This is a genomic window from Paramaledivibacter caminithermalis DSM 15212, from assembly GCF_900142245.1.
GTDB classification, from domain to species: domain Bacteria; phylum Bacillota; class Clostridia; order Peptostreptococcales; family Caminicellaceae; genus Paramaledivibacter; species Paramaledivibacter caminithermalis.
On sequence record NZ_FRAG01000026.1, the window covers coordinates 1 to 49,918 of the forward strand.

37 protein-coding genes and 1 pseudogene are annotated in these 49,918 nt (G+C 30.3%); 7 read left to right on the plus strand and 31 right to left on the minus strand.

The genetic code is table 11. The annotated features are described in order from the left end of the window. From BUB36_RS10935 to BUB36_RS10985, 11 genes are all read right to left on the minus strand, one after another. Positions 1-1,677, minus strand: a 1,677-nt coding sequence (locus BUB36_RS10935) for a condensation domain-containing protein (RefSeq protein WP_165613072.1), incomplete at its 3' end; no start/stop codon positions are given. 47 nt (positions 1,678-1,724) lie between these two features. Continuing rightward, on the minus strand, positions 1,725-4,946 hold the full coding sequence (locus tag BUB36_RS10940; protein WP_165613073.1) for a non-ribosomal peptide synthetase: 3,222 nt from the start codon (positions 4,944-4,946) through the stop codon (positions 1,725-1,727). Positions 4,947-5,004: 58 nt separating this feature from the next. Then, entirely contained in the window at positions 5,005-6,150 is a 1,146-nt protein-coding gene (locus tag BUB36_RS10945) for an acyl-CoA dehydrogenase family protein (protein WP_073149908.1), read from the minus strand. 5 nt (positions 6,151-6,155) lie between these two features. After that, positions 6,156-7,922 (minus strand): asparagine synthase (glutamine-hydrolyzing), encoded by a 1,767-nt coding sequence (gene asnB, locus BUB36_RS10950; protein ID WP_073149910.1) that lies wholly within the window; start codon positions 7,920-7,922, stop codon positions 6,156-6,158. A gap of 32 nt (positions 7,923-7,954) precedes the next feature. Continuing rightward, positions 7,955-9,784 (minus strand): KamA family radical SAM protein, encoded by a 1,830-nt coding sequence (locus BUB36_RS10955; protein WP_073149911.1) that lies wholly within the window; start codon positions 9,782-9,784, stop codon positions 7,955-7,957. A 15-nt stretch (positions 9,785-9,799) separates the two neighbouring features. Then, on the minus strand, positions 9,800-10,804 hold the full coding sequence (locus BUB36_RS10960; protein WP_073149913.1) for an adenine nucleotide alpha hydrolase family protein: 1,005 nt from the start codon (positions 10,802-10,804) through the stop codon (positions 9,800-9,802). 72 nt (positions 10,805-10,876) lie between these two features. Next, a complete protein-coding gene (locus BUB36_RS10965; protein ID WP_073149915.1) occupies positions 10,877-12,397 on the minus strand; it encodes an AMP-binding protein in 1,521 nt (506 codons plus the stop codon). 16 nt (positions 12,398-12,413) lie between these two features. Further along, positions 12,414-12,650, minus strand: a complete 237-nt coding sequence (locus BUB36_RS10970; protein WP_073149917.1) for a phosphopantetheine-binding protein — start codon at positions 12,648-12,650, stop codon at positions 12,414-12,416. Positions 12,651-13,486: 836 nt separating this feature from the next. Next, positions 13,487-17,026: an AAA family ATPase gene (locus BUB36_RS10975; protein WP_073149919.1), complete on the minus strand. Its 3,540-nt coding sequence runs from the start codon at positions 17,024-17,026 to the stop codon at positions 13,487-13,489. A 177-nt stretch (positions 17,027-17,203) separates the two neighbouring features. Then, complete coding sequence (locus BUB36_RS10980) at positions 17,204-18,223, minus strand: proline racemase family protein (RefSeq protein ID WP_242655780.1); 1,020 nt, start codon at positions 18,221-18,223, stop codon at positions 17,204-17,206. A gap of 19 nt (positions 18,224-18,242) precedes the next feature. Beyond that, positions 18,243-19,202, minus strand: a complete 960-nt coding sequence (locus BUB36_RS10985; protein WP_073149921.1) for an ornithine cyclodeaminase family protein — start codon at positions 19,200-19,202, stop codon at positions 18,243-18,245. Positions 19,203-19,674: 472 nt separating this feature from the next. Between BUB36_RS10985 and BUB36_RS20520 the strand changes: the two genes are divergently transcribed. Both BUB36_RS20520 and BUB36_RS20525 read left to right on the plus strand, forming a co-directional pair. Next, on the plus strand, positions 19,675-19,893 hold the full coding sequence (locus tag BUB36_RS20520) for a helix-turn-helix domain-containing protein (protein ID WP_330390490.1): 219 nt from the start codon (positions 19,675-19,677) through the stop codon (positions 19,891-19,893). A 6-nt stretch (positions 19,894-19,899) separates the two neighbouring features. Next, the gene (locus tag BUB36_RS20525; protein ID WP_330390491.1) at positions 19,900-20,247 is read left to right on the plus strand and encodes a cupin domain-containing protein; all 348 of its coding nucleotides are present in this window, start codon (positions 19,900-19,902) and stop codon (positions 20,245-20,247) included. 77 nt (positions 20,248-20,324) lie between these two features. Here the strand turns inward: BUB36_RS20525 and BUB36_RS10995 are convergent, their stop codons facing one another. Then, on the minus strand, positions 20,325-21,524 hold the full coding sequence (locus BUB36_RS10995) for a metallophosphoesterase family protein (protein ID WP_073149922.1): 1,200 nt from the start codon (positions 21,522-21,524) through the stop codon (positions 20,325-20,327). Between the two features lie 294 nt (positions 21,525-21,818). Here BUB36_RS10995 and BUB36_RS20380 point away from each other — a divergent pair, with 294 nt between their 5' ends. The 3 genes from BUB36_RS20380 (at position 21,819) to BUB36_RS11005 (ending at position 23,479) form a co-directional block, all read left to right on the plus strand. Then, entirely contained in the window at positions 21,819-21,941 is a 123-nt protein-coding gene (locus BUB36_RS20380) for a hypothetical protein (protein WP_278247827.1), read from the plus strand. A 23-nt stretch (positions 21,942-21,964) separates the two neighbouring features. Then, the gene (locus BUB36_RS11000) at positions 21,965-22,759 is read left to right on the plus strand and encodes a hypothetical protein (RefSeq protein WP_073149924.1); all 795 of its coding nucleotides are present in this window, start codon (positions 21,965-21,967) and stop codon (positions 22,757-22,759) included. A gap of 240 nt (positions 22,760-22,999) precedes the next feature. Then, positions 23,000-23,479, plus strand: a complete 480-nt coding sequence (locus tag BUB36_RS11005; RefSeq protein ID WP_073149926.1) for a hypothetical protein — start codon at positions 23,000-23,002, stop codon at positions 23,477-23,479. On the opposite strand, the gene addA is transcribed toward BUB36_RS11005, so the two are convergent. Both addA and addB read right to left on the minus strand, forming a co-directional pair. Next, entirely contained in the window at positions 23,428-27,036 is a 3,609-nt protein-coding gene (addA, locus tag BUB36_RS11010) for a helicase-exonuclease AddAB subunit AddA (RefSeq protein ID WP_073149928.1), read from the minus strand. The genes BUB36_RS11005 and addA overlap by 52 nt on opposite strands. Beyond that, on the minus strand, positions 27,017-30,445 hold the full coding sequence (addB, locus tag BUB36_RS11015) for a helicase-exonuclease AddAB subunit AddB (protein WP_073149930.1): 3,429 nt from the start codon (positions 30,443-30,445) through the stop codon (positions 27,017-27,019). The genes addA and addB overlap by 20 nt, the downstream gene beginning before the upstream one ends. A 554-nt stretch (positions 30,446-30,999) precedes the next feature. On the opposite strand from addB, the gene glyA reads away from it, so the two are divergent. Next, the gene (gene glyA / locus BUB36_RS11020) at positions 31,000-32,229 is read left to right on the plus strand and encodes a serine hydroxymethyltransferase (protein ID WP_073149932.1); all 1,230 of its coding nucleotides are present in this window, start codon (positions 31,000-31,002) and stop codon (positions 32,227-32,229) included. A 197-nt stretch (positions 32,230-32,426) separates the two neighbouring features. On the opposite strand, the gene BUB36_RS11025 is transcribed toward glyA, so the two are convergent. From BUB36_RS11025 to BUB36_RS11045, 5 genes are all read right to left on the minus strand, one after another. Next, positions 32,427-33,131, minus strand: coding sequence for a TIGR01906 family membrane protein (locus BUB36_RS11025; RefSeq protein WP_073149934.1), 705 nt, complete (start codon positions 33,129-33,131; stop codon positions 32,427-32,429). Positions 33,132-33,255: 124 nt separating this feature from the next. Further along, complete coding sequence (locus BUB36_RS20385; RefSeq protein WP_073149936.1) at positions 33,256-34,962, minus strand: diguanylate cyclase; 1,707 nt, start codon at positions 34,960-34,962, stop codon at positions 33,256-33,258. Between the two features lie 268 nt (positions 34,963-35,230). Next, positions 35,231-37,006 carry a two-component system histidine kinase PnpS gene (pnpS, locus tag BUB36_RS11035; RefSeq protein WP_073149938.1) on the minus strand — a complete coding sequence of 592 codons (1,776 nt, stop codon included), beginning with the start codon at positions 37,004-37,006 and terminating at the stop codon, positions 35,231-35,233. Positions 37,007-37,014: 8 nt separating this feature from the next. Then, positions 37,015-37,692 carry a response regulator transcription factor gene (locus tag BUB36_RS11040; protein WP_073149940.1) on the minus strand — a complete coding sequence of 226 codons (678 nt, stop codon included), beginning with the start codon at positions 37,690-37,692 and terminating at the stop codon, positions 37,015-37,017. Between the two features lie 201 nt (positions 37,693-37,893). After that, positions 37,894-38,793 carry a GGDEF domain-containing response regulator gene (locus BUB36_RS11045; protein ID WP_073149942.1) on the minus strand — a complete coding sequence of 300 codons (900 nt, stop codon included), beginning with the start codon at positions 38,791-38,793 and terminating at the stop codon, positions 37,894-37,896. Positions 38,794-39,590: 797 nt separating this feature from the next. Here BUB36_RS11045 and BUB36_RS11050 point away from each other — a divergent pair. Continuing rightward, positions 39,591-39,812: a hypothetical protein gene (locus tag BUB36_RS11050; RefSeq protein WP_073149944.1), complete on the plus strand. Its 222-nt coding sequence runs from the start codon at positions 39,591-39,593 to the stop codon at positions 39,810-39,812. A gap of 69 nt (positions 39,813-39,881) precedes the next feature. On the opposite strand, the gene BUB36_RS11055 is transcribed toward BUB36_RS11050, so the two are convergent. From BUB36_RS11055 to BUB36_RS11110, 12 genes and pseudogenes are all read right to left on the minus strand, one after another. Beyond that, the gene (locus BUB36_RS11055) at positions 39,882-40,829 is read right to left on the minus strand and encodes an OmpA family protein (protein ID WP_073149946.1); all 948 of its coding nucleotides are present in this window, start codon (positions 40,827-40,829) and stop codon (positions 39,882-39,884) included. Between the two features lie 95 nt (positions 40,830-40,924). Further along, entirely contained in the window at positions 40,925-41,947 is a 1,023-nt protein-coding gene (locus BUB36_RS11060) for a MotA/TolQ/ExbB proton channel family protein (RefSeq protein ID WP_073149948.1), read from the minus strand. A gap of 258 nt (positions 41,948-42,205) precedes the next feature. Further along, complete coding sequence (locus tag BUB36_RS11065) at positions 42,206-42,388, minus strand: hypothetical protein (protein WP_073149951.1); 183 nt, start codon at positions 42,386-42,388, stop codon at positions 42,206-42,208. Between the two features lie 101 nt (positions 42,389-42,489). Beyond that, a complete protein-coding gene (thiS, locus tag BUB36_RS11070; protein ID WP_073149954.1) occupies positions 42,490-42,687 on the minus strand; it encodes a sulfur carrier protein ThiS in 198 nt (65 codons plus the stop codon). 44 nt (positions 42,688-42,731) lie between these two features. Then, on the minus strand, positions 42,732-44,906 hold the full coding sequence (locus BUB36_RS11075) for an aldehyde ferredoxin oxidoreductase family protein (protein WP_073149956.1): 2,175 nt from the start codon (positions 44,904-44,906) through the stop codon (positions 42,732-42,734). 22 nt (positions 44,907-44,928) lie between these two features. Continuing rightward, positions 44,929-45,354, minus strand: coding sequence for a 4Fe-4S binding protein (locus tag BUB36_RS11080; RefSeq protein WP_073149959.1), 426 nt, complete (start codon positions 45,352-45,354; stop codon positions 44,929-44,931). Between the two features lie 503 nt (positions 45,355-45,857). Further along, the gene (locus BUB36_RS11085; RefSeq protein WP_073149962.1) at positions 45,858-47,006 is read right to left on the minus strand and encodes an NAD(P)/FAD-dependent oxidoreductase; all 1,149 of its coding nucleotides are present in this window, start codon (positions 47,004-47,006) and stop codon (positions 45,858-45,860) included. Then, positions 46,999-47,289, minus strand: a complete 291-nt coding sequence (locus BUB36_RS11090) for a (2Fe-2S)-binding protein (RefSeq protein WP_073149965.1) — start codon at positions 47,287-47,289, stop codon at positions 46,999-47,001. The genes BUB36_RS11085 and BUB36_RS11090 overlap by 8 nt, the downstream gene beginning before the upstream one ends. A gap of 11 nt (positions 47,290-47,300) precedes the next feature. Beyond that, positions 47,301-47,783 carry a 4Fe-4S dicluster domain-containing protein gene (locus tag BUB36_RS11095; protein WP_073149968.1) on the minus strand — a complete coding sequence of 161 codons (483 nt, stop codon included), beginning with the start codon at positions 47,781-47,783 and terminating at the stop codon, positions 47,301-47,303. A gap of 112 nt (positions 47,784-47,895) precedes the next feature. Then, positions 47,896-48,993: an NAD(P)/FAD-dependent oxidoreductase gene (locus BUB36_RS11100; protein WP_073149971.1), complete on the minus strand. Its 1,098-nt coding sequence runs from the start codon at positions 48,991-48,993 to the stop codon at positions 47,896-47,898. Then, positions 48,990-49,295, minus strand: coding sequence for a (2Fe-2S)-binding protein (locus BUB36_RS11105; protein WP_073149974.1), 306 nt, complete (start codon positions 49,293-49,295; stop codon positions 48,990-48,992). Before BUB36_RS11105 ends, BUB36_RS11100 begins: the two co-directional genes overlap by 4 nt. A gap of 212 nt (positions 49,296-49,507) precedes the next feature. Next, a pseudogene (locus tag BUB36_RS11110) lies at positions 49,508-49,918 on the minus strand (sodium-dependent transporter); the annotation flags it as partial.

Genomic DNA, 49,918 nt, shown 5'->3' on the forward strand with positions numbered 1-49,918 from the left:
GGCTCCACCTGCTTTTAGTATGCCTATGATTCCAACAACCATATCTATGGATCTATCGGTCATTATTCCAACTATATCTTCAGCTTCAATTCCCTTGTCTATTAGAAGTCTTCCTAGCTTGTTTGTTCTTTGGTTTAATTCTTTATATGTCAATTCTTCGTCTTCATATACTACTGCGATTTTATCTGGCATTTTGTCTACTTGTTCTTCAAACAATTCATTTATTGACTTGCTTTTTGGATATTCTACATAGGTATTATTCCATTCTATTAGCAGTTGTTTTTTATCCTGTTCTGTTATCAGTTCTATATCGGCTATATTTCCATTAGGATTACTTACTATGTTGTGCAATAATTCCTTATAATGCTTTATTATTCTTAAAATCGTTTTTCTTCGGAATATATCTGTATTATATTCAACTACTATATCAATACCATCACTACTATTATGTATATCAAAGAGAATATCAACCTGTGTTGAATTAACTTCTGGTTCTAACCATTCCTCTGATATTACACCGTCAAACTTACTATTCTCCTCATAACTAGTAACCATATTGAACATTACACGGAATAGAGGATTACGACTATTATTATTACTTCGATCAGGATTAAGCTTTTGTATAAGTCTTTCAAAGGGATAATCCTGCATATAATATGCATCCTCTACTTTTTTATGTACTTGTTTTAGAAAATTTTCAAATGTAAGCTTTTCGTCAACATTCATTCTTATCGCTACCGTATTTACAAAAAAGCCTACTAGTTTCTGTATTTTTTGATTATAATGTCTACCAGAAAATACTGTTCCTATTACTATATCCTCTTGATGTGAATATTTCTGTAAAAGCACATAATATGCTGATAATAATACAGAAAACATTATTACTCTTTTTTCTAAACATAAAACTCGAAGCTTTTTCACTAAATCTGCTGGTAATTTTTCTTTTTCCAATGCTCCATTAAAGGTTATATTAGCTGGAGATGAATAATCAGTAGGTAGCTCTAATATTGAAACTTCATCTTTAAACTCCTTAAGCCAATATTCCTCTTGTTCCCTTGTTTTGCATTCAATAAAATTTTCTTTCTGCCATACTGAGTAGTCCTTATAGTCATATTCTAATAAAGGTAATGTACTATTGCTTGTTACTCCTAAATACCCATTATATATTTGCTTTAATTCACTCCATATTATTTGAAAAGAAGCTGCATCTGAAATTATATGATGGAGCTTTAGTATAATAATATAGTCATTATTATTAAGCTTTATTAAGGTAGCATAAAATAATTGCCCTCCATTAACATTCATTGGAGTCAAACCCTCTTTATTCAATATATTAATTGCTTCTATTTCACGTTGTTTCTCATTCATATGTGATAGATTAATATATTGAAAAGTATTATCATCCATTTCGTGAAAATATTGAACTGGACTACTATTAATCATTTTCATTCTAGTCCTAAGAACAATATGCCTATCTATTATGTCTTCTAGAGCTTGTTGTAAAACTTCAATATTTACTCTACCTTTTAAACGTTTGCAGGAAATTAAATTCCATACTGTGCTTTCTGGTTGTAATAAAGATAAGTACCAAAGCCTATCTTGTTGAAAGGATAAAGGATAGTACATTTTATCCTCAGCGTTACAAATAGGAGGATATTTTCTCATAGTATTTCCCATTATAATCCAACCTTTCTAAACCCATGTTTTAGAGAATATTTTGCAATTCAATTTCTTGCCACTGCTGCTTCACTAAGTGCTAATTCAATTGTTTTGGCTATCTCAAAAAGTACTGGCAAATCTATAAAGTCCATCATTGACAGACTTATATTAAAAGTTTCTTCAATTTCAGAAATAAATCTAATAGTTAGTAAAGAATTTCCACCAATACGGAAAAAGTTATCATTGATACTAACTCCCTTAATATTCAGTAATTTTTCAGTAATCTCTATTAGTTTTTTCTCTACTTCAGTCAAAGCTTCCTCACATTCCTTTGTAGTTTGCTTTTCAATCACCGGATCTGGAAGAGCTTTCCTGTCCACCTTACCATTTTGATTTAAAGGTAAAGCATCTAGTTTTACAAAAATAGACGGTATCATATAACTTGGAAGCCATTTTTCTAGATACTTGCGCAAGCCATTTTCTGATAAAGCTGACCCTCCCTCCATTACTACATAAGCTGTAAGAAGTTTATTATTAGGCTCTATTTCTCTTACTATTACTACAGCTTCCTTGACTTCAGCGTGTGAAAGCAACGTTTTTTCTATTTCTTCAAGTTCAATTCTATATCCACGTAACTTAATTTGATTGTCTGAACGTCCAATAAATTGTATGTTTCCATCACTTAACCATTTTCCAATGTCTCCAGTCTTATACATTAATTTTCCTTTTTCAAAGGGATTACTTACAAACTTTGATTCCGTAAGCTTAGGAAGATTTAAGTATCCCTCAGCTAATAAAACACCACTTATACAAATCTCCCCAGGAACACCAACTGGTACTGGATTATTATTTTTATCTAAAATATATATTTTACTATTGTTAACAGGTCTACCAATTGGTACATAGTCATTATCATTAATATTCCCATCATATCTATACATAGTGGCACATATAGTTGCTTCTGTAGGTCCGTATCCATTTACGATACAGATTTCTTTATTCAACTGTTTATAGGCTTCAAGCGTATCAAATCTTATAGGCTCTACCCCAACTAATAATTTGTTTAGCTTAACTTCTTTATCTGATTTTAATTTTAGAATAAGCTTATGTATCTCCTTTAGCAATGCAGGTGGTATATATGTAAAAGTTATATTTTCATCTAATATTGTTTGTGCTACCTTATGCACATCTACTACCATTTCATTATCAAAAAGCAGTAGCTTTGCTCCATATACAATAGGAAGAAAAATCTCTCCCACGCTTACATCAAAAGATATATTTGCAAGACTAAGGCAATTATCTTCACTTCCTACCTTTCCTTCAAATTGCTCATAGAGTGTACATAAAAAGTTATGTAACGACTTATGACTAACCGCAACACCCTTTGGGCTACCCGTAGAACCAGATGTATATATTATATAAGCTCTATCGGTAGACTTATTATTATTGCTAATTTTTGAAACCATATTATTATAAAGTTCTTTATCTTCTAAATATAAAGTCTGTCCTTCAAAGCCTATTTCATTAGCAATATCACCACAAGTTAATAGTAAATTTGCTTTACTATTTTCTAACATGTATTTTATTCTATCCAAAGGATAAGATGGGTCTATTGGAAGATAAGCCCCACCAGCCTTTAATATCCCCAATATTCCAATTATCATTTCAAGGCTTTTTTCTGTAATTATGGCTACTATATCGTTAGGCTTTACTCCTTTTTCTCTCAATACTAATGCTAATTGATTTGATTTCTTGTTGAGTTGACTATATGTCAACTGACTATCATTATATTTTACTGCAATACTTTCAGGTGTTTTTAATGCTTGTTCTTCAAAAAGTTGATGTATACATTTTTCTTTTGAATATTCTTTATTTGTCGAGTTCCAATTTTCCAATAGTTGTTTCCTTTCATCTGAGTTAAGAATATCCAACTCCGATATTTTTGCACTAGGTACTCTTACAATGTTACCTAATAATTTAATATAATGTTTTATCATTCGTCTTATCGTTTCTCTTTTAAAAATATCAGTATTATATTCAATATAGATTTTGATATCTCCATTATTGTTATGTATTTCAAATAAAATATCCGCTTGGGTTGAGTTTATTTCTGGTTCAATATACTCTTCATTTTCAACACCACTAAATAGTTCCCTTTCACCATAGTAATTCAGCATATTAAACATTGCACGGAATAAAGGATTTCGATTATCTATGCGGTCAGGATTAATCTTTTCAATTAATCTTTCAAATGGATAATCTTGCATATAATATGCTTCATTTATTTTTTCTTGAACCTTTCTTAGTACCGCTTCAAAAGTATCACTATCTTCTATATTAAGCCTCACTCCAACTGTATTTATAAAAAATCCAGCCATATTTCTAATATCTGCACAATAATGTCTTCCTGAAAATACTGTACCTATTACTATATCCTCTTGTTGACTATATTTATGCAAAAGTATATAATACGCAGAAAGAAATGTTGAAAACAATATTACCTTATTCTCAAAACTCAACTTCTGAAGATCTTTTGTCAACTCTTTGGGCAATGCAGCTTTTTCTATTGAACCATTAAAGCTAACTTTAGGTGGAATAGAAAAATCTGTAGGTAAATCTAATATTGGTAATTCCCCGCTAAACTGATTTAGCCAATATTCCTCTTGCTCCCTAGTTTTAGTCTCATCAAACATTTCTCTTTGCCAAACAACATAATCATGATAATTTATATTCAAAGAAGGTAAAATATTCGCATTGTCTACACACATTAATGCGTTATATATTTGCTTTAAATCTTTCCAAAGAAGTTGGAAGGTAGTTGCATCAGAAATAATGTGATGAAGCTTTAGAATTAATAAATATTCATCTTCCTTCATCTTGATAAGTGAAGCTTTAAATAATTGTCCTTGATTAACTGGTATTGGTAAATTATATTCTTTATCTAGAAGCCTGTAAGCTTCAGCTTCTGGCTGAGCCATATTAGAGATATCAATAAATTGAAAATTCTTATCCTCTAAATTTGAAAAGGATTGAACAGGTATATTATTAACAAAATTAATCCTTGTTCTAAGAACAGAATGTCTATTTGCTAAAGCCTGAACCGCTTCATTCATTTTTTCTACACTAATATTCCCCTTTAAATGTTTACAGGAAAGCTTATTCCATAATGTACTGTCGGGTTGTAGTTGCGATAAGTATAATACTCTTTCTTGTTGGAATGATAGTGGACAATTCATTATTCCTGTAGAGTGAGGAATTTTATCATATTTTCTCTTATTATTCTTCATATAAAACTCCAGCCTTTCTTTTTTATACAGATATTTATTAATAAAAATATGTTTAAATCTAACTGTTTCTCTTAATAATTTCATCTGCTATAATCAATCTTTGTATTTCCGATGTCCCGTCTCCTATTTCTGTTATCTTAGCATCTCTGAAAAATCTCTCTAGAGGAAAATCCTTAGAATATCCATATGCACCAAGCAGCTGAATCGCATCTTTTGTTACTTTTGTTGTCATTTCAGATGCAAAAAGCTTTGCTTCCGATGCCTCCTTAGATATTTGCTTACCCTCATCCTTCATCCTGCATGCCTTATATAAAAGTAAACTTGCGGCATTTATATTCATTTCCATATCAGCTAAGATATTTTTTACTGATTGAAAATGATATAAATATTTGCCAAATTGCTTTCTTTGCTTTACATACTGCAAACAAATTTTTTGGGCACCCTCTGCAATACCAATGGCAATAGCTGCCATGCCTAATCTTGCTGTAATTAAAGTGTTGTGCAGTATTTTAAATCCATAGTTTTTTTTACCTATTAAATTCTCCTTTGGCACCTTAACATTTTCAAAAATCAGTTCACCTGTATCAGACCCCCTCATACCTAATTTTCTTTCTTTTTTTTCTGATGTTTTTAAACCAGACATTCCTTTTTCGAGTAAAAATATACTAATACCTAATATATTTTTTTCTGGTGCTGTTTTTGCTGCAACAATATATAGATCAGCTACATTAGCATTAGTAATAAATATTTTATTTCCATTTAATAAATAATAATCCTCATGCTCTACTGCCTTTGTTTGCATTGATGATATGTCTGAACCGCTGTTAGGCTCAGTCAATGCAAAGGCTCCTATTTTTTCACCCTTAATAAGGGGCTTTAAATATTTAATTTTTTGATCTTCAGAACCAAAGGAATATATTGGGTTACAGGCTAAACTACTGTGGGATACAATTGTCATGGCTGTTGAAGCACATACCTTTGCAACCTCTCTAACAAATCCTGTATAAGCTATATAATCTAAACCAGCTCCATCATATTCTTCGGGATAATTTATTCCCAATAACCCCATCCTTCCTAGTTCCTTAAAATTTTCAAAAGGAAATATTTCTTGATCATCTATAAGACTAGCCATTGGTGCAATTTTTTTTTCGATAAAAGCTTTACCTGTATCTATCGCCAATTTTTGTAATTCTGTATATTCCATAAATATCACACTCCAAAAGTTTTATGCCAAGCCTCAAGGGATATTAAGGCATATGAAGTTCTAAATATAGCTAAATTATCTATATTTTTGAACCTATTTTTCTTGTTGAAAAAATCATTTACTGCTTTTTTATTGAAATATTGCGAAATTTTTGAACTACTTGATTGAACTAAGTCATTAGCAATATTTTTTCTAACATAAATAGTCTTTGGATCTATTGGGAACGGGCAAGGCTTCTTCTTTCTATTCACAACTTCAGTTGGCAATATTTCCCTTGCAATTTCCTTTAATATAAATTTTTCTACGTCATTCCTCACCTTATAATTTGATGGCACATTCGCTACATATTCTACTAATCGGTGGTCAAGGAAGGGTACCCTAGCTTCAACACTCCATGCCATACTTGTTTTATCTTGTCTTTCAAGCATTTCTAGTAAATAAAGCTTTAAAAATAAATATAACTTTCTATTTAAATAGTCATTGGTATCAAATCTATTCATCATATCATGTAATGTAGTGCTGATTTTCTTTGTAAAATGTGTTTCCTTTTCAATTTCAGGCTCAAACAACATTGAAACCTCATTATAATAAGGAGCCCAAGGGAATTCTGTAAGCTGATTATCTTGATTGAGAAAAAAGAAATATCCTCCAAAAAGTTCGTCAGCTCCTTCACCTGACAAAACAACAGTAATATCATCTTTTAAATTTCTATATAAAAGATACAAAGAAGGAGTTGTAAGTTCTATTGGCTTTTCTACATGCCATATAACATTTTCTAAAATATCATTGTATTCTTCCGTCTTAAGTAAAAATTCCTTATGTTTTGTTTTAAAAGTTTTAGCCATAATCCGAGAGTATTTTATGTCTGAGTTAGAATTGTTAAGTCCACTATTATCGCTATATTCCATAGAAAAAGTTTTTAGTTTGTTATTTACATATTCTGTAGCCACTGCTGAAACAAGACTTGAATCCAATCCTCCACTTAGAAGTGATCCAAAAGGCACATCACTCATAAGCCTTTTTTTTACCGAATCCTTAAATAAGTTTAGTATTTTTTCCTTATATTGGTTATAGTAATGAGTTCCTTCTGCTTCTCGTATTTCTATATCCCAATATTGATTCAGAAACTTACTTTTATTTTTGAAAACAAGAGTGTATCCAGCTGGTAGAGAATATATATTTTTAAACATTGTTTTTCCATCCAATAATATTGTGGAAAAAAAATATTCTGGAATAGAATTTACTTCTAACTCTGCTTTAATATCAGGATGTTGAAGAATCGCTTTAATTTCTGAAGCAAATATTATATTACCACTGCTTATACTATAATAAAGTGGTTTTATTCCCATACGATCTCTTGCTAAAAATAAAATTTCTTTCTTTTTATCCCATATTGCAAAAGCAAACATCCCATTGAATTTTAATACACAATCAGTTCCATATTCTTCATAGCTATGCACTATAACCTCTGTATCACAGTTTGTAATAAATTTATGACCTTTTGCTTTTAATTCTATTTTTATTTCTTCAAAATTATATATTTCTCCATTAAAAGTTACCCATACACTTTCGTCTTCATTGCACATAGGTTGATTACCATACTCAAGATCAATGATAGATAATCTTATATGCCCTAAGCCAACAAATCCATCTAAATAATAGTCACTACCATCTGGTCCCCTATGAGCCATAACTTTATTCATATTAATTAAAATTGTCTTATCTATCTTCATATCTTTTTCAAAATTATAAATCCCACAAATTCCACACATCCTCTATTCCCTCCAAAATATTCTAGCTTAGCTTAGAAATAGTACCATATAGTTTTATAATCCTCTGGATTTTCTCCCAAGGCTTTCAATTTGTTTAAAAAGTTATATATTGGTTCATCTGTATAAAGATATGTATTAACTGGAGTCATATACTTTTCCCATGGATAAAATTCATAAACTCTGCTACCATCCTTTAAAATCATAATTATATCATGATCTTGCCATGAGCTTAGATAATTTTTGCCAAGGGTAGGTATATTAAATACCGCCTTGTCTGTCCTAACAATACCAGGCATTATACGTGCTTCTTCTTTTTGTTCCTGAAGCAAACGTGCAACTGGCACTTTGAAATCTGATGTTTCTTCTTTCCCCTTTAGATTAAATAAATAATATGGACTAACTCCAATTGCTTTAAGATTTTCTCTCAAAAAACTGGTTTCAAATCTTCTGCAATTTTGCATAGTAAATACTTGTTGATTATACACGTCAATTCCCAACATTCTTATTTTTTTAATCACATTAGCCATTTCTTCAGTGATCTCATAAGCATTTTGCACATGAGTCATTATAGAAATTGTTCTAACAGAAATCTTATGATATTTTTCTAAAATACTTAAAAGTTCATCATCAAATCTCATAGGCATTGTTACAAGAGTTCTTGTTCCTATCCTAATTCTTTTAATATGTTCTATTTCTGAAAAAGCTTTAAGTATATATTCAATTTGTTCATTGTTCAGAATAAGCGGATCGCCTCCAGTAATAAGAACCTCTTTGACTCTAGAGTTGTTTCTGAACCAATCAATAGCCTTACCTAAATCCTTTGATGAAAATGCAGCATCTATGGAATTATCATTTTTAAGCTCCCAGTTTCTTTGACAATATACACATATTTGAGGACACCATGAATATGGCTTTACTATGGCTATCATAGGATATCTTCTTGTAATCAAATTTTCAGGGGATGTATCTGATTCATGCATATAATCAAGTAACTCCATATGTTCTATTCCATTTTTCAATATTTTATCTAAATATGTTTTATTAGGTATAACATGTGTTCTCAAACACCTGTCATGATTTAACTTGTCCTTTTTTTTATCCATAAGGGATAAATAATATGGAGTAATCCCAAAAGGAACCTTATTATCAATTGCTGTTTCAATACAGCTTTTCTCATATGAACTAAGCTCAATAATTTTCTCTATATCCTCTACCTTACGTAGTACCATTTTCAAATGCCAACGGTAATTAAGCCAATCCTCTTCTGTACCTCCTAACATTTCAAGTATTGCCTTTTTATTTTGTCGTCTTCTCTCAATTACATCTGGTGCCAATCCTGTTTTGTATTGATTTTTTTTTATAAACTCTAAATATTGGTTTGTTTTTTTGTCTAAATAACTAGATCTTGCTATTGCAGCATCTCTACCTACCATGTTTACAAAAGCTGGAACTTCATTTTTACAAATACCCGATCTTGAGTAAATTCCTGAAAGACCAATTATCCCCTTGAATAAATGAATCATTTCTTCTAAAAAAGCATCAGAAATTTCCTCCCAATCACTTTCATCCAAATTTTCAGTTGCCAATTTCCAAAGAATCTTTAAACAACTACATTTTGTTTTTTTTTCACTATCCTCTGATATAATGTTTTTAAAAACGTTTATACAATCTCTTACATTCTTTTTTTCAAGTGTATGCAATAAACAATTTGCAGACAAAATTTCTTTTTCACATTTATTTAAGTAATTAAACATATTTGTCCGTGCATCATTTATGTTGTCACTAGTTACAAGTAATCTTAATATATATGGATTAGAATTAAAAAGCTCATTAATTTTTTTACGGGAAACCATAACTATCATTCCCTTCACATTAAACTAATACATTAAGTTTTTTTCTATCTCTCTAGCAAATTTCAATGCTCTTTCTTCTGGATCCTCAACTCTTCTTAATGCTGCTTCTCTACTGATAATGCCAAGTCGAACCAACATACTCATCTCATAATCATATGGATGGAAATTATACAACTCCTTATGTTTAACAATACCTAAAGAATTTAATTTGCAGTTGGTTGAATTTGGATCAACGTCATCTGGTCGTTTCCAGCCAATTGTTTTTATAGTACTATATATTTTTTCTTCATTATATCCAATTAAAGGAAAAGCATTTATAGTATAAGGAAAAGGGTTTTTCTTATATTCTTCTTTACTTAGCATTAGATAATAGTAAACTTCTTCTCCTACCCTTTCTGCTAATGGTTTAAATAAATTTTTCCTTAATTCATAGGGAATTTTATTGTCTTTATAAATTATTTCACTTTCAGATTGTAATAATTGTCCTGGGCTATTTCCAAGCATAACCATAGGTATTTCTTTTTCTATTGCTATCCTAAGACACATATTTGCAACCATGCGTATACAGGATATGCAAATCCCACTTCCTGAATTAATAAGGTGCTGGGGATAAATCCCTGGAGTAGAACTTTCAATAAAAATTTTTTTCATCAGTTGTTGCTTTGGCTTTACTATTACATGATCTACATCTAAATTTTTTAAAACATTATTCATATTTTTAAAGGAATAGGTAGACATAAAACCATTATCAAAGGTAAAGGCTAATATATTAAGCTTAAATTTTTCTTTTAAAGTATATATCAAAAAAGTGCTATCCTTTCCACCACTGTAGGCTACAACCACATCATATTTTAAATTTTTAGATTTACTTTCATCAATTATTTCAGATAATCTAGCTTTTAACTTCTCTAAAGAAGGTATAAATTTATTTTTTTCTTTAAAACTATTACAATAAGAGCAGACTCCTTTCTCATCAAATGTAATTTTAGGAAAAGTTTCAGGCAAAACACATACGGTACATCGTTTCATAATTTATTTCCCCTTTTATATAAAATAGAATTCAAATAATAATTATACATAGTTTCTTATATTGATAAAAAACTAACTCAATTGAGATCGATTTATCTTTAAAGTTCCTGTTTTTGGTATATTATCTCTAAACTCAACTATATGAGGTACCATATAATAGGGTAAAATAGCTTTACAGTGACTTACTATTTCCTTTCTGGTTAATATTTCTCCATCATTGCATACTACTATTGCTTTTATTCTATTTCCATAATCCTTATCTATTACGCTAACAACAACAGCCTCTTTTACACCTTCTAGCTTGCATATACAGCTTTCTATTTCTTCAGGACTTATTCTATATCCCATTGATTTAATCATTGCATCCTTTCGCCCTTCAAAATATAGATATCCCTCATTATCAAGCCTTCCCAAATCACCTGTATAGAGTGCACCATCTTTAAATACCTTTTTAGTTTTAATCGGATCATTCCAGTAGCCTGGAGATATAAATACTCCACGATGTACTATCTCACCAATTTCACCTGCTTCACAAGGACTATTATCTTCATTTACAATCGTGATTTCTACACCTGGAATTGGTTTTCCAACAGATGGTATTTTTCTATCAAAATCATCAGGAGGAAGATATGTAGATCTAAAAGCCTCAGTTGTTCCATACATCATATAAAAATCTGTATTATTTAGTATTTTTCTAAGCTTCATTAAATCTTCCATAGGGAAAGCTTCTCCTATAACTGATATATATCTTAAGTGTGGATATTCGTACTTTTCAAAGGGAGAATATTTCTGTAAAAGCATTTTCCAAAAAGAAGGAACTGCATGAATACCTGTAATTTTCTCATTTATCATAGTTGATACAATATCTTTTGGAAATAGGGATTCTTGTAAAACTAAAGTACCTCCTACATATACCATTGTAAATAGTTGACTTAATGCTCCATCAAATGAAAACGGTGTTATACTTATTAAACGATCATCTGCTTTATTTTTTAGAAAGTCTGCTGAAATAACGGTGGAATCATAAAAAATCCTATGAGTAACAATAATTCCCTTTGGTTTCCCAGTAGAGCCAGAAGTGTATATAATCGCTGCTGGATCATGTTGATTAATATTTATGGTTTGCTTAAGTGGAAGGATAGTTTCTTGAAGTATTTTATTAAAATAATACATGTTCTCATTATCTTCTATATCTATTAAAGGTGACATGCTTATAAGCATATCAATTTGTTCTTGGTTTATATTAGCTTTTTTATAAATCTCAACTTTACTTTCATGAATAAATAAAACTTTTATATCACAGTCAGTTACTACATGTCGTAATTGATCTTCTTTAAAGCTTGGATTTATATGAACAAAAACAGCACCTATTTTCATTACTGCAAATATTATAATAATTTCTTCAACATTTTTAGTAGAGAAAATTCCTACTCTATCACCCTTTTTTATTCCTTTAGAAATTAAAAAGTCAGCAATCTTTGTTGATGCTTCATTTATTTCACTAAAAGTATAACGCTTATCTTTAAAAACAATTCCTTGCTTATTTCTGAATTCTTTAGAAGCCTTTTCTAACATTTCATGAATAAATTGCATAATATCTACCACCTTATTATGCTTTTATTAACTTCTCAATAAGATTTACAATACCATCAACCGAACCAAAACTATTCATGCTAATCTCATCAACTGGAATTTCAAGGTCAAAGGTTCCCTCGATAAAAGAAATTAAATCTAACACATGCAACGATGTCAATATGCCCGCCTCAAAAAGATTCATTGAATGGTCTAAAATGTCTTCATTAGTTAGCTCCTTAATATAAGCTTCTACTTTTTTTTCAATCATCATATTTCCCCCTCCATATTTTTAATTTTTTCCCATTACTATTTGATTATTTGAAACTATCTGCTTATATTAAACTTTTTCATAAAAATAACCTACCTTTCTTTTTAATATAAATGAATTATTAGCTTTTCTATGAGAAAATTTTTATCCTTTATGTATAAATTTATAAAAATTTTTACAAACTCTTAAATTAAAATCTTTTATAAAATTGTATTTTTATTAAACTTTTTTAAGTTGTTAAAAACATGTTTAACCGTTTCTAGATTAAGCTAATTATGAATTTAACTATCTTTTAAATTTAAACTCTAATAAAGACTTAAATTTGTATATTTAATAATACAAATTAATATTATCATTTTTTGTTTTAGTTGTAAATATTTACTTTGTATTTTTTTGTATTTTTCCCATAATGATTTTGTATTACATTTTTTTGCATAATTCGATATTTTTCTAATTCGTATCACATTTTAAAAAGCTGTAACTTCTACAATAAAATAAGAGATTTTAGTAAACAAAACAGATTAATTCCCCCAGTACAAAACTATTATTTCAACTTCTAAAAACAATGCAGGTCTGTTATTCTATCAAAAGCTGAAATATTATTTCCTTTAACTGGAATTTTTATCCATTTTTCTTTACTAAAATCTCTCTATATTTTTTATAAATTTACAATGGTAAAACTTAATTTATACATGTACAAATACGCAGCATTCATGGGGGTTTTGGACATGTATAAATTAAAGTTTTTACTTAAATTTCTATAGTTATATTATAATAATCAAATTTTATAAATTTATTATTATAATTTATATTGTCCTTAGTTTTTTTGTAATAAAAAACTAATTTTTTTCTATAGCTACCTTTGTTCCATATAATCCTGATTCTGGTGGAGTTACTACAAGCTTTATAGGTACTCTGTTTTTTAGTTCTTCAACATGGCTTATAATTCCAACTGCCAGATTTTCTTGATTAAGCTTTTCCAAGGAGGTCATCACTATATCTAGCAGATGGTTATCTAATGTTCCAAAACCTTCGTCTAAGAAAAAAAATTCTATTGTTGAATTTCCCTTTAGTTGTATTTGACTTGAAAGGGATAGTGCCAATGCTAGAGAAGTTAAGAAGGTTTCACCGCCAGATAAGGTATTACAATCTCTTTTTACTCCTCCACTGAAATTATCACATATAATAAAATTACTATTACTGTCTAGTTCAAGATTATATCGATTATTAGTTATATCCATAAGCCTTTTAGAAGCTTCCTTTACAATATATCTTAAATGGCTTGTTGCAACATATTCTACAAATTTATTTCCAGACACCAGCTTAAACATCTCACTTAACATGTCTGTTATATGACTTAGATTTTCTACTTTTTTGTTTATTTTCTTTATCTTATGAAAATTTTTTTCCATCTCATTTATTTTTTCTTTTTTCTTACCTATTTCTTCAATTAAAAATTTATAGGCTTCCTTTTTATTTTCCATATCTTCTTTAAATTTTAAAAACTCTTTTTCTTCCAATGAAGAACCCTTTAATTTCTTTTTGACTCTATTAATATTATCTTTGAGCTTGTTACTTTCATTATCATATTTTGCTATCTTATCTTCCATTGCTTTAAGTTCTTCATTAGGCAATAAATAAACCTTTACCTCATCTATACTATTAAATCTATTTTCCTTCAAAGCTTCTTTTAAATCTTGTTCAATATTAATTATGGATTCTCCTAAGGATTTGTTAGTATTTTCAAGTCCTGCTCTCTTTTGTTTTAGATCATCCAAGATTTTTTTCTCTTCTTCAATTATCTTTCTAAGGGTTTCTTCTTCATTAATTATGATTGATTTTTTTTCTTTTAACTCCTTTAAATAAACCTTTGGTTCTCTATTTTTAACTATTTTTTTGATTTTATTATTATACTCATCTATAATTTTTCCCTTTTCTCTACCAGCTTCTTCTACTTTACTTCTTTCCAGCATTATCTGATTTAGCTTTTTTTCTACTTTTTCTCTTTGGCTATCAAATTTTTTCACGTTATTTTTTAATTGTGTTAATTTTGCTTCGATTACTTCTAGCTCTTTATCATTTCTCTTTATATTTTCTATTTCGACTTTAATATTTTCTATATTAAGATCGGTCTTAGCTTCAATATAGGCTTTACTTGCTTCTTTAAGTTTTTTATCTAATTCTTCTTTCCTTGTATTTTCTTGTTCTAATCTAGTTCTATCCTTTTTTATACACTCAACAAAACGTATACTCTGTTTTTCAAAATTTATTTTTTCCTTATCCTTAAATTCTAAAGCTTTGATCAATTTATCTCTTTTGTTTTCCCAATTTTTAAGAGAAATTTTCCTATCATCTATTTCTTTTATTAAATCTATTATTTCTTTTTCTAGCTTAGCTATATTTATATTTTTTAGTTTATTTATATATTTATCTAGTTCCCTTTTATACTTATTTTCTTCCTTTTCATCTCTTTTTATTTCTATTTCTAGCTTATATATAGCCTTTTCAAGCTCTTTTTTATTTTCTTCAAATCCCTGCTTTATTTTTCTTATTTTCTCAATAGCTTCATAATCAATGGGTTCAGCAACATTAGGATGATGACTGGAACCGCATACTGGACAAGGCTTGCCTTCTTTAAGATCCTGACTTAAAATTGCAGCTCTATGGGATTTTTCTAATTCATCTATCTCCTTTTTTACATCTTCTAGCTTATCAATATTGTGTGTAAGTCTATTTTTTAGATAATCCATTTTTATTTGGGTATCCTTTTTATTTTCATAGATTAATCTTAATTCCTCTTCTATTTCAGACTTTTTCTCAATATTCTCCTTTGCATCTTCAAGGGTTGACCTCAATCTATGTAATTCTATTTCTTTATTCATTATATAATCATTATTTTTTGGAGGATTTAACTCAAGCCTTTGGAGCTTATCTTTTATTTCTACATATTCTGTATTTCTTATTTCCAATTCTTCTTTTATTTTACTTAATTGATTATCACTTGCTAATATATTGTTTTTCAAGTCTTCAATGCTCTTTAGACTTACTTTCTTTTCCCTTTTTAATTCATCATATTCTTTCTTAAACTCCCAAGCATTAGTCAGTTTTTCTCTATATTCTGGCGATATCTTTAATTTACTTGATTTATTTTCTAGTTCTTCTATCTCATAACTATCCTTCTTTATACCCATTTTCAAGTTGTTAAGCTCTTTTTCACTTTTTTCTATTATTTCACTATATTTAATATATTTTTCTGTAAGTTCTCTTCTTTCATCAATAAGGCTTTGTGCTTCTTCTTTTAATTCTATTGCGTATTTTACATTAGCTTCCTTTTCTATTAATATAGGTAGCTCACGGTCCTTTCTTCGACATATTTCTTTATATTCTGATTCCTTTCCCTTCAGTTTTTCATTGATATCATCAAGCTTTATCAATATATCCTTTAATATAGCCTTATTTTTATTTATGTCTTCCAAGGTGTCATTATATCTGTCTAGATATGGTTTCACGTTTTTAGAATTTCTCGCCCTTTCGCACCTGTTTCTCATATTTTCAATTTCCTTAGTTTCTTTTTCTAAATCCTCCATGCTCTTTAAGTATCCACTTAATTCACTTTGCAACCTCCATATGTCACTAAGCTCTTGGTATCTTTTTTCTATAAGATTTATATCAATTTTTAGTTCTTTTTCTTTTTTTCGAATCTCACATAATTCTTCTTTTAATACCTTTAAATTTTCTTCTGATACACCATCAAATCTATTCAGCTCACCCTTTAAAAGCTGCAGCTCTTCTTCCTTTTTTTTCTTGAACTTCTTTATCTTATCCGTGAGATTTCCACCATATTGCTCTAATCCCAAGATTCTTTCCAGCATATTTCTTCTATCACTTCCTGATAGTTTAAGAAATTCACTAAATTTACCCTGAGGAAGAACTACAGATCTTGTAAAATCTTGATGATTAAGCCCTATTATTTTTTTTACTTCCTCATCTATTTGTGATACCTTATCAATTATTTTTAAAACATTTCCACCATCATCTAAAAAGGAAAGTCTTGCAAAAGCTGTTTTAATGCCACCATTTTTATTTTTCTTTATACTTCTTTCAATCCTGTAGGTCTGCCTACCGTTACTACCGCTACAATCGAACTCATACCCTATGTATACTTTTTCTAAATCTGTGTTTATAAATTCCTTTGTGTCCCTAGCTATGGCATTATACCCATACAAAGCTATTGTTATGGCATCTAAAATAGTAGATTTACCACTTCCTGTAGGTCCAAATATGCCAAATAATCCACTATCAACAAGGGTAGAAAAGTCTATTATCTGTTCATCAACAAAGCTGTTAAGTCCAGATATTTTTAAAAGTTTAGGTTTCATTTTCTTTGAAATTCACTCCTTTTCTTTAAACGCCGTTAATCTTTACGAGTATATTCTATTACTAATTATATGGAATTTCCTTTAACATTTCAAAAGATTAATTTTAAGAAAAATTGAAAATTGTGGTTTAAGATTAAAAAGGCTATATAGAGTAAAAACTCTATATAGCCCTTTAAATTAGCTTCCAATAATTCTAAAGCCCTCTGGTAATGGATCCTTTGGATCCAGTACTAATTGAGTAAAGCCCATAATGTGGGCTGTACCCGATACTTCAGTAATTACTGCATCGTACTCTCCAACCTTTGTTTCTTTAATAATTTTTCCTTCCATCACAGTGTCAATTATACTCTTATTCACAAGGATATCAGCCTTCTTCATTTCACCTGTTTGGTAGTGAAGGGCTACTCTTCCGCCAGTTCCCGTACCAGTTGGAGATCTGTCAACTTGACCATCAGCAAAAATACACACGTTTTTTGTTATAAGTTTATTTTCTTCTCTTTCTGGTTTTTCAAAGAAAATAGTTCCATAAAGCCAATTTACTCCAGAAGTGGGATGATTAAATTCCATCATTTCCATAACTTTATATTTTATTTCCATACCAATTTTCACTAATTGCTCTGTATATTCGGGACTTACCCTTAAACCAACCTGATTTACATCTAAATATACATAGAAAGCACCACAATAAACTACCTCACCAACAACTTCACCTATTCCATCTACGTCAACCTTAATATTTTGGGCATATACAAAACAAGGTACATTTTGAAATCTTACTCTTTCAACTTCCCCATCCTTTACATCGGCATATGCAGTAACTCTTCCAGCAGGAGTATCTATTTTTACAACATTTTCTCCATCCTTGGCAATTAACATCCCTGTTTCTATTGCTACCTTTGTTACTGCTATAATTCCATGGCCACACATAGAACTCAATCCTTTATTGTGGGTAAATAGTACACCAAAATCTCCATCCTCAGTAACAGCATCAACAAGAATACATCCATACATTCCACTGTGACCTCTTGGTTCTAACATCATCAATTTTCTTAAGTTATCATAATTTTCTAGCATATACTTTCTTTTTTCAAGAATAGTATTGCCAAGAATAGGTGGTAGTCCTGATGTAACAATTCTTAGAGGTTCTCCACCAGTATGAGCATCGATACAATCGATTCTGTTTTTAAAATGCATCATTTTTAATGCTCCCCCTTATCTACAGTATTATTTTTTGACCTACATTATTTTTCTTTGCCTCATCATATATTAATTTGGCAACCACCACATCGAATAAAGCCATACCTACCGACTTATAGAATATAGTCTTATTGATAATTTCTTTTTTATTAGTTAAAAAGCTGCCTACAGTTTCAATTTTATCTTCTTGTAATAAGTTATTACTTAATGGAATTTTCAAATCTCCTGATTCTTCTTTTGCGAATTCGGTATCTATATATACTTTATCTAATAAAGAAAACAATATATCAGGATATTCTCTCATATTGGGCTTATATGATCCTATCCCTATAAAGGATTTTCCCTTTAATAGCTCTGGCTTCTCAGGCAATACAGGTTTATAAGAAGTTGTTGTTGTAATAACAATTTGTGATTCCTTGAGTAAATCTTCTATTGTATTTGCTATTACTATACTAACATTTGGAAGCAATACTTCTAATTCTTTAACAAAGGCAGCTAGCTTTTCTGTAAAAATATCAAAAACCATTATTTTATCAATTTTTCTAGCCTTACATGCAAACAATAACTGATAGAATCCTTGGACTCCAGCACCTACTAACCCTACCGTTTTTGCAGTTTCAGGTGTAAAATGCCTTATTCCAACTCCTCCTACAGCGCCTGTTCTTAGAGCAGTCAAGATTTTTCCATCCATCATACCTATAGGTTCACCTGTTTCATAGTCATTTAGCAGCATTAATCCATCTATTACAGGTCTATTTTTTTTTCTGTTTTCAGGAAATAATGTAAGAAGCTTTGTTCCAAATATATCCTGCAAGAAACACGGCATGTATAGAAGTGTATTATTCCTATAGCTTACATGTATACGATTAGGCATATCATAATTTTTACTTCCATGAATCTTAAAAGCTTCTTCAATGGCATCCATTATTTCATCGTATGTAATTAGATCATAAATATCATTTTTGTTTAAATATAACATTTTTCCCACCTCCCTCTATATAGTTGTTTATATTTATTCTTTTGAAAATTTTATTATTGTGAACTGCAATTTATTATTGTAAATAAAATAAATCCTTAGACTTTAAAGTTCTTTATTTAGCAAGTATAAGTTTTTTAAACTTATACTTGTCTATATCTAACTTTTATTATATTACTTTTCATCATAGAAGTCCATATGTTTTAAAGAGTAATATGTTTAAATCTAAACTTGTAAATATTAGTTCATTGTAGTAAAATTATATTGAATTCTATGGCATGTATAAAGTTCAAATACATAATCACCGATACACATAGAATTTAATGAATATTTTAGTAAAAAAGAGATGAAAAAGTTTTGCATTTCCTATTATCAATGTGGTTTTAAAGACTTTATATTATAAAAAAGATTGGTTATAATGAACATATATAGTGTTCACTATCTATCAACTACTATATAGAAAGTTGGAATAAAAATGGTTATAGACATAGGTAAGGCAATTAAGAAACTGCGAATTTCTAAAAAACTAACATTAAAGGATTTAAGCGATAGGACAGGTTTATCTACTGGCTTTTTATCTCAGTTAGAAAGAGGGCTGACAACAATCGCTATAGACTCCTTAGAAAATGTAGCAAATGCCTTAGATGTAGATCTTTCATATTTTATATTATCAAAGGACAATAAAAAAGAATAAGTAATTATGCGTAGCTATAATCAAGAAGTATCAAGAATTGAGAATAAGTTTATCCACTCCCATCTTTCAAATAATATAAAGACCAGACAAATTCTTTCAGAAATTGTTACACTGCTACCTTCTTCTGGTGAAGAAACTATTCAAGAATTTCAGCACACTGGTGAAGAATTTATATATGTGTTAGAAGGAATATTAACCTTATTTTTAAACCATCAAAAATATGATTTATATCCTGGAGACAGTGCACAGTATAATTCTAATACCATTCATAACTGGGCTAATTTTACTAATAAAATCGTAAAAATACTCCATGTTCGTACTCCTAATCCCTTTAAAGAGGACAAAGGGATATAAAGAGATTAAGAATTAAGAAAAAAAAATCGGCGAACTGTCTTTTTACAGTGGCTCGCCGATATACTCTATTTTATAGATTATTCTTCTCCTGCTATTTCAGTAAATAAAGCCATAAATTCTTCCGTTGGTTCTATCTTTTTTTCCTTCATATAAAATTCTCTAAATAATTCTATGATATTTTTTTCCTTAAGAGCTTCAAGTTCTTCATCGTCCTTTTCCACTTCTTCAAAGATTGGAGTTATAGATAATATATCTGGTTTTATTTTTTTGATATCCTTTATCTTTGATTGACCTAAAGCTTCATCAGTTTTTATCTCTAGATATGCCCACACATCTCTATCCTTGTTTTTTTCACACATATCTATCGCTTCATCTATACCATCACATCTCCAAATTTCAATTGGCTTTCTATTTTTAAGTAAAACCTCTTCTAGTTTTGCTTCTTCTCCTGCTTTCACATCTATTATATAAACACATTTACTATAGCCTATTTCACTTTTGCTGTATTGTAGAGGCGAACCAGAATAGTATGCCTTTACTTCTTTGTTATTTATTCTTTGGGGCTTATGTAGATGCCCGAGGGCTATATATTGTGCTCCTATTGATAATTTATTTCCATCTACAGTAAGACCGCCACCTACTTGAAGGGGCCTTTCAGAATCCGATGTTTCTCCTCCTAATACAAATATGTGGCTTACAGCTATATTAATAGTGTCAGGTCTAAATTTTTTTGAAATATTACTTAGAATCTGTCCAACCTTTTCCGAATAATTTTTTTGAAGTTCCTTTTCATCTGATATATCTCCTAAAGCTTCATTCAACCTTTGCTCACTGGGATATGGAAGGGTTAAAATTATTATTTTTTCATCATTGACCTTTAATTCCATATATCCTTCGCCAGCATCTAGTATTTCATGCTTTCCTACCCTTCCTTTGGAAGCCCTGCTGTTAGGACTTCCAAGAAGTATTATTCCGTGTTCATATGCAAGGGGAGTAGACGCCATAAGTCTTTCTGGATTATCATGATTGCCAGCTATGACAACAACCACCCTTTCTCCAGCTTTTCCTAAGCTTTTAAGCGATTTATATAAAAGTTTTTCAGCTCTAGCCGAGGGATTGCTATTATCATAGATATCTCCAGCAATAATTACTAGATCAACTTCCTTTTCATCAGCTACTCTAATAATATCTTCTATGATTTTCTCCTGTTCTTCAATTCTGCTTTGATTTTCTAAATATTTGCCTAAATGCCAGTCGGAAGTATGTAAAATTCTCATACTATCCCTACCTCCCTCTCCCTATCTATATCAAATAAGTAAGTATAGCTTTCTATATTATATATACATTATTGCACAACAATTATATCACATTTTTAATCTTAGTTTAATTTAAGTCAATTCTCCCTGCTTTTAAATAATATATTTTAAATAATATAATTTTTCTACTTGTCAATTATAGTATTTTTTAATTTTTTTGTTAAATAATTGAATTTATTCTTTTTTTATGATATTATGTTATAGAGTTGCAACTCCTAGATATTGTTTAGTATTTTTTTAGAAAGGATGATTAAAATGAAAAGATTTTTCTTCATGCTTTTAGTAATGGTTTTGATCATTAATTGTACATTTATAAGTGTTTTTGCCAATGCCCAAGATGCTATGAGTATCTCTGAAAAAGACATTGAAAAAAAATAAAATTTACTTATTACCAGAAATTAATGAATAAAGGCAACTCTAGCCAAGTAAAAAGTTTACAATTTCAAAATGTATCAGATGATATTTTAGATAGAGTTGAAATAAAATCTATCACATACTTTGATAAAGAAGGTAATTTTGTTAAAATGTATAAAGATCAAGAAGCTTTGAAACACTTAATTAATGAAAAGAAGAACGAATCAACATTTAACTTGAAATCAATACCCGTTGAAGAAGGTGATGTAAGAGTTGTAGAGTCTTTTCTCAATAATGGGCATGAGGTTAATGTTGATAGTTCCGGAACACTAACTGTTAATCTAGCTAAATCAGCTGGTATAATGGTTATAGCAAATATAGCAACTAAAAAAACTGTTTGGAATTTTGTAATAAATCTATTTGGTACTGCTATTGACAGTATTCTAGGAAAATCGGATACGGTTTCAGTTGATACTGCTAATATTAATGTAATAGGCAATAAAAGTGCACAGGTATATCAGAAATCAAAAGGTGGATGGTTTGAATGGTATTGGGCTAATAAGCAAGATACATACGTTACTTTCTTCTCCGCATATACAGATAAAGATACTGGTAAAACTGATTCTGATTATAAAGCATTCTTGAATAGCGATAATTATCCACCAATATACATAAAAAAATCTAAAAATTATGATGACACTAATCATCTAGCTGATACAGCTCTTTATAATAAAAAACATAATATCCTTTATGGACCTAACAGCTATGAATCCTTTAATGATTCAGATGCAATAAATAAAAATAATAGTTCAAATTGGAGTAGAGCTACGGGCATATATTAATCACAATATATCACAATATAATAATTATTTAAATATTATATATTACTAGAATACTCTGAATTACCTGCAGGAACCACATAATTCACATGTAAAATCTCTTTAACTTCTAAAATTGGGTATGGTATTAGAATAAATTAATTATGTGGCTCCCTCTTTTTCATTTTTTTATAAACTTTTAAACCTGTTTTCTATTTAAAATAAGAGCTAAATTTTTTAATACTTAATTGTGAGGAGATTGTCTTGAAGAAAAAAAATATAATATTTCTTTTTTTAATAACTATATTATCTATTTTATCATTCTATCCTAAGAACTATAAAATAAATAATACATATATATGCACTATCTATAATAAAGAAAATATACCCATAACTAAGAGTGAGGTCATATTACAAGGTGTTGTTAATAAAAATATACTACTTAGAGACTATTTTCAAGGAACTTTGATAATAGATAATACAACCTATCTAATTAAAAGTCCACATTCTAATAGATATAATTTATTAACTAATACTAATCAACAAAACAATTATTTTAAATTATCATCGCTTAATACAAATTCACAAACAGGAGAAACATCTTATATAGCAATTATTATTGTAAACAAAAACTTTAATACTATTATTAAAGGACAAACAGAAAATATCGAAAAAAAATATGGTAAAGGCAGCTATTTTAAATCCAACCCTATCTTCACCTCTTTATCTATATCAAATAAATAGATATAGCTTTCCTTAACCCTTTTACCTAAGATTTTTTCAAGTGCCTCCTTATACAGTTCCATTTGTGTTCTATATCTCCTAATCATTCTTTCTATATTATCGTCAAATACATTTCCAGTTTTATAATCAACTAGTATAAGTTCACCTTCTTCTTCAAAGTAACAGTCAATAATCCCCTGTATAAGAAGTTCTTCCTCACAATTCTCTAAATCATTAATTACCTCTGTCGCCTTCTTTTTTAAAATAAATGGAGCTTCTCTATATACTTTATCAGACTTTAATATTCTTCTACCTATATCACTTTGGAAAAATTTTAATATCTTTTCTGGATTAACTACTGCTGCCTCTTCATCGGTAAGCAATTCCCTCATGACCATGTTATCCACCTGTTCTTGTATCTGACTTGTATTATTTATATTTTCCAAATCTAAATGTTGCATAACAAAATGTATAATTGTACCTGTCTCCGCCTTTGTAAATATCTTCTTTCCTTCCATAAATCTAGGCTTTTTAACTAAGGAAGGTATTTTATAGACTATATCATTTATATTCTCAGCACAGGCCTTCTTTATATCGCTAACCGCTAGCTTAGACGGGATTCCAATATCACATTTATTAGGATATTCCCACTGAAATCTATCTTCTATAATCTTTTTATATTTTGGCTCAAATGCAAGCTGAAATTTTTCAAGTCGTTCTTTATGATATCTATTCGTCTCAACCTTTTCTACTTCTTTAAAATATATATCTTTTTTACTCACAAGGTTAATTGTCCATCCTGATGTCTCATCTTTTTCAATCAAAGATTCATTAAAAACTGCTTTTCCAAGCTTTCTCAGGGGTTCACCATCTCTATGTTTTACTAAGGCTGAGCATATCCAGTCAAGATAGGATTGTCCTTTAAGCAGATTAAAAAGGGCAGTACCCCTTAGCCATTTCTTACCTTCTTTTTCCAGTTCATTTACCGAACCCGTAAGTATTAACTTATCTATAGCCCTGGTTAATGCAACATAAAGCACCCTCATTTCCTCCGATAGATTTTCAATCTTCATCCTTCTTTTTATGGCCAATTGTGGAAGGGTCTGATTATATATCCTATTTTTTATGTCCACAAATTTCGGTCCCAATCCTAAATCCTTATGGAGTAATATATCCTGCTGTATATCTATTAAATTAAATTTTTTACCAATTCCACTACATATAACGACGGGGAACTCTAGACCTTTACTTTTATGAATACTCATAATTCTAACTACATTTTCATTTTCCCCTAGTATCTTGGCACTTCCCATATCGCTCTTACTCTTAGTAAGCTTATCAATAAATCTTAAGAAGAGGAACAAACCATTAATAGCACTTTTTTCAAATTGGCTTGCCCTGTCCACCAATATCCTCAAATTTGCCTGTCTTTGTATTCCTCCTGGCATAGCTCCCACATAGTGATAATATCCAGTTTCTATAAGAAGCTTCCATATGAACTCATCTAGCTTCAAATATCTTGCTTCAACTGACCATCTCTCCAAATCACTTAGGAAGGTTTCAAGCTTTGCCTTAAGGTCATCATGGCAGTTGGCTACATATTCTTCCATAGCTTTGTAATAGTTTCCTTCCATGTGTCTGATTCTTATTTTAATTAATTCCTCTATATCAAATCCACCTATGGGAGATCTCATAACACTAATCAGTGGTATGTCCTGCCTTTTGTTATCTATTAATCTAAGTAAATCCAGAAACATATTTATTTCTATAGTATCAAAATATCCAGAATTATCATCGGTATATACAGGTATTCCCTCTTTAATGAAAATTTCCGAAAACGCTGGCGCCCATGTTTTGGGAGATCTCAATAAAACGACTATATCCTTGTATTCTATGGGCTTATATGTCTTCTTTTTTGCATTATAGGTCCTTTGTCCAATCAATTCCTTTATCCTAGCCGCAACAAGTCTTGCTTCACATTCTATACTAGACATTTCTTCAAGCTTTTCTAAGCTTTCGTCTGTAGATTCAATCCTATTTTCTATTATATTTAGTTCAATATTTGGATTCTGGATTTCTTCAAAGTCCAAGCCCTTATACAAGTAAACATCCTTTGAATAATCTATATCCCCTAGTTTTTTTGACATTATATTTTTAAATAAATAATTAATCCCATCTAGGATTTCTATTCTAGTTCTAAAGTTTTGAGATAAATCTATTCTTTGATTTAAACTTTCTCCATCTCTCCCAAATCTTTCATATTTTTCAATAAAAAGTGAAGGATCAGCTAATCTGAATCTATATATACTCTGTTTTACATCCCCTACCATAAATAGATTGTTTTCACGTTTTATATGGTTTATAATAGTTTCTTGAACAATATTACTGTCCTGATATTCATCAATAAATATATGTTCAAATTTCTTCATATACTCCCTATTGACCTCATCATTTTGCAAAATATCTAAGGCATAATGCTCTAAATCATTAAAATCTAATATGCCTTTATCAAATTTTTTCTCCCTATATCTTTCTCCAAATTTGAATATAATTTCACCTAAATATTTCATGGTGGGATATATTTTATTTATCTGCTCTAGATATTCATCAAAGCTTTTTATTAAAAACTTTTCCTTTATAGACTTAATACTCTCCTTATACTTATTTCTTAGCTCTTTAACTTCTTCTTGAAGATTTTCATCTACTTCCTGCTTTCGTTCACCTCTAATCGTCTTAAGTTTTGGATGCTTTATATCATTTGCGTTAATATAAAAGCCTTCAAGACTTATCCTTAAACTCTTTAGGAGACAATCAAGGTTATCCTTATCTATAAGCAAGGCTTCTTCATATTCCCTAGGTCCTCCAATTTCTCTAGAAATTTCTATAGCTCCTTCTATAAGATCCCTAGCTCCTTTTAATTCAACTTCGATACTGGCTTTTATGGTTTCTATCCAATCACTTTTTTCAAACTCTTCCTTATTCATGTTAAACTTTTCTATGTTTTCCCTAAGCCACTGCTGAGGATATGGCTTACTTTGAATAAATCCATAAATCTTGAGTATCAATTCTTGGAGCTTTATATCCTCTCTATTTCCACCAAAACCCTCAACTAATTCGATAAAATACTCATTTCCTTCCCTGTATTCTTCCTCTAAAAGCTCATCTAAAGTCTCTTGAATTAAGATACTTGTTTCAGTAATATCACCTATCCTAAAGGATGGGTCTATATTTACTAAATGAAAATTTTTTCTTACAACATCAATACAAAAAGAGTGTAGGGTTGTAATATAGGATCTTCCTAAAAGAGTGATTTGTCTCCTCAAATGTTCCTCATGCTCAGATCCCTTTTCTATCTCATCAATAAGAGCATCGAGTATTCTCTCCCTCATTTCACCTGCAGCAGAATTAGTAAAGGTTACTATCAACATCTTATTTATATCAATCATATCTTCTGTAATTAATCTAATTATTCTTTCTACTAAAACAGCTGTCTTACCAGAACCTGCTGCAGCTGATACTAAAAGGTTTTTTCCTCTAATTTTTATGGCTTTTTCCTGATCACTTGTCCAATTTGGCATTCTTATCACCCCTATTCTCTGCATGAAGCCTTTTTAAGACTTCTTCATCCTTTAATTTTCTTATGACCCTATAATCATTATTTTCAAAATTCCTATCAAACTGACATATTGAGCCATATTGGCAGTAGCTACATGAAATATTGTTATCAATTTTGCAGGGCTGTATATTAATATTACCCTTTAATATTTCCCCTGCTATCTCAACTATAAGATTTCTTACATGTCTTATAATACTATAGAACTCTTTTTCCTCTACAACCGATGAATTTTTACTAAAGCTTCCATCCTTCTTTAAATTTGCTGGAATAACTAAAGAGTTCTTTTCCTTTTCAATGTCCTTATCCATTGCCTTTACTATCTTTATATCCTTAGTTATAATACCATCTAATTTTAGTTTCTTCATTATTTCCTTCTCTATGGAGGCTGGGTCATCGTCATTGGATTCAATCATAGGATCATCCAACTTAAAGTAAAATACCCCACCAGGATGGGCATCATCAATTCTAAGCTTATCTTTATTTTCCAGTATTGCATCGAGGTAGACCACAAGCTGTATCTGCAATCCATAATAAACATCGGACAAACTGAATTTTTTATTTCCAGACTTGTAGTCTATTACTTTTATATAGCTTCCTTCTTCATCCTTTAATATATCAACCCTGTCTATTCTACCTTCAAGCTTAATCTCCTCCCCACCAGGAAGTTCAATTATAATAGGGGGAATCATGCTAAAGGCTTCTTCTCCAAATTCAAGTTCATATAGGAAGGGAGTAAAATCCCCTTTCTTTACATGTTTAGTCAGGGTCCATGCTGCTCTTTTGCTCACTCTTTTTAATTTATTAACAAGATATTTGTATCTAAAACTGCTTTCCAATATGTTATAGCTAAAATTTGGAGCTATATCATCAATAATTGCCTCAACTATTTCATCACATTTATTTTTATCTATTTCTTTCCAATTGAGATTTTCAAAGGACAGCTTCTTTGCAAAGTTTTCCATGGAATCATGGAAAAGCCTTCCTATATCTGGAATGTTTATCTTATACTCCCTTCTTTCCTCAGGCTTTAAGCCATAGTTAATAAAATGGGCAAAGGGACAGTTTGCAAATTTTTCGAGTCTTGAAATACTGGATTTCAAAGGAACATTATATAAATTTTTTGCCCTATTTTCACCTATATAATCCTCTTGATTATTGTGAAAAAGCCCTTCTATCATCATAGCACGTCTCTTATCCCAGTCTTTATTTTCATAATACCAATTGTAGACCTCATCCCAAAGGTCCGATACAGGATTCTCATCTATCTTAAGTCTTATATTTTCTATTAAATATTTAAATGTAGGTACAGGAATAGAAACTAAATTTAACTCCCTCTCTTCATTTAAAACAGTATTACCTTTAATTACGTCACTTTTGAACTCCAATGTTGGGTAAATTTTTTTAATTTTATCAATCAATATTGAGGGTCTTAAGGCTTTACCTTCACTATCTGCCAATGCATAGCTCATCCATAGGTATTTCGATGGCTTTGTAAGGGAAGTATAAATGGAAAACTCTTCTTCCTTAAGTTTAGTTTCACTATCTGAAAGCAAAGCTATTCCCTTTTCTTTAATCATCAACTTTTCTTCATCGAGAAGCAGTCCATCATCATCCTGGTTAGAAGGCAAAATTCCATCATTTACACCTACCACAAAAAGAGCCTTTATATTATGGCTTCTTGATCTATCAAGATTTCCAACCAAGACCTGATCTATTGTAGGTGGTATAATACCTACCTTATACTGTGAAAAACCAGCCTCTAAAATTCTTTTATATTCCTTTAGATTTACCTTTGTATCACCTAAAATTTCAACAAGCTGATTGAGTACCTCCATAATTATATTCCAAATCTGTGTATACTCATTTACATATTCCAGCTTACCCCTTTCTCTTAGGGCTTCTATCCATGAATCAAGCTTTTCCTCAATCCCTAGGATAATTAAAAATTCAAATAAGTACTCACTAAATACAGATACTAAATTACTGCCTTTTAATTTACTCTTAATGTGGGTAAAGGGAGTTATGAATTTTTTACGGATTTCATTAATCTTATCCATATCTTCTTTTTCTACATCTTTATAGTCAAAATCTTCAAACCATCTATTACCTTCGATACCATATTTAAGCACAAAGTTTTCAAGTTTTTCTGCTTCATCCTTATTGAGGTCACAAAAACCTGTTTTTATAAATCTAAAAACGTCATCATATCTATAGTTTCTACTAAGTATATCTATAGACGATAATATAAGCTTAATAATAGGATTATTCATTATACTTCTCTTTTCATCAATGAAGAAGGGAATTTCATACTCATCAAAAATTCTTTTTATGATAAGCCCATAGGTATCCATATCACCGTTAACCAAGGCTATATCTTTCCATCTGTAGCCTTGTTCTCTTACTAACTCAATTATTTTACAAGCTGTATGCTCTATCTCAGTATACTGATTTGTGCCATAAAAAACTTCAATATTCCTTACGGTATTTTTATATCTATTATAGGGAAATGCATAAATTTGTTTCTCAAGGTGCTTAAGCTCTGCAGATTTGTTTATTTCCTTCTTAAGAACAATTTTCGTCTCTATAGCATTATGTCTAATAGATATTTCTCTTAATCTATCAAAGGTTTCTTTAGTAGGAGCAAACAATGCTTTATCTTTAACTCCAGCATCAATATCTAAGGTTAAAGCTATATTTATCTTCTCTGCCTTTAGAATGAGCTTTTCCAAAATCCTATATTCTTGGGATGTAAAACCACTAAAACCATCTATCCAAACTTCTGCTTTATCTAGGAATTTTGACTCATCTATTTTATCTATAAGCATACTTAGCTTGTCTTCTTCATCTGAATATCTACCATCCATATATTGATTAAATATTCCATATATAAAATTAATATCTCTAAGCTTTCTTGTTAGCATACTTTCTTCTTCATAAGATTCTAAAACTTCATTTATAGCTTCAGGATATATGTCATTTCTTTTAAACTCGGTTATTAACGAACAAAATTTTTCTAAAAAACCTTCCTTCTTACTAGCCTTACTATAAACCTGCAATTCCTTTGAATGTTTATCAAAAACCCTTTTAAGTACCATTATTTTCCCAAGTTCATTTATATCTATCCTTTTTAGTCCCCCTGTTTCATCAAATACCTTATACGCCAGTCTTTCAAAACTGATGACTTCAGCCCTCATTATACCTGAAAGCTCATTTTTAGTTATAAGGTCAAATTCTGTTTGTAATGTGAATTGTTCTGGAACCAGCAATAATAGCTTGTTTTCTCCACCTTGTTCTAATCTATACTTTATATCATTGAAAATCAACTGAGACTTCCCAGTGCCTGCTCTACCTAATATATATCTTATTTTCATAGTATCACCTCGATAAAAACATTTTCAACAGTTAAAAGTTGAAGATTTTCAAATTACGCCTTTAGGTGTTTTTTCATCCAAAACCTTACCCTAAAAAACTTTAACTTTCAACTTATAACCTTTAACGCCTTTTTTAGCTTCTAATTATATAAATTAATTGTTTTACTGTAATATCTATATACAATTTCTATGTTGATTCTAATAAATCCTTTATGGTTTTTAATGAATTTTTTTCTATAAATCCAATTTGTATAGCTATTATTTAGAACTATATCATGAATAAAATATTCTTACCCTATCAAAGCTAATGAAACAAACTGGGTCGGAAAAAATGTTGTCAAAATATTAAAATTAATCCAAGTATTAAGGTAAATATAATTGATTGTGGTATAATAAATTGAGAGAATTACATAGGCTTGAAATATTTTTCAATTTTTATCAAAATATGTATCATATCTTCTTTATATTCTTGACTGTCTTTGATAAAATTATTGATGATATCATAGTCTATGTATACATATTAGATTAAAATAATTCTAAAAAGGAGTGTTGAAATGAGCCTAGATTCAATCAAAAGACAAGATCCAGAGATTTATGAAAGTATAAGACTAGAAATGCAACGCCAGTCAAATAAAATTGAAATGATAGCTTCTGAAAATTTTACTAGCAAGGCTGTTATGGAAGCTATGGGATCTCAACTTACAAATAAATATGCTGAAGGCTATCCTAGTAAAAGATATTATGGCGGCTGTGAATATGTAGATATAGCCGAGAATCTAGCCCGAGACAGAATGAAGAAGATATTTGGTGCAGATCATGCAAATGTACAGCCCCATTCTGGCTCGCAGGCAAACATGGCAGTTTATTTCTCTGTTTTAAAGCCCGGTGATAAAATCTTAGGTATGAATTTATCCCACGGTGGACATTTAACCCATGGTAGTCCAGTAAATTTCTCTGGTAAATTCTATGAGGTTATATCATATGGTGTAAATGCTGAAGGATATATCGATTATGATGAAGTAAGAGAAATAGCATTAAAAGAAAAGCCAAAGATGATAGTTGCTGGTGCAAGTGCGTATCCTAGAACAATTGATTTTGCTAAATTTAGAGAAATTTGTGATGAGATAGATGCATATTTAATGGTAGATATGGCTCATATAGCTGGATTAATCGCTGCCGACCTTCATCCGAATCCAGTACCTTATGCAGATTTTGTAACAACTACTACCCACAAAACCCTTAGAGGTCCTAGGGGCGGAGCAATCCTTTGTAAAGAAAAATATGCTAAAGCAATAGATAAAAGTATTTTCCCTGGAATTCAAGGTGGTCCACTTATGCATGTTATAGCTGCAAAGGCAGTATGCTTTAAAGAAGCCATGTCTGAAGGATTTAAAGAATACCAAAAGAAAGTTCTTGAAAATGCAAAGATATTAGCTAAATCTCTTCAAGATAGGGATTTTAACTTGGTTTCTGGAGGAACAGATAATCATTTACTTCTAATAGATCTTAGAAATAAGAATATAACTGGAAAAGCTGCGGAACACCTTTTAGATGAGATAGGTATAACAGCAAATAAAAATACAGTACCAAATGAAACTGAAAGTCCTTTTGTTACAAGTGGCATAAGAATAGGTACTCCTGCTACTACTACCAGAGGTTTTGGTAAAGAAGAAATGATAGAAATAGCCGACATAATTAGCTGGACTATAGATAATAGAGATGGTGATTTAACACAGGCTAAAGAAAGAGTTAAAGCACTTTGCGATAAATATCCATTGTATTAAAAAAGCGCCCTGTGGCGCTTTTTTATCGTTGACAATATAAATCTTTTACAGGAGTTAAGATTTTCTAGCCCTAAAAGAATAATCTCAAAAACTTGAAATTTACAACTAAAACCCGTCATAATATTCCTTCATTTGTTTCATGTTTTAATTTGCCAGTTTCAAGTTTTAGAACCCTTTTTATAAGCAGTTATCCCACATCAAAGAGAAATCTTTGTACTTTTATTTTTCTTTAAATTTGTTAATGTTATGATAATCATAGTCATTGATATGAAGATAAAGCATCCTATAATCCTTGTGGATATATCAATAAAAAACTCTAAAGGTAGCATCTGAATCAATACATCGGTTTTAGGATCTAACAGCCATAGATCATTGGTGAAAAGAAGCTTGTGAAAATATGTGAAATATTTGTAAAAATCTATCTTTACTAATGTATATAGTATTAACATTAATATGATAGGAACAATACCAGCCCATAAAAGACCTTGATATATATCTACTCTACTTTTTTTAGATACTATAATAATTATTATTATAGCTATTAAAGCAAACCAAAAGCTAATACTTCTTATAATATATGCTTTATTAAATAAGTCCCTCACATCTATCATATGATCTTTCTCACGTTGTCCAAAAACCTCTGTTACTTCTCCATTGATTACAGCTTTTATATCCAAATCATTTTCTTCACCCTTTATATATGCTATCAATATATCAGTAATATTGCTGAGATCTTCTTCCCCTATTTTTGTAACGTCTACAGTATTATATTTTTTAAATTCCTTAATGTAAAAATCTTTATTGAAGGCATAATATTGCAAAATAGTCAATAGTATGGCTAAAGGTAAAAATATCACAAGAATTATTTTTGATAGATTGACAATTATTTTACATTTTCTCATATACTACTCCTGTTCTTTTTTTCTTTTAGCTATATAGAACGCACAAAAAACTTTTCAGTTTAAATTTTGTGTGCTTATGTTACCCTAATATTTATCGTAAAAATTTAATTCGTTTCATGTAAAATCATTTTTGCGATTTATATACCTTGTTTTCATACATCATTTTATCGGCATTGTTAATCACTTCTATAATATGCTTGCCACTGCTATATTCATCGTATCCTATGCTAAGGGTAAGCTGGTGTTTTAAAATATCACTATTTATATTCCATTCATCAAGACTCTCCTCTACTCTTTGTATATATTTTTCAGCACCTACCTTTGTACTATTATTTAAAATTACTAAAAATTCATCTCCCCCATACCTTACAGTTATATCCTTTTCTCTTGCTGAATTCTTTAATAGGTTAGCTACAGCCTTTAATATTATATCACCAATATTATGCCCATAATTATCGTTAATATATTTAAACTTATCTATATCAATTATTAAAACCATCATATTTTTATAATTATTTTTAATATCATCAGCAATACTTTGAATGTATTGATTAAAATAATGCCTATTATACAATCCTGTTAGCGAATCCCTAGTAGCCATTATTTCCATTTCTCGATGGGCTAATTTTAGCTCTTTTGTCCTTTCATCGACTAGAGCTTCCATATTCCTGTACATATTTTTTAATTGAAAGGACATTTTTTTAATTTCATATCCTAAAAGCTCAAGCTCATCACCAGTATTTATATCTAACTCTACATCAAATTCTCCCTTACCAATATTCTCAACTGCATTTACAATCTTCAGTATTGGTTTAGTAATATAAAAAGAGATTATAATGGCTATGGCAATCATTACTAAAGTTATAAAAATCAACTCAATAATAAAAAGATTTCTAAAGTCGATTAATGGTTGTAAATAGTTATTTTTTGCAATTTTTAAAAATATAATCATTTTTCTGCTATCTAAACCTATAATTTTTACAGGATTCCATGCTAATATGTTTTGTCCCACACTCTTTATTTTCATTTCCTTGGACATAAGTATCTCTTTTGAAATTTCTTTATAATCTGCTTTAAAATTCTCTCTAGTATTTAAATCAACTTCACTACCCCATTCTTTTTCTTTATTTGGATGTAGCAAATAATATCCTTCACTATCTAAAATAATTGTATTTTCATACCCATTTTGATTCTTTAATATTTCTATATCTTTAAATAAATACTGAATATTTAGATTTAAAACTATATATCCCTTCAAATCACTATCTATGTAAACTGGTGTGATATATCTAACCATAGGCTTTAATTGTATTTCTATTTTTCCATTTTCTCGATTAAGATCTAGCTGAGAAATATATATTTCTCCATTTTTTAGGGTCAATGCTTCTTGATAGTAGTAGCTACATCCCTTGTATTGAAGTTTATCATTGGATACTATATATGCATTATCTCCATTATTGTTAATCCTTATTATTTCATAACCATCTTTATCTATAAATCTAATTTGAGCATATTGCTTATTATTCTTTGAGAAGTGATAATAAATATTTTCAAGTTCTTTTTTATCTATATCACTTATATTGTCATTAGAATAAAACAGACTATCCTCAGTTACTCCCTTTAAAAATAAAAGATCCCCCTTGGTGTTAGAAAAAAATTTTACTATTTTCCCTCTTATATTATTTAAAAAAAAATTAATTTTTTCTTCTTCCTTCTCGATAATAGTTTTTTCTGTATTAGAATATCCAAAATATCCCATAAAAACTAGTGGGGTTATTGACATCAGAAGTGTAAATATCAATAATCTTCTTCTCAAACTATGTTTTAGCATAATCCTCACTCCTATAAAAAACATTTTGGAAGACATATTATCTAATATATAGCTAAATCAACTCATTGTTCTGGTTAATGGAATTTTTTATTTTTTATATTATCACCATAGAAACTATTACAATAGGTTATATTATCTATACTATAATAATACATATTTCAACCTATTTTTACAAATTTTTTATAGATAAAGGAATTAAATAATTTTCCGACTTCTTGTTTAGTAGTTTTACTTTCAATATATTTTTTAGCATAAAAAAAGTGAGGTGTTACAGGGGAATCCTCACTATAAATTCTGAACCCCTTCCTTCCTCACTTTTAACTCTTATTTCTCCTCCAAATGAAATAACTATATGCTTTACTATTGCTAGTCCTAGCCCTGTTCCCCCCACTTTCCTAGATCTAGCCTTATCGACTCTATAGAATCTTTCAAATAATCTAGGAATATCTTTTTTAGGAATTCCTATTCCCGTATCTTTAACATTTATAATGATATTATTTTCTCTCTTATGTGCCAATATTTTAACTTCTCCACCTTCTGGTGTATACTTTATTGCATTTTCTATAAGATTTAATACTAATTGCTTAAACCAATCTCTACTTCCATAAACATAAGGCAAATTTTCCTCAACTTCATGGGAATACTTAATATTTTTTTGTCTTGCAAGCTCCTCTGCCATATGACTGACTTCGGATATAACATCCTTTATTTTTATATTTACTTTTTTTGCAACACCTATTCCATTGCTTTCAATATCAGAAAGTGTCAACAAATCGTCTATAAGTCTTGTTAATCTTTCTGTCTCTATCTCAATTATATTTAAAAATCTATCCCTTACCTTCTCATTATTTATAGCACCATTTTTTAATGTTTCAATAAAGCCCATTATTGATGTTAATGGTGTCTTGAGTTCATGAGAAACATTGGCAACAAAATCTGTCCTCATCTCCTCAAGCTTTCTTACTTCTGTCACATCTAATATTAATATTAGTGTTCCAATAATTCTATTGGGATCATTATTTAGCTTAATAAGTTCGGTATATATTTTCAATATCCTTGTTGATGGTTCTTTTAATGTGATTTCCATTTTACTTGATGTATTTTTATTTAACATATCTTCTAAATTATACTTTAGCTTTTCATTTTTTATAAGGTTTAACACACCTTTACCTAATACATCTTCTAGATTAATATTAAATAATTTTTTTGCTGGTGAGTTTATTAATATAATATTCTTATGATTATCAACTGCAATCAAACCTTCCTTCATACTCCCTATGATTGATTTTAATTTAGTGTTTTTGTCTTGAAGCTCAGATATATTTGTATTAATTGTGTGAGACATGAAATTAAAAGTATCTGCCAATATCTTTATTTCATCTCTACTTTTTACATTTACTCTGCTGTTAAAATTGCCATTAGCTATTTTTCTAGCTATATTTGTAATTTCCTTTATAGGTTCAGTAATATGATTTAAGTATCTATAGCCTAGGGGTATTGCAATAAGCAATCCAATAATTACAGAAATTATTATATTTCTTATTAGTCCAAAATTAATTTTATTTATTGCATTAAGGGGATATGCCAGCCTTGTAACACCATATACTATTCCGTCTTTTTTCATAGGGACAGCAACATATAAATAATCTATCTTGGTAGTAGTACTGAATCTCTCACTTTTGCCTATTTCTCCATTTAATGCTTTGTGAATTTCTGGTCTGTACAAATGATTTTGGATTTTAGATAAATCCTTTTTTTCTATCATAGAATCCCCAATTACATCTCCATATATGTCAATAAATGTTATTCTAGCATTTATCTTATCTGAAAATTTATAGGCAAGACTTGTAAAATCAATTTGAGAAAAAATCTTATCATCTAACTTATCCTCTACTAGGCTATTTATAAGGTTCCCATTAGTTATTAGCATATTCTCAATGTTATCCAGATAGCTTATTCTAATAAAGCTTAGAGAAAGTAAACCTGTAAGTATGGTTGCCATTAATAATAAAACAGCATAAGTAGCAAATATTTTCTTTTTCATCCAATCACCTATCTAATCTTGTAACCTACGCCTCTAACGGTTTCAATAAAAATTCCATCGTTATCATCAATCTTCTTTCTCAAGTGTCTAATATGTACATCTACAGTTCTAGTATCTCCAAAATATTCATATCCCCATATTTTGTCTAAAATAACATCTCTAGATAAAACCTTGCCTTTATTCTTTGCAAGCATTTTTAATAACTCGAATTCTTTTAGAGTTAATTCTAAAAGAGCATTATCTTTTTTAACTTCATGTTTCTCGATATCTATTATCAAGTTTTTAACTTTGATAATATTGTCATTGTTTTTTTTGTCAGTTCTTCTTAGTACAGCTCTTATTCTAGCTAATAATTCTCTTATACTAAAGGGTTTAGTCATATAATCATCCGCACCAATATCAAGACCTTTTATTTTATCATTTTCTTCACCCTTAGCCGTAAGCATTATTATTGGTATATTTTTACCATTTATATCCCTTATTCTTTTACAAACCTCAATCCCATCTATTCCCGGAAGCATGATATCTAATATAATAAGATCAAATTCTTCATTATTAGCAATTCTCACTGCATCCTCTCCATTATCGCAAGTATAGACATCAAATCCATTACTTTCAAGGTTGAATTGAATTAATTCTAAAATATGTTGCTCATCATCAACAACCAAGACTCTTCTTTTTTCCATATATACTCTCCTTTATATTTTCAAAATATAATTTCTATAATTTATAGAAAAACGCCTTGAATAATTTATGAAAATTCTACAGGCGCCTGTATTTTTTTATTTAAATCAGAATATAATGCAATCTACAATAGATGTTCCCATTTTAATTATATTTTTTTTATGTTAATTTTAAGTTCGTTTAATGTTAATTCTATGTTAAATTTAACATCCTTTATTTTTCTTTTTTTGTTCATACATCAATTTATCGGCTTTATCTAAGATATCCTCAAGCTTTGTTATATCATCTGGTCCATAGAATACTGCTCCTATACTCATTGACAGCGTATATGGCCTTTGTTTCGTATTATTATAATCCTTAATTTTACTTTCTAATCTATCAATGATAATTTTCCTATCTTCCTCTTTTACATCTAAAGCTAAAACGACAAATTCATCGCCACCGAATCTTGCTATTATATCCGATTCTCTAAAGGCATCCTTCAGTATTAATGATATGTCCTTTAGAACACTATCTCCAACAAGATGTCCATAGTTGTCATTTATAAACTTGAAATTGTCTAAATCACAAAATAGAAATAGAAGATTTCTTTTTTTCCTTTTAGCAAGAGATATATGATGATTTGCAAGATTTAAAAAACCACGTCTGTTATAAAGGGAAGTAAGTTGATCGATGAGTGCCATACTTCTAAGTGCAACTAACATTTTATGCCTCTCTATAGAGTAATGTATTGATCGAAGCAGTAAATTTGCATCAAATTGACCCTTAACCAAATAGTCTTGTGCACCTTCTTTAACTGCTTTAATTGCCACTAACTGATCATTTAGACTGGTTAATATTATAATAGGTATTTCAGGAACCTCACTATATATTTTCTTTAGGGTATCTAAGCCAAAGCTATCTGGCAAGGTTAAGTCTAGCAATATTATATCAAAATATTCTTTTAAAAGCTTGTGCTTAGCCTCTTGAAATGTTTTTGCTCTTACAATTTCAAATGAAGATCTTTTAAAATTATTCTTATCTTGGCCAAGCATATCCTTAATTATAAAAACATCAAAATTACTATCTTCTACTAAAAGAACCCTAATAGTTCCTGATTCCATAAATACACCTCATAAAAATTTCTTTTTTATATAAAAATTTTAAGTATATAGAACGCACAAAAGATTTTTCAGTTTAAATTTTGTGCGCTTCTATTACCTTAATGTTTATCGCAAAAATTTAATTCGTTTCATTTAAAGTCATTTTCCCGATTTATATATTATCTTTTTAAAAATATATAGTTTTACGGTTTTGATTAAGGTAATTATGCAATTTCCTCATTTATCTATATTCTACATATTTTTATGATTTCCTATATTTTATAAAAAAATCGTAATAATTTTATGATATTATAGATATTCCAGTAAAACAGTTAATTTATACACATCAAAAATCCCAAAAAACTCTGGATATTTTGATATGTATAAATTAAGTTTTACTATGGGAAATCTATATAGATATTCCAGTAAAACAGTTAATTTATACACATCAAAAATCCCAAAAAACTCTGGATATTTTGATATGTATAAATTAAGTTTTACTATGGGAAATCTATATAATTGGATTATAGCACAATATTATATTCCGATAAATATTTTATATCTTTAGAATTATTTTATGCTTATTAAACTTGGGAAATTACGCAATTCTAGCTTGGCAAAATCTCATAATATATGTAATACAGTTTTAAAAACTTTATTTCCTATGGGATTTTTTACTTGTTATATTTAATCTTTATTTTCAAATAATATATTTGTAAGTTAACAAAGCATGGTATAAGATTTTCTTATACTTATTAAAGAATATAGCTTGAATATTTGTTATATTAACTTACAAAATATTATGTGGAGGTTAAATAATGAATAACTTTTCTACAACTAGTCAAATGAGACAATATGAAATAGAACAAGCTAAAAAAAGAATGGGAACTTATGCTGGTGCAGCTGGAAACGCAATGACCAATACAACAGCTGGGGCTGGAGTTACTGCTGGAACTACTAATGTAGGAGCTCAATCTCAATTAAAGCCTTCAGAAAAAATGCAGGCTAAAGAAGACATTAATAAAAATACAATGTATTAATAAATTAAAAATGGCTAGGTATATACCTAGCCTAATCTATTTTATGATGTTACAAATAATAATACATCATTAATTTTCCTGATTAAAAATATCTAGAGATTCATCTAAATAGTCATTAATCACCTTCTGAACATTTGAATCCTTGAGTGTAATAGATATTTCTATTCTTCTATTTTTTGCCCTATCACCTTCAGATTCTCCATTTGTTATTGGTCTAAATTCTGAATAGGCACTGGCAGCAAAATACTTTCCGTATTTATTCTCTAAATCCTTGTTTGAACTCATTAGATAATTTACTACTGCCGTTGCTCTTTTAGCTGATAAATCCCTATTGTTCTGTGAAGAACCTATATGATCAGTATGTCCTTGAATATTGATAGCATCTATATTAGCTCTAATGCTTTTATCATCTAAAACTCTTTCAAAAGCTTGTGCTAGCTGATTTAGTAATTTTTTGCCCTCTGGTTTTAATTGATATGAACCAAAATCAAAGACTAAATTTTCATTAATTATGATATTGCCATTATCACTGATCAATACCAATTCTTCACCACGTTCATTAGTCTTCCCTAATTCCTTCTCAACAGAACCCTTAACCTTTTGTAATACTTCAAGTCTTAATACAGCAATGCCTTGAAGCTTTGTTCTAAGCTCTCCTAATTCTCTATTGCTTTCAGCAATAATTTCTCTCTGCTTTTCAATTTGCTCTTCTGATAGCTTAAGGGCTATTTCTCCCCGTTTAACTTCAGCCTTTGCTTCATCAATTTTATCCTTTAATAGCCTTAATTTCTTTTCAGCTCTACTTATCTCTGCATTTGACTCCTCTAATTTTTTTTGGGTATCTATAATCTGTTTCTTAGCAAATTCAAGATTTTTTCCAGTAATAATATTTTGAATATATGCTAACAGCATTAAGAAAAATAATATTAACGCTATAGTTGAAATCATATCAGTAAATGATGGCCAAAAATTTTCTATTTCTTCATTTTTCTTGTAATTTCTTCTACGTAATTTCATAATCTTCCTCCTTTCATTTTTTTCTTCTCATGCTCTCTGTAATAATTTAATTGTCTTAATATATTACATCTAATATACTTTGAAATGAAAAGAGGCTATTTATCTATCTTTTCAGCTAATTTTTCTACTGATTTTGATAAATTATCTATTTGAAGTCCTATAGCAATTTCTTTAGTATTTTCCTTCAATTCTTCTGTAAAATCATTGAAACTAACATTCATCCTTTGGATGTTTGTTTTTAAATGATGATTGAATTCTGAAAAATCTCTAGTGTTTTCTGCAAATACATTAAGGGATTTATCAAACCTATCTACACTTTTAATTAAGGACTCTGAAAATTGCTCAATTCCACTGGTTGCTGATTCAAATCTAAAACTCAATACCTCCGTTATCTCCCTCATGTTCTGCTGCAGCTTATTATTAAAATCTTCAAGACCTGCTATTAATTCATTTTTAATTAAAGTTTCTGGGGTTTCAGATTCTTTAGTAATATGTTGCGATAATACATTATCAAGGTATTCTTCCATTTCAATCATTACTGCTTCTCTAACTTCTTCTACTCCAAAGAAGATATTAATTATAGTCAAAAAAATCGAAGATGCAATACCAAATAGTGAAGTAACAAAGGCAACAGACATACCTTTAACGGAGCTTATAAGTCCTTCAATAACTGAATCCATGCTGTCTAATACGTCTATACCTCCACTTGCAGCCAAAGTTTTTACTAATTCTCCTATAGATAATGTTAAACCATAGAATGTTCCTAAAAGTCCTAATACAATCATCAATGAAACTGCTCTTTTAACAAATTTCTCCCCTAAATACATAGAGCTTAAATCTTTATTGAAATTCTTTTCTATAATAGCTTGAGTATTTATCTCTTTAACATTAGCTTTAACAGCTAACTTATAATCATCAATAATATTGTTAAACACTTTATGTTCAAATATTGAAGCTTCTTTGTTTTTGTCATCTTGTAAATCCCGCAGCATTGTGAAATATCTTTTTCTAAGAACTAAAGAAACTACAAATGCTGAAATAAAAATTCCAAGTATTACAGCTATTATTATAATAGCTAACGGATTTAGCTTGCTAAATATATTACCTAAATCTAACAAATTTAATTCCCCCTTTTGTTTTCTATCCTTTATTTTTAATAAAATTTATTAACTGCTCTCTCTATTTGCATATCAATTGTATCATTTTATGAAGAATGTAGCAATTTGTACAATTAACATATAATTTGTCACATCCTTTGATTTTCCTTGTGTTCTTCGTTTATTTATGCAAATATTAAAATTGTATTAACATTGTCTTACAAAAGGGTTTCAATAAAAAAACCCTAAGCACTAAATTAGATGCTTAAGGCTTCTTCACTATTCTTCAAATTCTATAATATATTTGCCATATCCCTCAAGTAATAATTCTAGTTTATTATTACTTATTTTGTTAAGAATATCTTGTTTAAAAAATATTTTTATTTCTCTATATTTGACACATATATAATCCGAGATTTCTTCTGGCTTCCCCATCACCCCTGATGGATATCTAATAACCATTCATCAACCTCTAATAACATGTCCTTCTTTAATTATCATATCTTTTCCATGATCTTTGATATACTCATAAAGCCAATTTGAGATATTCCTTATTTTCATAATTAACCGCCTCCAAAAACATGGATTGCCTTTACGTCATCTCCATCGTTAATTATGGTCTTTGCCCAATCTTCTTTTTTTATCAACTCTCCATTGACCTTTACAATAATTTTGGGGAAAACATATCTCTTCTTTTCTAAAAGCTTTTCTACAGTTAATCCTTCTTCCCACTCAAAATCCCTATCATTGACTTTTATCATTATAAACCTCCAAAATATTATGGGTATATGCTAGGAGTTGCCTCTTAGCAGCATGCTTCTTGTTGAAGATGAGGCTTTACAACTTCAATAACCTCAGGTAAGTCCATACCAATTTCTTTTAAATGCTCTATTGTTGGTACGCCATTAGGAGTCCAACCTCTTCTCTTATAAACAGCATCTGTAAGTTTTTCATACTGATCTTCCCTGTATGTCCTCATAACTTTAATTTTTTCTTCTGTTGTCTTGCCCTCAGGATCATATCCTACTAATTCACGTAATTGTTTATCATATCTTTCCTGTCTTGATTCATATTCTTCCACTGTTACTGGACCCATTGAACGGTAAGGCATTGCATCATGCTTTCTTAGTCCCTTACCCATTCTTATATTGAAAACTCTTTGGAAATTATACACTCTCTCTGATTGCCTGATTAGTTCATGTTTATCTATGTTCATTCCAGTTATTCCATTGAAAAGATCAACATAATTCTGTACATGTTCAGGTATCTTAGCAGGTTCATCCGTTTCAGCATTATTTGCAGGTGTAGTATCGTTCCAAGGAAGCTTACATAATCCCATGAGTCCAAACCATGTTCTAAACATTGGGAAATAATGCAGAGCTTCTGCTTTATCTTCAAATGTAGGTATTTGATTGTTTACCATATCCATAAAAATCAGCCATGCCTCATCGTGTTGGGGTCCTTTATTTGTAAGTCCATATCCACCTTGTTGTGCAAGGGATTCCTTAGGTAGATATTCTGATACCTCCAGTCCTTTTTGCTCCATACCGATATCATTTAGGAAGTTAGGATCTGCACCGTAATCTCTAACAAATATTTCTTTCAATCGTCGTACACCTAGTCCAACTAAATACCCAAAGCCTTCTCCCCTAGACATTTGATGCAATAACTCCAACTGAGCAAATCCATTTCCAAAGTTAAGCTCTAATCCTCCAGTTATTTCTTTATTTATTATACCTCTTTCATAGCACTCCATTACAAATGCACATATTGTTCCAAAGGAAATAGTGTCTACTCCATAGGTGTCACAATAAAAATTAGCTTCAAGAATAATTTCTGGATCAAATATACCACAGTTTGCTCCTAGTCCAGCTGCGTTCTCATATTCTGGCCCATCTATTGTCACTTTATGCCCTTTATATGGACCAGTCTTTAATTCAAAATTGTCTGCTGCCTTAGCACATGACAATGAACATCCATACCAACAGCCATCAGGCATATTCTGTGTAATATATTTTTCTATGAATACATTTGATTCAATTTTATGTGTATCTGGATGACTTCCATATTGATAGTTGTGAACAGGAAGTAAATCATACTCATCCATTATTTCTATAATGTTTGCTGTTCCTATTTTTCTCATTCTACACTGAACATCATCAAGATCATGTATCTGTTTGTGAAGTTTTATTCCAGCCTTATTAATTAAACTTTGGTTAGCAGGATTGTTTAGATTGCCCTTTGTTCCCTTGAATTTAATTACTATTGCTTTTATTTTTTTATCTCTGAATACTCTTCCTATACCGCCTCTTCCTGCTTGCTTTAATCTTGCAACCTGTCTTCTTAAATCATAGAATGAGAAATTAAGTATACCAATATTTGCGTAATCAGAAGCAGTTCCTGCTGAAATAACGGATATGTTTTTCTTATCCTCCTCGGAGTCTGCATACATTTCTGTAAGCTCTTCTGATATAACATGACCATCAATAGCTTCTAATGGTGCTTCTTCTATTGTTACTATCCCTTTATTTCCATCTATATAAATTATTACATCTTTTTCTGCTTTACCTTGTATTTCCAATGCATCCCATCCTGAGAATTTTAGATATGGTCCAAAGTATCCACCAACATTACTATCTATAGGAATATGAGTAAGTGGTGATATAGTACATACAAGGGACTTTCCTGCCCCTGGATACTGTGTAATTCCACATATAGGCCCACCTGCTATAACTATTTCATTTTCAGGATCATTCCATTTTGTTTCTGGTGTTACCGCATTCCATAAATACCATAATCCAAAGCCTTTACCTCCTATAAATTTATCCTTCATCAATTGGGTAACAGGCTTTGATTTAATGATATTATCAGAAATGTTTATATATAATGTTCTATTGGTATATCCTCTTTCTACAGTTCCAAGCTCATACTTGAATTCAGTTAAAAGCTTATGTGCATCCCTTAAAGTTTTAATATCCATCACTTTTCATCCCCTTTCTTTTCTATACTGCAGACGGTGTTACTTTTTCCTGTTTTTCTATTTCAACTTCTTCTATGTAAATAGCACCTGTAGGACATTCTTTTGCACATAAACCACAAGCGATACACTTAAATGGCTCAATGTAATCATCATGCTGCCCCATAATATTTTCAGGACAAAACCCTACACACATAAAGCACCCAACACATTCCTTTTTATTGATTCTAACTATCCCTCTTTTATCCCTTGAGATCGCTTTCACTGGACAAATGTCAATACATACTCCGCATTGAGTACATACATCAATACTGCTCTTTTCTCCTGGTTTTACTTTAATACATGCCTTATCCCTATTCTTCTCTTTAAAAAAAGCATTGGAACATACTTCCTCACATAGACCACATGCAATACATAATTCTTCCTTCTTTGTTAAAACCTTTACTTTCATTTTATTCACCTCCTGATATTTTTAGAAATTGTTAAAGATAAGCGACTTGAAGACCTAATAAATGAAAATGTCGTTTATCTATATGATTAATTTTCCAAGAAATTTTATAGATTTTACATGATAACATATGCAATTTTTATGCCAAACCTATACATACACATTTCCAATAGTAAAACTTAATTTATACATATCAAAATATCTAGAATTTTTAAGGATTTTTGATATATATAGATTAATTGCTTTACTGGAATATCTATATATAGATATGTCTAAAGTCAATACAGACTATATTATCCAGCATATTCTCGATGTACTTATTATTTTACACAGTCTTATTTTTTTGACATAATCTAAAATATCGTCATATATGCAGCTTAAGGCTTAACAACAATATGTTAAGCCTTAAATCTATTGCTATTTCTTATCTCAACCCCAAAAAGTTAATTACCACCCCTTAGATAGAAACTGGCACAATAGGTCAATTTATCAAATCTATATCCCCTCTAAACAACTGATGGTTCAAATATTAACTCACCTTTTTTAAATCTGTTTAAATGAAGCATATCAATTGGTAAAGTAGTATCTTCCCCTAAAATACATTCTGCAATTAATACCCCAGTTGCTGGTCCAAACATAAAACCATGCCCACTAAAACCTACTGCTAAGTAAAAGCCTTCCACTTCATCTACTGGTCCTAAAATTGGCTGTCTATCGGGAGTTATATTATAAAGACCCGCCCATTGCCTTATCATCCTTGCATTTTTAAGAGGAGGTAATACATTGGTAATGGTTTTAGTCATTTCCTCTAAAAAATGCCATCCTGATGTAATACGTAAATCCCTAGGCTCTCCTTCATCCCCCCTACCCATAAGTAATCCACCATGTGGAACCTGCTGACAATATAAATTTAATGAAAAAGACATAACCATAGGCTCAAGTACCTGATCTATTGCTTCTGTAACTAAGATTTGATGTCTCTCTGAGTAAATTGGAAGGTCTATACCTACCATCTTTCCTATTTGCTGTGAATATCCACCAGCAGCATTAACAATCACGTTAGTAGATATATCTCCCTTTGTAGTTCTTACACCCTTAATTCTATTATTTTCAGTAATTATACTAGTAACTTCTGTAAATTTATATATTTTAACACCAAGTCTTTCTGCTGCCCTAGCAAAAGCATCCGTAGTATGGAATGGATTAAGATGCCCATCCTTTTGGCAGAAGGTTGCACTCACTAACCCATCTGTATTGAGAAAGGGAACAATTTCCTTTGCTTCTTCAAGGGATAAAAGTCTTGATGGAATTCCCAAACTATTTTGCAGCTCAACATTTTTTTTAAATTGTTCATGTTCTTTTTCTGTGCTGGATATCATCAAATATCCACCTTGCTTAAATTCTATATCTCCTTCATATTCAAGCTCTTCATTGGCATTTTCAAAAAGCTCACAGGCAAATTTTGCAATCCTACAGTTCATTTCAGTTCCCCATTGTTGCCTAATACCAGCTCCACATCTACCTGTAGATCCACTGGCAAGATAGCCCTTTTCTATAACAGCTACATTCCTTACTCCTTTTTTAGCTAAATTGTAAGCTATTGCTACTCCAGATATTCCCCCACCAATAATAACAACATCAGCACTTTTAATCATGCTCATTACCTCCTTCTGTACAAGCCTCTGCAATCTGACCCAAGGTTATAGCCTTAACAGGAGGTCTGTATGTCCCTGGCATAATTTCTGATATGGGTTTTCCAGTAATTATTGATATTTCTCTTAAGATCAACGGCATACATGTCCTACCTTGACATGGTCCCATTCCAGCTCTACTTACCCTTTTTATTTCATCAAAGGTTGTATAACCTTCTTCTATCAATCTTCTTATGTCTTCCTTAGTCAAATCAGAACAACGACATATTATATTATTATCTGACATTTTAATCCCCCTTATATGCCAAAGTTTCTTACTACCTTCATATATTCTCTTGGAACTGCAATAGAAACTATAGGAGTTCTATCTAATGCTTTTGAATCCAATATTTTTATCACTTTAACATTACATACATACTGTCCTTCTCTATCTAATCCTTTTACAACTTGACCTTCCTCAGGCAGTGGAATAAATTCGTAAGGGATTTTTATTAAAACCTCTTCTTGTGAGTAAGTGGCATCAACCACCATAATGGCTAATCCTGGGCAATTAGCTATACATAATCCACATCCATTACAATCATCATGATTTATATTGGGTAAATCATTTATGTCTTCAAATTTCTTGATAGCATTTCTCTTACATGCCGTATAGCATGGATTGCAGGGTATATTTTGATAACATTCAATTACTGCAACTGGTCCCTTAGCTAATCTATCTTCAGATGGAAAAACACTATCTATCTGCTCTGCAGTAGGTACTCCAGTTCTTTCTAACATTTTCACACCTCCATTAGTAGTAAACAAATATGCTTTTGGCACTTTATTAGTTTGAGATTCTTTTTAGGATCAATCTTTTAGGTTATAGTTTAAGATTAAGTATTACCACTTATTAAACTACCGCAGCTTCACTCTTAATTGTTACTTGATCTAATCCTGCACGTATTTTATCTCCTACGTGTCCTGAACGAAGGGATTGTAATTGCTCGAGATAATCTTGTTTTCTTTCTTCAAAATCTTTTATTTCATATCCAAGAGAGTCTGCTGCTGTTAAGCCTGCTAAATATCCTTCAACCATTGCACTAGTTGCTTCTTCTACTCCGCAAACATCTCCTGCAACAAAAATACCCTCTACAGTTGTTTCTAAGTTTTCTGTTCTAACAGGCACAAATCCACCTAACTGCCCTACATATCTCATTTCACAACCAGCTTGCCATAACAACTCCCCTAATGGAGATAATCCAACTGAAATACATAAAACATCCACATCAAAATCCTTTTCTGTACCTTCAATTGGTTCCCACTTATCGTTCAGCTTAACTATTGTAGCTTTTTCTAAATAATCCTTACCATAAGCTTCTTTTACAGTATATCCAGTATAGATAGGTACTCCCATACGACGAACCTTTGAAGCATGTACAAGATACCCTCCTATTTCAGGTGCTGCATCAAGTATGGCTTTAACATTAACACCTGCCTGCATCAACTGATAGCTTACTATAAGACCTATATTTCCAGCTCCTACCATTAAAACATTATCCCCAGGTTTTACCCCGTGTACATTCATTAATGTTTGTACAGCTCCAGCACCATAAATACCAGGTAAATCATTGTTTGGAAAAGCTAATGTCTTTTCACTGGCACCTGTTGAGACTATTATTCTTTCTGGCTTTATTTTCATATATCTACCGTTTATTTCAGCACTTACAATACCGTCATCATATATGGCTAATACAGTTGCATTTTTGTAAATCTCAATATTACCAAGCTCATATATTTTGTTGAATAGTATTGATGCTATATCAATTCCCCTTACTGAAGCATGTTGTTTTTCTGAACCGAAAAACATATGGGTTTGCTTTATTAATTGTCCTCCAAGGTCTTCATTTCTTTCAAGAACAAGAACTTTTGCACCTGCTTGAGCAGCATTTATTGCTGCACAAAGACCAGCTGGACCTCCGCCAACAACAAGGATTTCTACTTGCTTCATAGTATACTTCCTTTCCCTTTTTGAGTTTTTATTACCATACCTTCCTTAAGACGTTCTATACATGTTCTTACATTTGATACTCCATTAACCTCCATAACACATTGCCCACAATTACCAATAGCACAATAAAAACCTCTTGGTCTTTTCTTTTCATGGCTGTGGGTCAACACCTTTACTCCTGCAGCGTGAAGTGCGGCTGCAATAGTTTCACCTTCATATCCCTCATAGACCTTGCCATCAAAGGTGAATTTAACCTTTTTTCCCTTTTTAAACTCTAGAATAGGGTGCTTATCAATTCTCAAAATTTTCCCCTCCCGTCGTAACTTTTGGTTCTCCTTTAAATTAAAGGAGAACCATTTATGTTTTATTTTTTGCTACCAGAATTAAAAGCTTTATTACAGAAATATGCAAATCCTATGCCATAAAACCCCACTGCAATAATCATCATGAAAATTGATGTCATGGACATGTGTTTTTCCTCCTTTTTTATGTGCTATATAAATAGTGCTTTTTACTACTTTTCACTAGAGCTTTTGAGCCTACTTCCTGTCATTGGTCCATCCATTACTTTGCTAATGAAATAGTTCTTAGTTACTAATGTGATTATTATTAAAATAGTAAATTGAAATGCTATTGATCCTGCACTAAAGGTCTCAAAGGGATTCCACCAGCTATTTGGATACCATGATATAGCTTGTTGTACCCACCATCCTAGAATAATTACAAAGAATATGGGGAATAATCTAATACATGTGTTCCACCATTTTCCAACAATGAAATCTGTTTCTGGAATATTGATATCCTTGGTTCTTAATTCTTCTAGTCCATATTTAGTTAATGCTATTGCAAAAAATAGACCACTAACCAAAAGTCCTACTCCCCACACAAAGTCCTGATTATCTAAAAAGTGTAGACTGTATGCCGA

Excerpts from the sequence above, each read along its gene's own strand:
- BUB36_RS10940 (WP_165613073.1), bottom strand. The coding sequence starts at position 4,946 with ATGAAGAATAATAAGAGAAAATATGATAAAATTCCTCACTCTACAGGA.
- BUB36_RS10945 (WP_073149908.1), bottom strand. The coding sequence starts at position 6,150 with ATGGAATATACAGAATTACAAAAATTGGCGATAGATACAGGTAAAGCT.
- asnB (WP_073149910.1), bottom strand. The coding sequence starts at position 7,922 with ATGTGTGGAATTTGTGGGATTTATAATTTTGAAAAAGATATGAAGATA.
- BUB36_RS10955 (WP_073149911.1), bottom strand. The coding sequence starts at position 9,784 with ATGATAGTTATGGTTTCCCGTAAAAAAATTAATGAGCTTTTTAATTCT.
- BUB36_RS10960 (WP_073149913.1), bottom strand. The coding sequence starts at position 10,804 with ATGAAACGATGTACCGTATGTGTTTTGCCTGAAACTTTTCCTAAAATT.
- BUB36_RS10965 (WP_073149915.1), bottom strand. The coding sequence starts at position 12,397 with ATGCAATTTATTCATGAAATGTTAGAAAAGGCTTCTAAAGAATTCAGA.
- BUB36_RS10970 (WP_073149917.1), bottom strand. The coding sequence starts at position 12,650 with ATGATGATTGAAAAAAAAGTAGAAGCTTATATTAAGGAGCTAACTAAT.
- BUB36_RS10975 (WP_073149919.1), bottom strand. The coding sequence starts at position 17,026 with ATGAAACCTAAACTTTTAAAAATATCTGGACTTAACAGCTTTGTTGAT.
- BUB36_RS10980 (WP_242655780.1), bottom strand. The coding sequence starts at position 18,223 with ATGATGCATTTTAAAAACAGAATCGATTGTATCGATGCTCATACTGGT.
- BUB36_RS10985 (WP_073149921.1), bottom strand. The coding sequence starts at position 19,202 with ATGTTATATTTAAACAAAAATGATATTTATGATCTAATTACATACGAT.
- BUB36_RS20520 (WP_330390490.1), top strand. The coding sequence starts at position 19,675 with ATGGTTATAGACATAGGTAAGGCAATTAAGAAACTGCGAATTTCTAAA.
- BUB36_RS20525 (WP_330390491.1), top strand. The coding sequence starts at position 19,900 with ATGCGTAGCTATAATCAAGAAGTATCAAGAATTGAGAATAAGTTTATC.
- BUB36_RS10995 (WP_073149922.1), bottom strand. The coding sequence starts at position 21,524 with ATGAGAATTTTACATACTTCCGACTGGCATTTAGGCAAATATTTAGAA.
- BUB36_RS20380 (WP_278247827.1), top strand. The coding sequence starts at position 21,819 with ATGAAAAGATTTTTCTTCATGCTTTTAGTAATGGTTTTGATCATTAAT.
- BUB36_RS11000 (WP_073149924.1), top strand. The coding sequence starts at position 21,965 with ATGAATAAAGGCAACTCTAGCCAAGTAAAAAGTTTACAATTTCAAAAT.
- addA (WP_073149928.1), bottom strand. The coding sequence starts at position 27,036 with ATGCCAAATTGGACAAGTGATCAGGAAAAAGCCATAAAAATTAGAGGA.
- addB (WP_073149930.1), bottom strand. The coding sequence starts at position 30,445 with ATGAAAATAAGATATATATTAGGTAGAGCAGGCACTGGGAAGTCTCAG.
- glyA (WP_073149932.1), top strand. The coding sequence starts at position 31,000 with ATGAGCCTAGATTCAATCAAAAGACAAGATCCAGAGATTTATGAAAGT.
- BUB36_RS11025 (WP_073149934.1), bottom strand. The coding sequence starts at position 33,131 with ATGAGAAAATGTAAAATAATTGTCAATCTATCAAAAATAATTCTTGTG.
- BUB36_RS20385 (WP_073149936.1), bottom strand. The coding sequence starts at position 34,962 with ATGCTAAAACATAGTTTGAGAAGAAGATTATTGATATTTACACTTCTG.
- pnpS (WP_073149938.1), bottom strand. The coding sequence starts at position 37,006 with ATGAAAAAGAAAATATTTGCTACTTATGCTGTTTTATTATTAATGGCA.
- BUB36_RS11040 (WP_073149940.1), bottom strand. The coding sequence starts at position 37,692 with ATGGAAAAAAGAAGAGTCTTGGTTGTTGATGATGAGCAACATATTTTA.
- BUB36_RS11045 (WP_073149942.1), bottom strand. The coding sequence starts at position 38,793 with ATGGAATCAGGAACTATTAGGGTTCTTTTAGTAGAAGATAGTAATTTT.
- BUB36_RS11050 (WP_073149944.1), top strand. The coding sequence starts at position 39,591 with ATGAATAACTTTTCTACAACTAGTCAAATGAGACAATATGAAATAGAA.
- BUB36_RS11055 (WP_073149946.1), bottom strand. The coding sequence starts at position 40,829 with ATGAAATTACGTAGAAGAAATTACAAGAAAAATGAAGAAATAGAAAAT.
- BUB36_RS11065 (WP_073149951.1), bottom strand. The coding sequence starts at position 42,388 with ATGGTTATTAGATATCCATCAGGGGTGATGGGGAAGCCAGAAGAAATC.
- thiS (WP_073149954.1), bottom strand. The coding sequence starts at position 42,687 with ATGATAAAAGTCAATGATAGGGATTTTGAGTGGGAAGAAGGATTAACT.
- BUB36_RS11075 (WP_073149956.1), bottom strand. The coding sequence starts at position 44,906 with ATGGATATTAAAACTTTAAGGGATGCACATAAGCTTTTAACTGAATTC.
- BUB36_RS11080 (WP_073149959.1), bottom strand. The coding sequence starts at position 45,354 with ATGAAAGTAAAGGTTTTAACAAAGAAGGAAGAATTATGTATTGCATGT.
- BUB36_RS11085 (WP_073149962.1), bottom strand. The coding sequence starts at position 47,006 with ATGATTAAAAGTGCTGATGTTGTTATTATTGGTGGGGGAATATCTGGA.
- BUB36_RS11090 (WP_073149965.1), bottom strand. The coding sequence starts at position 47,289 with ATGTCAGATAATAATATAATATGTCGTTGTTCTGATTTGACTAAGGAA.
- BUB36_RS11095 (WP_073149968.1), bottom strand. The coding sequence starts at position 47,783 with ATGTTAGAAAGAACTGGAGTACCTACTGCAGAGCAGATAGATAGTGTT.
- BUB36_RS11100 (WP_073149971.1), bottom strand. The coding sequence starts at position 48,993 with ATGAAGCAAGTAGAAATCCTTGTTGTTGGCGGAGGTCCAGCTGGTCTT.